Genomic DNA, 57,671 nt, shown 5'->3' with positions numbered 1-57,671 from the left:
TGAAAATTGCCACAATTATTGTCCGCGTTTTAATTGGCCTTTTGCTACTTTTTGCCTCAATCAGTTATTTTTTCCACCTAATGCCAGAACCTGAAACTACAGGAAACTTCAAAGCATTCAATGTAGGCTTAATGGCTTCGACGTATTTAATGCCACTGGCAAAATCTATCGAATTACTGTGTGGAATTGCATTTGTAACTGGGCGTTATGTAACTTTAGCAAACATCTTGATCTTACCCATTACGGTAAATATTTTGTTTATCAATTATTTTTTAGCTCCCGAAGGCTTGCCAATTGCGGTACTTCTTTTTATAGGAAACTTATTTTTGATCTACAGATACTGGGATAATTATAAAAGTATTTTTACTGCGTAAATTATTTTTTAATAAAAACAAAAAAGCCCGTCAAGTTTACCTGACGGGCTTTTTTGTTTAATTTGCTTTATCGTGTTTTACCCAAACCAAATCGGTTACATTATATCCAATTTCTTGAGCTTTGATAAGAAAATCTGCTTTGATACTTTCCGGAATTGTTTTTTCTCTCGAAAGAATCCACATGTATTTTAAACTTTCTCCAGCCACAAGCGCGTATTTATAATCTGGATCGATTGCTACGACGTTGTAACCAGAATAAAAAGGACCAAAAAATGAGACTTTCAGCATACCAATATTGTCTTTTTTGACAAATCTAGCTTTCCCGACACTTTGTTCCCACTTGTCTTTTTTGACATTATAGCCCTTATTATCGACTTTTATAGTTTTATCTTCGTTTAAAGAATACTCGGCGGTTACATTGTTCAAATCTCTTTCCCATTTGTAATCTAATCTGGCAATTTCGTACCATTTTCCGAGATATTTATTGCTGTCAAAGTTTGTTACAGCTTTTGCATTTTTTGGAATTCCGCCTCCACAAGAGTACAATGCGATTCCAATTCCTGCTCCAATTAGAATCGGAGCTATATATTTACCTTTCATAACACTATCTTTTTAATTATCATAAAGATAGCACCTGAAATACACATCTAATTTACAAAATTATTTTTGATTTTTATATTATCCAAAGCTTAAATTATTGCATAAAAAAACCGTCAGTTCCGAAGTCTCGAAATCTGACGGTTTAAAATATCTTTGAACGTAAATTATACGTGTAAAGCTCTATTTTCTGTAGCTGCCAATGCTGCTTCTTTTACCGCTTCCGCGAAAGTTGGGTGCGCGTGGCTCATTCTTGAAATATCCTCAGCAGAAGCTTTGAATTCCATTGCAGTAACCGCTTCAGCAATTAAATCTGCTGTACGAGCACCAATCATATGAACTCCTAAAACCTCATCTGTTTTCTCATCAGCAAGGATTTTCACGAATCCGTCTAAATCAGCACTTGCTCTTGCACGTCCTAACGCTTTGAATGGGAAACTTCCAGATTTGTATTTCACTCCTGCAGCTTTCAATTGCTCTTCAGTTTGTCCAACTGCGGCAACTTCTGGCCAAGTGTAAACTACACCAGGAATTAAGTTATAATCGATATGTGGTTTTTGACCTGCTAAAATTTCAGCAACCATTACTCCTTCTTCTTCCGCTTTGTGCGCTAACATTGCTCCACGAACAACGTCACCAATTGCGTAGATATTTGGAACGCTAGTTTGCAAATGATCGTTTACTTCAACTTGTCCTCTGTCTGAAATTTTAACTCCAGCTTTGTCAGCGTTTAATCCGTCTGTGTAAGGACGACGACCAACAGAAACTAATGAATAATCTCCTTCAAGAGTGATTGTTTCTCCTTTTGCGTTTTCAGCTTGAACTGTTACAGCGTCACCTTTTCTTTCAACTGATTTTACTTTGTGAGAAACGTAGAATTTCATTCCTTGTTTTTTCAACACTTTAGTCAATTCTTTAGAAAGCGCTCCGTCCATTCCTGGAATGATTCTGTCCATGAATTCAACTACAGAAACCTGAGCTCCTAAACGAAGGTAAACTTGTCCAAGCTCGATTCCGATAACTCCACCACCAATGATAACTAAGTGTTTTGGAACTTCTTTTAAAGCTAATGCTTCAGTAGAAGTGATGATTCTTTCTTTATCAATTTTAATGAATGGTAAAGAAGATGGTTTTGATCCTGTAGCAATTACAGTATATTTTGCTTCGATAGTTTCTGAAGTTCCGTCAGCTTTTGCAACAGCAATGTGAGTTGCATCTACGAATGAACCTAAACCATTGAAAACAGTAATTTTATTTTTATCCATTAAGTAGTTGATTCCACCTACGGTTTGATCTACAACTGCTTGTTTGCGCGCGATCATTTTCTCCAAATTGATTTTCACATCACCAGAAACTTCGATTCCGTGATCTGCAAAATGAGCAATTTCTGCATAGTGGTGAGAAGATGATAATAATGCTTTTGAAGGAATACAACCTACGTTAAGGCAAGTTCCGCCTAATGAATTATATTTTTCTACAATAGCAGTTTTGAAACCTAATTGTGCGCAACGAATTGCTGATACATATCCGCCAGGACCTGAACCTATAATGACTACGTCAAATGAACTCATAGTTTTGTCTTTTTTATTTTAAGCGTCACAAATTTAAGGAATAAAGTTCTTTTTAAAGTTTAAATTTCAATGTTTTTTGTGTGAAATGTGGGGTTTTTATTAACCGCAAAGTACGCTAAGATCTACACAAGGTTCGTTAAGTTTTGTTTTTAATCTCGCAAAAACGCGAAGACGCAAAGTATTTTTTCAAAGTATGTCATTTCGTCGAAGGAAAGAAAACTTAGAATCTTAGTATCTCAGTCCCGAAGCTTCGGGATAGCATCTTTAAAAAGAAATCACCGTCGAATTCTTTACTTCGCTGATCATAAACATGCTTTGGGTACTTCCAATATGTTGTAACGAAGTTAATTTGGTTACTAAAAATTCTCTATACGCTTCCATGTCTTTTACTAAAACTTTTAGAATATAATCGTAATCACCGCTTACGTGATGGCATTCTAAAACTTCGTTTAATTTGATGACTTCGCTTTCGAATTTGGTTAAGAATTCTTTGGTGTGTTGAATCAATTTTAAATGACAGAAAACCACAAATCCTTTTTCGATTTTGGATTTATCGACTAAAGCCGCGTAGTTTTTTATAATGCCTTCGCGTTCCAGTTTTTTTATTCTCTCATAAACTGCTGTTACAGAAAGATTCAATTTTAGAGACAATTCTTTATTGGTCTTTTTACTATCGGTTTGGAGTAAAACGAGAAGTTTTTTATCGATTTCGTCTAGAATCATTTTGGTTGATTGTTTTTGGTTGATAGTTTATTGTTTTTGTCGAGATGAAAAAAAATCTATTTAATCCCTTTTGACGAATCAAATTTAGATTAAAAATCACATTAAAACCATATTTATAGTTTTAAAATCTAAATAATCAAAACATTATTGATTAATTATCTAATCCATTCTTTCTTTGACAAGAATTTATTTTGAAAACGAGTACCCTAGCCCTGATGGGAACGGCATCCTTTTATGGTGGGGTTCACCATAAAAGATATAGTGGACAGCAGGAAATAGCTCCTAAAAAAAATGTTTCAAGTTTCAGGTTTCAAACTCTAAACAACCTGAAACTTGAAACCTGAAATAAAAACAAAAAACTAACTATAATGAAAGACTTTAATCCAGCAGACAAAATTCAGGATTTGCAATATTTTGGTGAATTTGGCGGTGTGAATCCGTCGATTTCTGATTCTTCGACTTATACTTTTTTATCGGCGAAAACCATGTTTGATACTTTTGAAGGAAACATGGAAGGCTGTTATCTGTATTCGCGCCATTCTTCGCCAAGTAATTTGTATTTGGATCAGGCTTTGGCAGCGATGGAAGGAACGGAAACAGCCAATGTTTCGGCTTCGGGAATGGGCGCCATTACGCCTACTTTATTGCAATTGTGCGGTGCGGGCGATCACATCGTTTCGAGTCGAACGATTTATGGCGGAACTTATGCTTTTTTGAAGAATTTCACACCTCGTTTTGGTATCGAAACCACTTTTGTAGACATCACAAAATTGGACGTTGTAGAAGCTGCTATTACTTCTAAAACGAAAGTTTTATACTGCGAAACGGTTAGTAATCCTTTATTGGAAGTTGCAGATATTTCTGGATTGGCAAAAATTGCTAAAAAGCACAATTTGAAATTGGTTGTAGACAATACGTTTTCGCCATTATCAGTTTCTCCTGCAAAATTGGGTGCTGATATTGTGATTCACAGTTTGACGAAATACATCAACGGAAGTAGCGATACGGTTGGCGGCGTGACTTGCGCATCTAAAGAATTTATTAATTCTTTGAAAAATGTAAACTCTGGCGCGAGCATGCTTTTGGGGCCTACAATGGACAGTTTGCGTTCTGCAAGTGTGATGAAAAACCTGAGAACGCTTCATATTAGAATTAAACAGCACAGCCATAATGCACATTTTTTGGCCGATCAATTTGAAAAAGACGGCTTGAAAACGGTTTATCCAGGATTGAAAAGTCACCCAAGTCATGAGCTGTTCAAAACAATGATTAATCCGGAATATGGTTTTGGAGGAATGCTGACAATCGATGTTGGAACTTTAGAAAAAGCCAATGAATTAATGGAATTGATGCAAAAAAGAAATCTGGGTTATCTAGCGGTAAGTTTAGGATTTTACAAAACGTTATTTAGCGCGCCAGGAACTTCGACTTCAAGCGAGATTCCGTTAGAGGAACAAAAAGAAATGGGATTGACCGATGGGTTGATTCGTTTTTCTATTGGTTTGGATAACGATATTCAACGCACTTACGAAATGATGAAAGCTTGCATGGAAGAGCTTGGAGTTTTGAAAAAAGATTCTAAGGTTCTGAGCTACTAAGATTCTAAGTCTTTTCACTTCAGATTTAGCAGATCGGATTGATCTTTTCCTTAACAAAATAATCTGCTCAATCTGCGAGAGAAAAAATTACCCCAATAATAGGAAACATTACTCTATAAATAAATTTGCACGATTTTTTTAGTTTGTTTAATCCGCTGGAGATCTTTTCTCTAAGCGGATTTTTTTCTTTAAAATTTTAATAAAAAAGCCGTTCTAAAAATCAGAACGGCTTACAATTTATCTAGACTCAAAATGTCTAAACGACTGCCAGTATTTATCTTTATAAAGCTCATAGCTTATTTCAAAAGCTCCGCTATATTTCTTGATTAACTCATCAGCAACTTTAGCTGGTTTACGGAAGTCTTTACACGTAAAAAAGATTTCTCTTTTATTGTTTGCGGTTTCTCTTCCAACGTTTAAATAACCTTCAGAATCTGGCAAACTTGAGATGATTTCTTCTTCGATTTCGTCTAAAAGCTTGTACGTTTTTTCATCTGGCAATCCGCCGTTATCGCAATCATCAAAAGGAACTCCAACTATAAAAACCCACGGATGAGATGCTTTTTTATCCCATTCGATAATAGTCGTATTAATTAAAGCCAGAACAATTGAACCATCCTGTTTTTTGCCTTCAAAATTGGCATAACCGTCATTTTCTGTATTATGTCTTGTTCCTTCGTATTTCTCAACAAATTCTTTTTCTCTCCAAATTAAATAATCTTTTAATTTTTCGATCGGAATTAATTCTTCAGAAACATCTTCTGGCCCTATCACAACCAAATTATCAATTAAGGTAACAGAATGTAATTCTCCCAAATAATTATCCAGAAAAATATATACTCCATTGGTTACATTCGCTTTTTTCTCTTCAACAAAATGATCGTAAACAATTACCAAATCAATTTCGTCTGGGTAATCTTCATGAACACGAGGATAAAATTTTAAATTTTCTTTACTGAATTCAAAATCCTGATAAGTAATTCCTATGCCATCAATATCCGAAGCTGGTTTTAGAGCTGTGAATTTCCATCCGTTAATTTCAGGAGCGGCATTGACCAATTCTTCAATAACATAAATATTTCTGATTGCGCCGTCGGGCGTTAAGACTAATTCGGCAGTTTGATTATCGAACATTCCGGTAAGGAAATAAATTCCTTCGTGAATTTCGTCCAGCTTTGGAGCAAGTTTATCAAAAAAACCTTGGTGTATATTTTCTCCGTTTTGAACGGTTTTAAAAAAGTCTTTTTCATTTGCTAAAAACCAATTCCAGAAATCATTATAAGATTGTATTGGAGCATCATTTTGTCCCAATATTTTATCAAGAAAACTCATGTAGTAAAAAAATAAATTTAAAATTTTGCGAGAAACAAACTTAAGGAAAAGCTCTTTTAAAACTTAAGAATATTTGTATAAAAATCAAAACATTTTAAAACACTCTCAGTTCGAATGAGTTAAACTTTAAAAATTTATTTCACTCAGATTTAAAGAGATTAAGACAGATTCAAACCGATTTTTTCATATAAAATCCAAAACTAGATCTGCTACAATCATTTAAAATCTAAATGAAAATAAAAAGCCGTTTTAAGAATTTCTCAAAACGGCTTTTGTATATCTATTTTAAATCTTAACTCACAACTTGAGTATTCAATTTACTGTTTTTTCTACTATAAGTAAAGTAAATAAACAGCCCGATTAACAGCCAAACTGTGAAATAAATCCAGTTCCAAACGCTTAATTCGGCCATCATGTACAAACAACAGATTAATCCTAAAAGCGGAATCAAAGAAAGATTTTTTCTGAAAGCCCAAACTGCTAATCCAACCAAAACAAATAAGAAAATCCACATTGGAATTTTGTGTTTGAACAATTGGAAACCTGTTTCGTATTTTAATGAATCTTTAATTGGAAGGCCTTTAACAACCTCAGCATATTTCACCTCATCATCTTGATATTGGCTTAATAAATGCTCTAAATCTGAAGTTTCAGAAGTTTTATTTGTTGCATCGATGCTTTTTAAATAATTAGAAACTTTTTCAGAATCTTCCTTATCTAAAGAAGTTACAATTGATGTAGCGTCAAAAGTTTGAGCATCATTATTAATAAATGCCATTGTAGCTTTATTATTGAAAGCAAAAGCATAATACAATCCAGCAATAATTAAAAGCGGTAAAATGTATTTTGAATTGATATAAGGCGTTTTGAATTTTCCTCTCGGAATTTCAGGTTTATTTTGTAAAACTAAAACTCCTGCGCAAACCAATACAAAGGCAAATAAAGTTCCGATACTACATAAATCTGTTACCATTGTTAAGTTTAAGAATAATGCTGGAATCGCAACTACAAAACCTGTTACAATCGTTGCAAAAGAAGGTGTTTTGAATTTTGGGTGAACCGTTGAGAATTTCTTTGGCAATAAACCATCGCGGCTCATGCTCATCCAAATACGAGGCTGTCCCATTTGGAAAACCAATAAAACGCTTGCCATTGCAACAACCGCACTTACAGCGATAATTCCAGACATCCATTTTAAATCTAATTTATCGAAAACAAATGCAAGAGGATCTCCAACATTTAATTCGTGATATTTTACCATTCCTGTTAAAACCAAAGCAATGGCAATATATAAAATAGTACAAATGATAATCGCCCACATCATACCGCGCGGTAAATCACGCTGTGGATTTTTACATTCTTCTGCCGTTGTCGAGATTGCATCAAAACCAATATAAGCAAAGAAAACCGCTGATACTCCTTTTAAAACTCCTCCAACTCCATTTGGTGCAAACGGATCCCAATTAGCTGTATCTACGTAAAAAACACCAACTGCAATTACTAGCAACACCACGCAAAGTTTTACAACAACCATTAAGTTACTTGCGTTACGAGATTCTTTCATTCCTCTGTAAACCAAAGCCGTAATCAAGATAATAATGAATAAAGCTGGTATATCGGTCACAAAATGAAATGATCCAATTGTTGGTGCAGTTGTCCAAGCTGTATGCGCTTGCTGTAAAGCTGTACTTAGATTTTCGAATGATTTTCCGCCGCGCATTAAAGCCTCGGCATCTTTAAAACCGCTAGAAGCAGTTAGGTAATCCATTTGAATCCATTGTGGTAAATGAATTCCGCCACTCTGGAGAAGTCCCGTAAAATAATCACTCCACGATATGGCGACGGTTATGTTTCCAACGGCATATTCCATGATTAAAGCCCAACCGATAATCCAAGCTATAATTTCTCCAAAAGCTACATACGAATACGTGTAAGCACTTCCTGAAACTGGAACCATAGATGCAAATTCTGCGTAAGCAAAAGCTGCAAAACTACAGGCAAGAGCGGTAAAAAGGAACAAGAATATTACGGCTGGTCCTCCATCTGCACTCGCTTTTCCGATGGTACTAAAAATACCAGCACCAACAATCGCAGCAATTCCGAAAGCAGTTAAATCTTTGGTTGTAAGGTGTTTTCCTAATGCTCCATGACCATCTGCTTCATTTTTTGCAACCTGTTTCAGAATATCCTGCACTGTTTTTTTTCGGAATAAACTTGAAAATGCCATATATGTTTTTGCTATTATAAATTGATTTAATTCAGTCGTTCTGGTTTTATTTTGCAAATAATGCAAAAATTATCCTGATTTCAAATATATAAAACCATTTTGTTTTTTTGTGATTTTTTTTCTTGCCACGAAGACGCTAAGACACTAAGTTTTGTTTTCGCCACAAATTACACTAATTTCTCGAATTTTCTTTTTTGCTATTGATAACTCTAATCATTCCAGATTTTTGTTTCACGCAGATTTTGCAGATCTGAGCAGATTTTATTTTAAAAATTACAACAAATTAAATCTGTGATATCTGCCTAAATCTTTTTAAATCTGCGTGAAACAAAAAATCTTAACACTCGTCACAGTTAAATCAAATACAAATGTAACATTTCTCAAAATGAGCTTACTAATTAAGTAGCATTTAATTTTAAAGAATCATTTTTATGGAAAAAATCACGAGACGTTCTTTTGTAAATAAATTTGGGCTTGGTGTTGGAGCTTCTGTTGTCTTGACTACGCTTCCTTCTTTTATCACCGAAACAGAAAAGTTGCATCAACCTTACACTGGAAAAAAATTAAATATCGCTTTATGCGGATTAGGAAATTATGCTTCATTACTAGCTGAAGGTCTTCAGGTTTCTGAATATTGCCAGCTTACTGGAATTGTCACTGGAACACCTTCTAAAGCTGAAATATGGAAAAAGAAATACAATATTCCTGAAAAGAACATTTACAACTACGAAAATTTCGATTCAATTGTAAAAAACAAAGATATTGATTTGGTCTATGTTGTAACTCCAAACTCGCTTCATAAAGAATTTACTGTTCGCGCTGCAAAAGCAGGAAAACATGTTATTGTCGAAAAACCAATGGCCATTACTGTCGAAGATTGCGAAGAAATGATAAAAGCTTGTAACGATAATAACGTACAATTGGCAATGGGATATCGTTTGCATTACGAACCAAATCATTTAGAAATAAAACGTTTGGGACAAGAAAAAGTTTTAGGACAGGTTCGTTACATTGAAACTGGTTTAGGTTATAGCACTTATGATGTTCGTGACATTAATAAACCAGTCGATTTAAATGCACGTAAAGAATGGAGACTGACTAAAAAATGGGCAGGAGGCGGTTGTTTGATTAATTTAGGGATTTATTGCATTCAAGTTTCGCGTTATGTTTTGGGTGAAGAACCAATTTCAGTTACCGCTCAATTTGGACATGTCAATAACAAAAATATGTTTTCTCAAGTTGAGGAAAATATCACTTGGCAAATGGAATTTCCGAGCGGTGCTGTTGCTAACTGCAGCAGTTCGTGTGGTTTTGGAATTGACAGGTTTTATGCTGCTGCAGATGAAGGTTTCTTCGAAATGAGTCCTGCTGTAAGTTACGGCCCTTTTATAGGCAAAAGATCTGATGGGAAACCATTTAATTTCCCGGTGATAAATCAGCAGCAAACTCAAATGGATGAGATTTGTAAAGTGATTTTAGCCAACCAAAAACTCCCAAATCACATTACAGGCGAAGAAGGAATTAAAGATGTTAAAATCATTAATGCTATTTATAAAGCTGCTGAAACAGGGAAAAAAGTTAGTTTGAAATAGTTCCTTGCCACTAATTGCACTAATTTTCTCGAATTTTCTTTTTCACGCAGATTTAGCAGATAATGCAGATTTTATTATGGTGATAAGATTGCGCAGATTTTAAAATCAAATCTGTAAAATCTGCGTGAAACAAAAAATCTTCTTAATCCTTTTAACGTGTGGCTATATTTTTTCTCCCGCAGATTTAGCAGATAGTGTAGATTGCACTAAAGATTTGCGCAAATTTTTATAATTAAAATCCGCAAAATCCGCAAAATCTGCTTAAATCAGCAGAATCTGCGTGAAACAAAAAATAATCTGCTTAATCTGCCAAATCTGCGAGAGACAAAAAAATCTAAAATCTAAATTTTAAGACAGCTACGCAAAATACTAACAGGATGTTGTGCTTCACGACTAGTTCCATCATAAATTTGATGGCGACAGCTGGTTCCTGCAGCGGCGATTTTTACATTTTCGGCTGTGTTTCTCACTTTTGGAAATAACGTATCCTCACCCATTTGCATACTCACTTGGTAATGTTCTTTTTCATAACCGAAAGAACCCGCCATACCACAACAGCCCGAATTGTAAATCGTAACCGTATTATTTTTAGGAAGATTCAACATAGCGAAAGTTGCTTCAACAGAACTTAGAGATTTCTGATGGCAATGACCGTGAATTTTAATTTCTTTCGTTTCTTCTGAAAAAGATTCAGATGTGATTTTTCCGTCGATGATTTCTTTTTTGAAGAATTCTTCAATTGTAAAAGCGTTTCTAGATAATTTTTCTGCCGCTTCTTTATCATCCGCTAGACGGAGATATTCATCTCTAAAAGTCAAAATCGCCGAAGGTTCGATTCCGATTAAAGGTGCATTTCCTAAAACTAGATCTTTAAAAACATTTATGTTATGATTAGCAATCTTTTTGGCTTCTTCCAAAAAACCTTTTGAAAGATAGGTTCTTCCGCTTTCTTCATGATCGACCACCAAAACTTGATAACCTAATTCCGTCAATAATTCGAAAGCATCGATTCCGATATTTACATCATAATAATTCGTGAATTCGTCTACGAACAAATACAATCTTCCGTTTGGAAAATCAGTTTTTGAAGATTTATTATTAGCATACCATTTTCTAAATGTCTTTTTCGCCAATAACGGAACTTGTCTTTCTGGAGCAATTCCCATTGTTTTTTTAACCAAAGACTGATTCGAAATAAAATTCGTAATCGACGGGAATTTGCTTCCCATTTTGTTCAATTTCGCGTTGTTTGCAAAAATCTTATTTCTTGTCGAAAATCCGTTTGCTTTTTGATATTGGTATAAAAACTCCGCTTTTAAAGTTGCTACGTCCACATTACTCGGACATTCGCTTGCACAGGCTTTACAGCTTACGCACAACTCAAAAACTTCGTATAATTCTTTCTGGTCAAATTTATTTTCTTTTTCAGAATACGTTAAATATTCGCGCAACGCATTCGCTCTCGCACGCGTAGTTTCTTTTTCGTTTCTAGTCGCACGATAACTCGGACACATGGCTCCTCCTGCCGATGGCAATTTTCTGCAATCTCCAGAACCGTTGCATTTTTCGGCTGCACGCAAAATTCCTAAACTATCTGAGAAATCCTGAAACGTTTTAATATCCGGTTCAACTCTTCCTGAAACTACACGATGATTTTCGTCCATTTTCAGGGCATTTACAATCTTCCCGATATTCAAAACCGAATTTGGATCAAATGCCAATTTGATTCTTTTCAGCAATTCGTAATTCTTGTCGCCAATCATAAACGGAATAAACTCACCGCGCACGATTCCGTCACCGTGTTCACCGCTTAACGAACCTCTATATTTTTTCACCAAATGCGCTACTTCAGTCGCAATGGTTCTAAATAATTTTAGATCTGATGTTTTCTTCAAATTCAAAACTGGACGAAGGTGCAATTCTCCCGCACCAGCATGCGCGTAATAAATCGCTTCTTGTCCGTGACGCAACATCATCGCCGAAAATTCCGCGATATAATTCGGTAAATCGCTCAATTCAACCGCTGTATCTTCAATAGAATCGGCTGCTTTATCATCGCCAACAATACTTCCTAAAAGTCCGAGACCTGCTTTTCTCAGTTCGTTGGCTTTGTCAATATCATTTCCGTAGATTTTTACTTTCGCGTAAGCAAAATTATTTTGATCCAAATCAGCAATTAAAGCGTCAGCCTGTTTTTCGGCATCTTCTAAAGTATGTGATGCCACTTCAAACAACATAATCGCTTTTGGTTCTCCAACCAAAAAGAAACGGTTTTTAATGTGTTCACGATTCGTTTTCGTACAATCTAAAATCGTATCGTCGATCATTTCGCAAGTGTACAAATGATGTTTCATCGCCACCACAACCGATTCTAAAGATTCCTGAATCGTATGATAATGTCCGACAACCATGATACTATGCGGCGGAGGCAAATCGTCAACTTTCAAAGTAACTTCAGTTGTAAAAGCCAAAGTTCCTTCGCTTCCGCAAAGCAGTTTTCCAAGATTTATAGTGGGTTCATTTCCGCCAAATAATTCTGATTTCAACAGAATATCAACCGCATAACCTGTATTTCTTCTGTGAATTTCTGGTTTCGGAAACTCTTTTACGATTTCTTCCTGAGCTTCTTTTAGCGAAAGTTCATCGTAAATCGTTTTGTATATTTTATTTTCTAAAGAATCGCCTTTTGTTTTTTCAATAAATTCTTCCGAAGTCAGGTCTTTAAAAACTACTTCAGAACCGTCACTTAAGATTGCTTTTACCTCAGCAATTTTATCGCGCGTAACGCCATATCGAATCGAAGTTGTTCCAGATGAGTTATTTCCCACCATTCCGCCAATCATGGCGCGGTTTGAGGTTGATGTAATTGGGGCAAAAAATACGCCGTGAGGTTTTAAGAATAAATTCAGCTCATCGCGAATTACGCCTGGCTGAACCGTTACCGTTTTCTTTTCGGCATTGTACGAAATAATTTTTGTAAAATGCTTTGACACATCAATCACCAATCCGTCTCCTACTGCTTGTCCAGCCAGCGAAGTTCCCGCAGTTCTTGGCGTAACCGACATATTATGTTCTGCCGCAAACTTAATCAGCTTGGCAATATCTTCAGTCGTTTTAGGAATCGCCACCGCATTCGGCTTAATTCGGTACACCGAAGCATCTGTAGAATAAAGCGTTTTATGAAGCTCATCGAATAAAAGTGTGCCTTCGAGACTAGCGGCTAATTGCTCTAAATGAGATTGGGTCAACATGTAAATGTGCTTTTTATAAAAATATTTCCTGAAAAAACTCAGACCACAAAGATAAAAATATCGCAAGGTAAAATGATTCTATTTTGGGAATTTATCTCACGACTTCGCTATATTTTATAAAATTCGGAAAGAATCTTGTAATGCATTCCACTTACTAAAAAGGTAATTTTAAGATTTTACTTTTTTACGCCTTATTATTATGGAAAATTTCTTTCAAGACGTCATCAACCACCTCGAAGGTTACTACAATAGCATTGTCGATCTTACTCCAAAATTTATTCTGGCCGTTTTGGTCGTTCTCGTTTCGTGGTTTGTCGCAAGCCGCGTGGGTATTTTTGCCGGAAACCGACTCAAAACTAAAATGCACGATCGCCTTTTAGCGGTTTTTATTGCTCGTTTAATTAAGTCGGTTTTGATTATTATCGGAATCTTGTTTATGTTCCGAATTATTGGTCTCGAAGGCGTTGCGCAAAGTATGCTTGCGGGCGCGGGAATTTCCGCTTTTGTAATTGGTTTTGCGCTTAAAGATATTGGCGAAAATTTCCTTGCTGGAATTCTTCTGGCTTTCAAAAGACCATTTTCTATTGGCGATATTATTGAAAGTAACGGCGTAAAAGGCGAAGTTATCAACCTCAATCTTCGCGATACCGAAGTCAAAAGCGATTCTAAAATCATTTATATTCCGAATGCGCTTCTTATAAAAAACACACTCATTAACTACAACAGCGAAGGTTTTCTGCTCCAGACTTTCACGGTCGGACTCGAATATGGCTCTGATTATAAACGCGCCATCGAACTCGTGAAAGAAATTCTAGGAAACAGCGATGACGTAACCGAAAAAGACCACGAAAATGCCGCCGTAATTACCGATGTAATTGCTGGAGGTATTATTCAACTTAATATTCGTTATTGGGTTAAAACCGCATCTACAACCGAAAATTCAGAATGTCGTTCTAAGATAATTGCTGTGGTTTTGAATAAATTGAAAGAAAATGGATTTGTGCTTAAATAAGGAACAAAGGTACAGAGGCACAAAGTGACAAAGGTTTCCATATTGTCATCCTGAACGATCCCGAAGCTTCGGGAGAAGGCTTATGAAACCAAATTGACCACAACGACTCTCCTCAATCTTGTCATTTCGAGGAACTAGAAATGATAAAAAATCTAATTAATTCTCAAACAAAAAACGATTCCTCAACAACTCTATAACACTTAAAAACGCAACCAAAAAGAGTTCCTTCAATTCCTTTAATATTCAGCCATTCTAAAACGCCTTTGTTTATAAGCTGAAACAATTCATATTCAATATAATCAGCGCTATAATTTAATTTCTGATATTCTGGATGAGATCTTATAAACTCAGAAAACTTCCATTCTGTAAACTGAATTTCATTTACTGAAATATCATATTCATAAACAATATCATCTTTCTTTACAGTACAACCGCTTCCATGAAAATGATATTCAATATCTTCAATTGAACCTACTCTTTCAAAAAAAGTAATTGAAAACGAACATGGATTTATGTCTTTTTGGTATTTATTTTTTAATAAAGCTTCGAAGCTTCTGATAAATGTAATGTAGTCGGTTAGGATTTTTTCGATCATAATATGCAATTCAAATCTAAATCGAAAAATGTTATTTTCCAAAAGACCTTCTCCAATCTTGTCATTTCGACGTAAGGAGAAATCTTCGCAAGTAGCTCGACAAAGATTGGCGATTCTCTTTGCGGAATCCCGAGTGTAATTTCTCGTTCCTCGAAATGACAAACTAGCTGGAAATTTACCTACGTTTATCTTTTCTCAAAATAACGCTTTATATTTACCTCTCAGAAGTATTTACTTCAACAAATAATATTTCCACAAGTTAAAAATACAATATTTTTCTTACTTAATATATTTTTTGATATCTTTATAGTCCTAAACACAAAGAATAAACTAATATTAACTTACCCTAATGGAGTTAGTGTGATCTTTATTAAAATCGTTAAACTTCAAGGGGTTTTATTCTCAAATTTAGGATTATGAGTCCAAACACAATTTCAAAACAAATCGAAATCAAGCTTTTGAATTTCTTCAACGACAGAATCGATCCTGTAGAAATGGCTAAAACATTAAGACAAGTAAATTTTACGCTGGCTTTATGTATTTTAAGCGAACATGAAACATTTCAAAGCGAAATCATTAAATTAAGAGACAGCTTTTACTGGTTCAATGAATTAGCAGAAACTTTAAATCCTTATTTGAAGGTAGAGTAAAAGTTTAAAAATGAAAACCCTCGACTTTAAAATCGAGGGTTTATTATCTTATTGAAACTGATAGCGTGGATTTGCACTCCGTGCCCACAAAATATATCTTTATTAACTTAATTCTGCCAATCCAATCTATACGGGCACGGATTGCAAATCCGCACTATCAGGTTTCGTATTTCTCCTTAATTGTTTTGCAAAGCAAAAATAAATACTCATGTATCATTAAGTAAGTTCTTACTTGATAGTATTTAATAATTGTTAATTAATTATTTTCTAACTCTTCACTTGACGGCAAAAACTTGTAGTCATTTTCTTTATAGGCATACAGAAAAGCTAAAAATTTTAAATATTTTTCTCTATTAAGCTGAGTAATAACATTATCTAAACTTTCAATGGCTATAATAAATCTATTTAATCCATTTTTAATATATGCTTCCTTTATATAATTAAAGCTATCGGGAGAGTCTCGTTGTTCTATCAACAGTTCAGCTTCAGCTATTAAATTCTCTCTTTCAGCTGAATCTTCAAATATATTAGCAATAATGTAAAAATCAATTTCGCTTGTAATATCCCCTAACTTATCTTTAAGAAAAATTGATTCGAAATTTTTCATAATAAATTTTAAAATTAATTCTCTGAATTCATTTAAAAGTATACCAAAATTTAAAATACTATAATATCTAAAATAAAATAATTTAGAATAAAATAAAATTTCAATTGGATTATCATTAACTTCAATTTGCTTTTGAATTAAACTAAAAAGAATTTTCAAAATTTCTTTTTGAGTTAATATTTTAAAATCGTCAATCTTTTGTGAGTTTTCAGAATTTTTAATACTATAATAATCATCTACTGACGTTTTTGGAAATGTAAAATAGTACTCACTTAATTCATTTAAAAAAGCTCCAAAATCATCATCAAAATTATCAAAGATAGTATCCAATAATTTTTTAAATTCAGTTTCAAATTTTGTTTCTCCAATATTAATTAGATTTAAGATCTCCACACTGTGTATATGACCTAATAATCCTTTCTTAATTAAATATATAACTTGCTTATATTCGCTTACATTACTGATGTTTTCAGATTTTAGAATAAAAGTTTTTATATCATCTTTAATAAAGACTTCATTCTCCTTACCATTAACATTTTCAATAATTAATTCTTCAACTTTAGAATCTTCGATTGCTTTATATAATTCAGTAAATGAAAATGATTCATTAAAAATATTATTACTTAAATAAATAGGAAAGTATCTTCTGTTACTTATGTTTTTGGAGTCAGCATTTATATCAGCGTCAGGAAATATTTTTTTTAATATAGAATAAATTATAATTTTATCTTGTTTCTCAATATCTGGATGAGTATAAATATTATTTAAATTCTTTGCTTCGAATTTTAATACATCTCCATCTCCTAGCCAAGAACTAATTCTTTTGGATGTAAAATTTCTATACATCCATTTATATTTAAACAATAACAATTTCAATTCAACATAACCTACTAATTCTAAATCAGATATATTTTTAAGAGTTTTTATGTTTATATACAATTCATTAAAAAACTTTTTTACATCTCTTCTAGATTCAAAGAAAAAAGAGGGTTTTAAATCCAACTGTGGCAAATCCATAACTTCTTCAATTTTATCATTTACAATAAGTTCATCAAAGAAGGAAATTAAATAATCATTCGCATAAAATATTTTATTTATTGATGCAATTAAAGATTTTTTATCTTCATCATTGTAAGCATTTGATTTTTCTATTATCTCAATAAGATAAATAACAAAATGATTGGGATTTTGCGCTGTTAAATTGATTTCTAAATTAAATATTTTATCTAAATAATAATTATCAATTTGAGATTGTCTAATTACATAATCTCTATCAAATCCACATATAAAAATTACATTTTTAAAATTAGCAATGTTCCTTAACACTCGTAAAACTTCTAAAATTTCATTTTTATTTAGTCTGTCAATATCATCAACAAAAACAATTATTTTTCTATCTATTTTCTCAATTATATCATTTATATCATTGTAAAAACCTTCTAATGTGTCATTATTCCCAAATAAATTTTCAGTAATTGTTTTAAAAAAATTCAAATACTTATTGTCAACTAACGCAAGCATTTCTTTTAAATAATTATCAATTGAATTTTTAGAATCTCCTGAAAATTTAGACAATTCTTTTTTTAATTGATTAAAAAAATTGTTGATTATTGACTTTTCATCTTGATGTTGCCATGCATTAAACCAAAAGGTAATGGGCTTACATTCTCCCTGAATTTCTTCTAATTTTAATTTATATTCGAGACGTTTTAAAAAGCTTGTTTTCCCTATTCCCCAAATAGAATTCATTCCAATAATAAATGAACGTTTTGGCTTTAAATTAATTACTGCTTTAATAAGTTCATCAATTACCTTTTCATTATCATTATTATTTTTATTATCAAATGGTATGTCTTCGATTAAAAAAGATTCAAAATTCTTTTCATTATTTTCAAGAATTTCCGAAAACCAAAAACTTAATTTATCGTATAATTTCCAGTTTTTAAAAAATAAATTTCTAGTAAGCAATAAGATTGATAGAATTCCAATTAATAAAATAATATCTGAATAAAATAGGTTAAATTTTAAATTGAAATATGAAAAAAACAAAAGATCATGCTCATTAATTCTTAAAAAAAGATAAATTATCGATATAAAAAATATAATAAAATTGTTCTTCCTTGCAAGTTGATAGTTTTTTATTATAAACCATAAATAACGAATCACAATTACTATCAAAAATATTATAAACGCAATTTGGAAATAAATATCTTTTACATTACTATGTTTAATAAAACTATTTTCTGCTAAAAAAACAGAAATCTTATCTTGAAATATTAAAGTTATTGCCACACTAATTATCCAATAAAAAATAATTGATAAATTATTTTTGAGCATAATTAAGGACTTTTTAAATAGTATTAGAGTCATTGAAAAAAGAATTGACGATTGATTGAATTTTGATTAAATTGATTAATTTATTACGGATTTTATTAAATATTCTAAACAAAACATTCAAAACAATTAATAACTTAGATCTATTTAATAATTTCATTTTTGGATAGATTTCAAACTTTTATTAGGTGAAAATATGAATTAATAAAAACAAAAAAACCGATAGCGCGGATTTGAAATCCATGCCCGCACTCATATTTTAGCTTTGTTTTATAGATCTATTAAACATCTACTCCTTCCCCCAAATCCTAGTATTCAAATCCAGTTCATGAACAATGTTATGCATAAACTGAACGATCGAAAGATCATCCGTAAGTAAATCAGGAACCAAAAGCGAAGAATGAATCGGCGGTTCAAAATAATTGTGAGATAATGGAAAAGCGATATACATTTTAGAATGAATAAACGAGATTGAAATTGTTCCTCTTGATTTGTTGTTTAACATCAGAATTCTTTCCATCATCGCTGGCGTTAAAATATAACGCGCTTCAATTTGGTTTCTCGAATAGGTTACAAACTTATCATCAAACTCAGTATTTTCGAGCTGTACAACTTCTGCGTTTCCAAAACTGAAAACGTTTTTAGAAAACCACGCTCCAAAACTAGCACTCAAACTTTTAGGACGGACAACCGTCGAAACTTCAAAATTTTTATTGAAATCTGCTACAAAAACAATTCCTTTAAAAAGTGTGTGCCATGTTGTTTTTGTTCCATTTTTTGTTTCGGTTTCGGTTTTATATTCAGCATGGACTTCTGCAAACCAATAAGACGTTTTATCGGCTGTTCCAGTTATTAAATCCTGCGTTTTATAGCGATCTGGATAAGTTGTAAAAAGTTCAGAATCTATAAACTCTTCCTCTGAAAGTCCGCTTTGCGGTGTAAAAATGAAACTTTCATTAATCGTTTTTAATGCAGATCCTACAACATTGGTTTTATAAATTGCTTTGTATTTTTTTGCTTCGCCGTTAACCTTACTATATTTAACAATGCCTATAACAAAAGCAGCTACACCTCCATAAAATCCTAGAGTTGGAAATTCAATTATTAACCCAAAAATAAAAATAACTGCTGCGACACCAAATATAATGTAGCAGCTTTTGTATGTTTCTGATATATTTTTTCGATCAACTTCTAAGCTATTCAGTATTCCCTGCAAGTTTGCTTTCGAATTTATTTCTGAATCCATTAATTATTGAATAATTCTTTTGCACTAATATTTTTACGCTCTTCTTCTGGAGTTTCCAATACATCAATTTTAGTATAACCCAACATTCCTGTAAACAAATTACCAGGAAACATCATAATTGCGTTATTATAATCAGTCACTACTGCATTGTAGGTCCTTCTCGCAGCCGCAATTTGTTCTTCGCTTTCTGTCCAAGTCGTTTGTAAGTTCAAGAAATTGGCATTGGCTTTCAAATCTGGATAATTTTCAACTGTTACCATTAAACCTTTTACAGTAGAACTTAATTCAGTATCTAAACTCGCTTTTTCTTCATCAGTCAAATTCCCAGAAGTTGCTCTTGAACGAAGCTCTACGATTTTAGTTAAAGTGCTTTGTTCGTAATTGGTGTATTGTTTTACAACTTCAACAAGATTCGGAATCAAATCGAAACGTTTTTTCAACATCACATCAATAGCCGAAAAAGCATTCGTAACCTGATTTCTTTTTCCAATAAGTGAATTGTATATAATAATTCCGACAACAAAAACAAAGACAAAAAGTCCTATAATAACTAACATATTTTTTATTTTTTTTAATTGATTATGGGCAAATATATAGAAAAAACGATAAGTTTAAGTTTTATTTTTTAAGATTTCTACTACGAATTATTATTCGTTAAAAATAACAACCAAAAATAAAAATTGTATAAAATCTATAGCTTTATATCCGAAATAATCCCATTTTAGCGTTATCAATAAACTGACTATTAAAAACCATCATTTTAAATGAATAAAAATATAACCGCACTCTATAATATTGCTCAAAAAGAAACCCGAAAAATATTGGGTTTAATGTCTGGAACTTCACTCGACGGACTTGATATTGCTTTGTGTGCGATTTCTGGTTCTGGTGAAAACACAGAGGTAAAAATCCTAGAATTTGAAACCATTTCTTATTCTGAAGACATTAAAAACGAAATCAGAAAAGTATTTGCACAGAGAACTATCGATTTTCAGCATTTGGCTTTATTAAATGAGTGGATTGGAATATTGCACAGCGGCATGATTAACGATTGTTTGAAAAAATGGAATATTTCGTCAAGCGAAGTGGATCTTATTGCTTCACACGGACAAACGGTTTTACACGCTCCGAAGTTTTTGCATCAGCAGGAAAAATTTCCTAACGCGACTTTGCAAATTGGAGATGGCGATCATATTGCGGTAAAAACGGGAATCATTACACTTTCAGATTTCAGACAAAAACACGTTGCGGCTGGTGGCGAAGGCGCTCCGTTAGCGGTTTACGGCGATTATTTGTTATTTGGAAAAAAAGGCGAAAACCGAATTATGCTCAACATGGGCGGAATCGGAAATTATACCTATCTCCCAGCCTCTCTAAACGCCGAGGAAGTTTTTGTAACCGATACTGGAACTGCAAATACCTTAATCGACATTTTTACCAAACATTATTTCCCTGAAAAAAATTACGATAAAGATGCAGAAATTGCACAACAAGGAACTGTAAATCAAGAACTTTTAAACGAACTTAAAAATGATGATTTCTTTCAAAAAAGCTTCCCAAAATCGATTGGACAAGAGTTGTTTAATTTCGATTTTGTGCAATCGGCTTTGGTAAAATTGAATTTAGAAAACATTTCGGCATCAGATTTGCTGGCGACTTTAACACGTTTAAGTGCAGAAACGATTGCAGAAGCAATTTATTTCACCATAAAAAATACTCCGATTCCTGCAGAAGAATTTCATATTTATATGTCTGGCGGCGGAACGAATAATCCGCTGTTGATAAAATGGTTAAAGGAATTATTGCCTTGTCAATTTCACACCAGCGATGATTTGGGCATTTTAAGCGATGCGAAAGAAGCTGTTTTATTTGCGCTTTTAGCCAATGAAACCGTTTCTGGAGGCGATTATAATTTCGGAAACAGTAAAGGAATTCCATCGGTAACAATGGGAAAGATTTCGTTTCCCGATTAAGAAAAGTTGCCTCGAATTACTCGAATTTTCACGAATTATTTTTTAAAAGAATAATTAAGAACAAAAATTAGTGCAATTAGTGTAATTCGTGGCAAAAACAAACTATTTTTGATTCCTGTTAAAAAACATTGAAATGCATAAAAATCAGCGCTTAATATTCTTTCTTTTATTTTCATTTTTCATTACTTCGATTTCTAATGCACAAGAAAATAATATGCATCCTAAAAACGAATTCAGAGGTGTCTGGATTGCTACGGTTGTAAACATTGACTGGCCGAAAACAAGTACGGATAATGTGGAGAAAGAAAAAGCTGATTATCTTGAAATTTTAGAGGCTTATAAAAAACTGAATTACAATGCCGTAATTGTTCAAGTTAGAAGCGTTGGCGATGCCATTTATCCTTCAGAATTTGCGCCTTGGTCTCGATTTTTGACTGGAAAAGAAGGTGTAGCGCCAAACCCGTATTACGATACATTGGCTTGGATGATTGAACAGGCTCATAACAGAGGTTTTGAATTTCATGCTTGGCTGAATCCTTATCGCGCAACTTTCGATTTAAATAAAAATCTTTTAAGTCCAAATCACGATCTTTTTAAACATCCAGAATGGATGATCGAATATGGCGGAAAATACTATTATGACCCCGCTCTTCCTGAAGTTCAAGCGCATTTAACTAAAGTCGTAAAAGAAGTAGTTGACAAATATGACATCGACGCGATTCATTTTGACGATTATTTTTATCCTTATGCTGTTCCAGGAAAAACATTTAACGACAATGCTTCATACCAAAAATATGGCTCAGGTTTAAGCCGTGCAGATTGGCGACGTGCGAATGTGAGCAACTTTGTACATGCTATTTCAAATACTATTAAAGAAAGCAAACCGTGGGTTCAATTCGGAATCAGTCCGTTTGGGGTTTGGCGAAATAAATCTCAAGATCCGAAAGGTTCTGAAACGCAGTCGACTTCAAATTACGACGATTTATACGCAGATCCTGTTTTATGGATGGATCAAAAATGGATCGATTATATTCTTCCTCAATTGTATTGGAGCATGAATAATCCAAGAGCTTCTTATTCTAAATTGGTAAAATGGTGGTCTGAAAACTCGAACAATACAGCCATTTATATTGGTCACGCTACTTACAAAATTAGAGCTGACGGAGATAAAAACTGGAATTATATGACTGAAATTCCAACGCAAATTGATTATTTAAGAACTTTCAAAAATGTTTCTGGAAGTGCTTATTTCAGTTCAAAATGGTTTATGGGCAAAAACTTTGATGTTGTTCGTCATTTAGAAGAAAATCAATATAAATATCCTGCGCTTCCTGCAGCAGTTCCTAATTTAAAGCATGTCATTATTGATACTCCAAAAGTACTGGAATACAATAAAGACAGCATTAAATACAACTTTACATTCAAAAGTCCGCTAAATACAAAAGTCCGTTATATGGTGGTTTATGGAGGCGAACATATTTCTAAAATCGATATTAATGACGCGACAAAAATCATCGAAAAAGTAACGATTAAAGAAGTTGACGGAAAAATCAATTTCGCAATAGCGGCCGGAAAACTTAATCTTTACAAAGCCTGCGCAGTAACTTTTATTGATTATTATGCCAACGAAAGTTCTCCAACTGCAATAGATTTAAAAAAGCCATTAAAAAACTATATACCAGCTCAACCAAATGAAAACAGATAATAAACCTTGGTTTTGGATTCCGCTTCTTAACTTCGCTTCTGGATTGCCTTATGCTATAATTATCTCCGTTTCTGTAATTATGTATAAAAATCTAGGAATTTCTAATGAAGATATTGGTGTCTACACCAGTTTACTTTATCTGCCTTGGGTTATTAAACCGCTTTGGAGTCCGCTTATTGAATTAATCGGAACCAAAAGAAAATGGTTTTTATTAATGCAATTAATCATTTCAATTGCCTTTTTGCTGGTCGGGTTTACGATTCCGACAAATGGATTTTTTATCATGACACTTTCCATATTTTGGGTTGCGGCTTTTGCTTCGGCTTCAAATGATATTGCTAGCGATGGCTTTTATTTATTGGTTTTACCAGAAGACAAACAATCTTTTTTTATTGGTATTAGAAGTACTTTTTACAGACTTTCAATGTTAGCAGGAAATGGTTTAGTTGTGCTTTTTGCAGGTTATTTAGAACATAAATTTGGAGACAACACCAAAGCTTGGTCTTATACCATGATTTGTGTTGGTTTGTTAATGACTTTCATTACGGTTTATAATTTTATTTTCACACCGAAGAATGAAATCAATACTGCTGCAAATAAAGAAACTGTTCAGCATCAGGGTTTTGGAACAATTTTCGTTAGTTTCTTCAAGAAAAAACAAATCGGCTTGATTCTAACTTTTATTTTGGTTTTCAGATTAGGAGAATCTCAATTACTTAAAATGTTAAGTCCTTTTTTATTAGATTCTAAAGAATTAGGCGGAATGGGATTAGATACCGAAGCCGTTGGAATCATTTACGGAACTTGCGGTGTTGCAGCCTTAACGATCGGAGGTATTTTAGGTGGAATTGCCATCTCAAAACAAGGATTGACGAAATGGATGTTTCCGATGTTTTTAGCAATGCACCTTCCAATTTTAGGATTTATATTATTGGCTTTCTTCCATCCTACATCAATTTATTATATTTATGCCATTGTAATTGTGGAACAATTCGGTTACGGTTTTGGCTTTACTGCCTTTATGATGTATTTAATTCATGTAGCCGAAGGAGAATCAAAAACAGCACATTATGCACTGGCAACTGGTTTTATGGCATTAGGAATGATGCTTCCAGGAATGTTAAGCGGATTTATACAAAAATATTTAGGCTATCAAAACTTCTTTATTTGGGTTTTCTTAGCTACAATTCCAGGTCTTATTTTATCACGTTTTTTAATTTTCCCGAAAGATTTTGGGAAAAAATCAGAAGAAGTTTAACCCCAAATCAAACTTTAACCTATGGAAATCAATGAAAATTTGCAAAACGAACGCAATCTGAAAGGATCTGAGTTCGAAAAAAATGGAAACCTTGAAAAAGCGATTGAGTTGTATGAAGAAAATGTTGCAGAAGGCTTTAAAGGAAATCATCCTTACGATCGATTAGCAACGATCTACAAAAACGAAAACGATCTGGACAATGAAATCCGCGTTTTAGAAAAAGCAATTGTGGTTTACGAAATTATCACCATTGAAGACCGTTTAGAAGGACTGCCAAAACTTTTCCGTTTCAAAAACAGATTGGAAAAAGCAATTGAAACCAAAAAACAATTGGCCAAACAAAAGAAAGCAAAGTTGAAATAAAACTTTTTTAACACATAGAAACATAGTTTTTTTATGTGTGAAAAGAATAAAAAAAGAGAAACTCGTTTCTCAACACATAGCTATGTTTATTTAAACAAAGTGAAACGCCTTTTTCAAGAACTAAAAGCTATGTTTCTATGTGTTAAAAAATCAACGATACTAATTAAAACCTTTTAAATCATGACTTTAAAAAGAACAAATTCAGACGATATCGATTTTATCAATCTGGTTGTTTTATTAGATCAAGATTTAGCGATTAGAGATGGCGAAGATCATGCGTTTTACAATCAGTTTAATAAAACCGATAAAATAAAACACACGATTGTTTATTACGAAAATGGAATTCCTGTTGGTTGTGGCGCTTTTCGCGAAAAAGAACCAGGAACAACAGAAATTAAACGAATGTATGTTCATCCGGAACATCGTAAAAAAGGAATTGCATCGGCGGTTTTAAACGAATTGGAAATCTGGGCAAAAGAAGTCGGTTATACTTATACGATTCTCGAAACTGGAAAAAATCAGCCCGAAGCCATCAACTTATATCAAAAATTAAATTACACTATCATTCCAAATTATCCGCCCTACGAGGAAATGGAAAATAGTGTTTGCATGAAAAAGACTTTATAATAATGAAAATCACAGCCGAAGCATTACGACAAAAAATAGGACAATTTTTCTTTCCAGCAGTATTTATCAATGATACTGAAGAAAATATTCAGGAAACCGAACGCCTTATTAGGGAACACAATATTGGCGGATTGACTTTTTTTCATAGTCGTGCTAGCGCTGCAACGAATTACGAAAGCAAGAAGAAAGTGGTTTTCAACGATGACAGCTACGAAAAAATTAAAGCATTAATTGCTCGTTATCAAAAAGCAGCTTCTACTCCACTTTTAATTAGTATTGACGCAGAATGGGGTTTGGCAATGCGTATCGAAAAAACACCACAATATCCTTATGCAATTACGCTTGGCGCTTTACCAGAAAATAAATCTGATTTAGTTTACGAAGTTGGAAAACAAATTGGTTTAGATTTAAAAGCGGCTGGAATTCAGTATAATTTATCGCCTTTGGCAGACATCAATAACAATCCGAACAATCCTGTAATTGGGTATCGCTCTTTTGGTGAAAACAAAGAAAAAGTAGCTGATTTTTCGATTGAATATTTAAAAGGAATGTCGGAAGTTGGCGTTTTAGGCTGTTTGAAACATTTTCCAGGACATGGAAATACCAATGTAGATTCGCATTTAGGATTACCAGTTTTAAAGGAAACTTTAGAAGAATTATTAGAAAACGAATTATACCCATTCATAAAAGGAATCGAAAACAATGTCGATTCGATTATGATTGGACATTTGGCCGTTCCGAGTTTAAATGACGGAAAAGATACTTCGGCAACTTTATCAAAAGCGGTTATTCAAGATCTTTTGCGCGATAAATTGGGTTACGACGGTTTAGTAATTTCTGATGCTTTAAATATGCACAGTGTTTCGAAATTATATGAAACAAAAGGACAATTAGAATGGGAAGCTTTCAACGCTGGAAACGACGTTTTATGTTTCGCCGAAAATGTTCCAGAAGGAATTGAAGCAATTTATAAAAATGCATCTCCAGACCGCATATTTGAAAGTTACAACAGAATAATGAAAGCCAAAGAAAAAGCAGGAATTCTTTCTGGAAACACAGCTGTTTCGGGCGAATTACATTTCGAAAAAACATCTGAATTAAATTTTGAAATTGCTCAAAATGCAATTACGAAAATCATCGATAACGGAATTTCAGATTTAGCTTTAGAAGCTCACAAAAACAACAAATTAGCCAAACTCAGTTTATATAAAAATACTGAAAATACATTCTTTAAAACTTTAAATACAAAATTACCTTCACCAGAATTTGCTTTCGAAAGTTTAGAAGCTTCCGATATTTCATCAATTAAAAATGAATTAGAAAATTTCGAAACGATCATCATTTCATTATTTGTTCCGAAAGCAAAACCTTTGAATAATTTTGAAGTAAACGATGAAGTTTTTGAACTAATTTCTAATCTTCTTCAAACAAAAAAATGTATTATTTACGTTTTCGGAAATCCATATGTTTTACCGCTAATTCCAAATCTGAAAAAGGCTTTTGGATTAATTCAGGCGTATCAGGATTTTGAAGAATTTCAAAAAACAGCAGGAATTCAATTTTTTGAAAAAAATAGTTTCAATGGCGTTTTACCCGTAAATATTGATATTCAATAAATTACAATTTAGAATAGTCAAAATTTATCAACTTATAAATTTTTATAATCACATCTTATTGTAAGTACCTGTACTTATGCCCTACTTTTGCACCAGAAATAAATTTTTAACGTAAAACGAATATTATGTCTTTAGTAGGAAAAAAATTCCCAAGTATTGCAGTAGATGCTATCTCAGAAATGGGTGACAATTTGAAAATCAACATTTTTGAAGAAGCAGTAAACAACAATAAAAAAGTACTTTTATTTTGGTACCCAAAAGATTTTACTTTTGTATGTCCAACTGAATTACACGCCTTTCAAGCTGCATTACCAGAATTCGAAAAAAGAAATACTATCGTAATTGGTGCTTCTTGCGATACTAACGAAGTTCACTTTGCTTGGTTAAATACTCCAAAAAACAATGGTGGAATCGAAGGTGTTACTTACCCAATCTTAGCTGATACAAACCGTAACTTAGCTAACATTTTAGGTATTTTGGATATCGAATCTACAAGCTATAGCGAAGATACTGATTCAGTTATCATCGAAGGTTCAAACGTAACTTACAGAGCTACTTACCTTATTGACGAGACTGGAAAAATCTTCCACGAAAGTGTAAACGATATGCCATTAGGACGTAACGTAAACGAATACTTAAGAATGGTTGACGCTTACACGCACATCCAAACTAAAGGTGAAGTTTGTCCTGCAAACTGGGAAGCTGGTAAAGAAGCAATGTCTGCTGACAGAATCAGTACTGCTGAATACTTAAGCGCTAATTAAGCTGCTAAGATACTAAGGTTCTAAGTTGCTAAGTTTTTCAACTTAACTTTTGAATCTTAGATACAATTCTACAATAAAAGTCAAGAGATTCTAAGATTACACTTAGATCTTAGAATCTCAACGACTTAAAAAATCTATCAAAAAAATCCACACAAAGTTATTCGGTTCGAGGGCAAACTTAGCATCTTAGAACCTTGGCAACTTAGTGTCTTAAAAATAAAATTATGTTAATCGACTTAAACGAAGATACGTTAGCAGATTTAGTTGCTAAAAACGAAAAAGTAGTAGTACAATATTCAGCTTCATGGTGTGGAAATTGCCGTATTATGAAACCAAAATTCAAAAAATTAGCAACAGAAAATGAAGCTATCACTTTTGTTTTGGTTGATGCAGAAAATTCTCCAGAATCAAGAAAATTAGCAAACGTAAGCAACTTGCCTACTTTCGCTACTTTCGTAAACGGACAACTAGTTGGCGAAACGCAAACTAACAAACAAGAAGTTTTAATCGATCTTGTAAACGCAATTGCGTAATTCATAATTAAAACTCCACAACATGAAATTACCAGTAATCAAACATTTAACACAATTCATCGAAGAAAACGATCAAGATTACATCATTGAAACGATCGAAGTTCTAGAAGCGATGACTGAAATTTCTTCTCTTAAAGACGAAGAATTGGATGTAATCGGCGAATTGATTTCAAATATGTACGGCGCCCTTGAAGTTCAGAAATTAGTAGCTCAAGGAACTGATAAAAAAGAAGCTTTAAATACGTTCATGAAACGTGTTTTAGGTTCTATCGATAAATAATCGAGCCTCTTTTTTCAAGAAAAAAACAAAAAACATGACTGAGAAAGCGTTTCTATATTTTAGGGACGCTTTTTTTAGTTTCCAGTCGCAGTCGCAGTTTCCAATCTGTGCCTTAATCTTCACGCAATGTCAGGCTGAGCGGAGTCGAAGACCACGCAAAGAAAATCGACAAAGATTTTGTATTCAAGTAACGGAGCTACTTACGCGGGCTTCGACTCCGCTCAGCCTGACAAAAAGAGTAAAATTTGATAGAATTCAAATAAAATCTGCGCAAAAAGAACCTTCAACAATATTCTCCAAAAACAAAAGTTATTATTAAAAATAAACTACAAATTCGTGAATTTGTGGCCATCCTAAAACCATCCTTAATCTCTCCTTAAACCGTTAACAAATACTTTTAGATTCAAATATTAATCCTTACTTTTGAACCTCATTAATTTTAAACAAAAATCATGGCATCTATCACATTAGGAGGAAATCCAGTTCATACATCAGGCGAATTGCCAGCAGTTGGATCACAATTAGCTGACTTCAAATTAGTTCAAAACGATTTATCAGTTGCTTCATTAAGCACTTTCGCTGGAAAAAAATTAGTCTTAAATATCTTCCCAAGTGTTGATACAGGAACTTGCGCAACATCTGTTAGAACTTTCAACGCAAGTGCAAGCGAATTAGAAAACACAACTGTTTTATGTATTTCTAGAGATTTACCTTTCGCTCAAAAACGTTTTTGTGGTGCTGAAGGTTTAGAAAATGTAGTAAACTTATCAGATTTTCAAACTGGGGCTTTTGGTAAAGCAAACGGATTAGAAATCGTTGACGGACCTTTAGCAGGTTTACACTCAAGAGCAATCATTGTTGTTGATGCAGACGGAAAAGTTCTTCACACAGAACAAGTTGCAGAAATTGCAAATGAACCAAATTACGAAGCAGCTTTAGCAGCACTATAATATTTTCCTCTAAAATGGAGTTTCAAAAAGACAATACTTTTGTTACAGGTCGTTTAAAAAGCGTTACTTATGCTTTTAAAGGAGCTGTAAAATTAATAAAAACAGAACACAGCGTTATGGTTCAATTCTCATTGGGAATTATCATGACTATTGCTGGATTCTATTTTCACATTTCACAAACCGAATGGCTATGTCAAACCTTAGCCATTGGTTTAGTTTTAGCTGTTGAGGGATTAAATACGGCAGTTGAAAAAATTGCTGATTTTATTCATCCCGATTTCAGCAGACGAATCGGTTTTATTAAAGATATTGCTGCAGGGGCAGTATTTTTTGCTGCAATGACTGCAATAGCAATAGGCTTGATTATTTATATTCCAAAATTTATTTAGGCAAAGGAAAACGCAAGAATGGCAAAAAATAAAAAAGAAACTGTAGATAAAAAAAACGACAAACAAGAAGGAAATAAAAGATCATTTAAGATGTCCAAACAGCAAAAATTTGTTCTAGGATGTCTTTTGGTTCTTTTTTCTATTGCACTATTAGTCGCATTTATTTCTTTTTACGTTAATGGACAATGGCAAAATGATCAAAGTGTTGTAAATCAACTTGGAGATCGTACCGAAGTGGCTGAGAATTGGCTTGGAAAATTCGGAGCTTATCTTGCCGATTTGATTATCTACAGAGGTTTCGGACTTGCTTCTTTCATTTTCGTACGTTTATTTTTCCTTACCGGAATGTTTTTAGCATTGGAACTTTCGACTCAAAAACTAAAAAATACTTGGTTCTGGGATATTTTTGCCATTATTATCGTTTCTGTATTATTTGGTTTCTTTGCTACTTCTGCACCAGAATTAGGAGGAACAATTGGTTATGAATTAAATTTATTCTTGCAAGATTATATCGGAAAAACAGGCACTTTGCTTACACTGCTTTTTGGTTTAATTGTATACTTGATTTTCAAAATCAAATTATCTCCAGAAAAAATTCAGTCGTATTTTGATTCGACTAAAAAAGAATTCAAATCAGAATTGGAGACTTTAAAACCTGCTGTTCAGCAACCTGAAAGTGCTTATAATTTAGAAGAGTTTTCTATTAAAGAAGAAGCAGATGAAGAAAATGATCCTGAATTGGATAATATTCATCTTAAAACTGTCGATTCTCAATTCGAAATCAATAAAGAAGCTTTAAAACCGACTATTTCTCATTCTTCAGAAATTGAGTTAACTCCGACTTTAAAGCCAATTCAACCGCCTACACAAATTACAGCTACGCCAGAGGAAGCATTTGTAATAGAAAAATCGGAAGAAGAGGACATTATCGAAGAAAACTTAGCTTCTCGCCTAGTTGCCGATTTCGGATTATTTGATCCAACTTTAGATTTATCTAATTATAAATTCCCAACCATCGATTTATTAAAAGAATATTCGACTGGCGGAATTACAATTAACCAAGAAGAATTAGAAGAAAATAAAAATAGAATTGTAGACACACTTCGCAACTACAAAATTGAAATTGCACAAATTAAAGCAACCGTTGGACCATCGGTTACTTTATATGAAATTGTGCCAGAAGCGGGAATTAGAATTTCTAAAATTAAGAGTTTAGAAGACGATATCGCTTTATCATTATCAGCATTAGGAATTCGTATTATTGCGCCAATTCCAGGAAAAGGTACTATCGGTATTGAGGTTCCGAACAAAAACCCAACTATGGTTTCTATGAAAAGCGTTATTGGAGCGGCGAAGTTCCAAGAAGCTGAAATGGAATTACCAATTGCTTTAGGAAAAACTATTTCTAACGAAACTTTTGTTGTCGATTTAGCCAAAATGCCTCACTTATTGATGGCGGGTGCAACTGGACAAGGAAAATCTGTTGGATTGAATGCGGTTTTAACTTCGCTTTTATATAAAAAACATCCGGCAGAAGTAAAATTTGTTTTGGTTGACCCGAAAAAAGTGGAGCTTACGCTTTTCAACAAAATTGAAAGACATTATTTAGCCAAACTCCCTGACACAGAGGATGCTATTATTACAGATAATGCGAAAGTTGTCAACACTTTAAACTCACTTTGTGTGGAAATGGATAATCGTTATTCTTTATTAAAAGATGCGATGGTTCGTAATATTAAAGAATACAACGAAAAATTTAAGTCTAGAAAATTAAATCCAGAAGCAGGGCACCGATTTTTACCATATATTGTTTTGGTTGTCGATGAGTTTGCTGATTTAATTATGACTGCAGGAAAAGAAGTTGAAGTTCCGATTGCTCGTCTGGCTCAGTTAGCACGTGCCATTGGTATTCACTTGATTATTGCAACGCAAAGACCTTCTGTAAACGTAATTACAGGTTTAATTAAAGCCAATTTCCCTGCCAGAATTGCCTTTAGAGTAACTTCTAAAATTGACTCAAGAACAATTTTGGATACTCAAGGTGCAGATCAATTGATTGGACGAGGAGATTTATTATACACCAATGGAAACGATGTAATTCGTGTTCAATGTGCTTTCATTGACACGCCTGAAGTCGAAAAAATTACCGATTTTATCGGCGGACAAAAAGCATATGCTACAGCTTATTTGCTTCCAGAGTTCGTTGGAGAAGAAAGTGGCATTAATCTTGATATAGATATTTCCGAAAGAGATACTTTATTTAGAGAAGCGGCAGAGATAATTGTCAATGCCCAACAGGGTTCTGCTTCTTTATTGCAACGAAAATTAAAATTAGGATACAACAGAGCCGGTCGTTTGATCGATCAGCTGGAAGCAGCAGGAATTGTTGGTCCGTTTGAAGGCAGTAAAGCGCGCAGCGTAAACATCTTAGATTTAAATGCTCTTGATCAATTTTTTAATAATGAACAAAATTAATCCAATCATGAAAGCAAAAATTCAAGAAATCAACAACAATTCTATCACAAACATGACTAAAAAGTGTTTTCAAATGGCAGTTATATTGCTTTTGAGCTTCACTTCTATTCAGGCTCAGGATAAAAAAGCGAAAGATTTATTGAACGAAGTTACTTCTAAAATAAAAAGCTACGACAATATTGTTATCGACTTTAAATATTCTTTGAATAATGCCAAAGAAAACATCAACCAGGACAGTAAAGGAAATGTAACTATGAAAGGAAATCAATATGTTTTGAATTTCATGGGCGTTACTAAAATTTTCGACGGTCAAAAAACATACACTATTGTTCCTGAAGACGAAGAAGTTACTATTTCTAAAGTAAACGAGAAAGATGATAATGCTATCACTCCTTCTAAAATGCTTACTTTCTTCAATTCTGGATACAAATACAACATGGACATTGTTCAGAATGTAAAAGGAAGAAAGATTCAATACATCAAATTAGTTCCTACAAGCGGAAAAGACCAAAGAAAAGAAATTTTGTTAGGCATTGACGTTCAGACAAAACACATTTATAATTTGATTGAAACTGGAAAAAACGGAACAAAAACAACTTTAACCGTTAATTCTTTTAAAACCAATCAACCATTATCAAAAAATCAATTTACCTTTGTAGCGAGTAAATACCCGAAATACTACATCAATAAATTAGATTAATCAGAAGGTTGAAAATACTAGACAAATACTTATTAAAAACATTCTTATTTACATTTACTACGGTATTTGTAATCTTATTTTTCATATTCATACTTCAAACAGTATGGCTATTTATTTCAGAACTAGCAGGTAAAGATCTCGACTTAATATTGGTCGTGAAATTCCTGCTTTTTTCTATGCCACGAATTATACCGCTGGTTTTACCGCTGTCGGTACTATTAGCATCAATTATGACTTTCGGAAATCTTGCCGAAAATTACGAGTTCGCGGCGATGAAATCTTCAGGAATTTCACTGCAAAGAGCAATGAGGGTGCTGATTATTTTTATTTTCGTTTTGAGTATTGTTGCGTTTTGGTTTGCAAACAATGTTATTCCGTATGCTGAATATAAATTTGTGAACTTTAGAAAGAACATCGCACAAGCAAAGCCAGCAATGGCTATTGCCGAAGGACAGTTTAACGATGTTGGTACTTATAATATTAAAGTAAACAAAAAATCTGGCGAAAACGGTAATCACCTAACTGGCGTTACTATTCACGAAAAGTCGAATAGTATGGGTGAAAACAAAACCGTTATTAAATCGAAAACTGGAGAATTAATTAGTAATGAGAAATCTAGTATTTTAAAACTAGTTTTAAATGATGGTTATTACTATCAGGATGTTACGCCTAAAAAATATGAAGATCGTGCAAAAATGCCTTTCATAAAAGGAAAATTTAAAACACAGATCATCAATATCGATTTATCTGAACTTAACAAAGTAGACGACAGCAAAGAAAGTATTGCTGGAACAAATGCAATGCTGAATGTTAATGAGTTGCGTTACACTCTAGACTCATTGAGCAAAAATTTAGATAACGAAATTGTTTCTTTTTCTGAAAACATAAATCAGCGAGTTGGAATTAAAAGATTTGCCAATTCACAAAAAAGCATCAAGAAAAAACCGCTTCCTAATGATGTATTATCTATTTATTCTAACAAAGATAAAGTAGATATTTTAAAAATGGCTGGAAGCAATATTACTAGCAACATCTATTCTATAGAAACTACTCAGAAGGACTTAAAAGACAAACAGCGAGAAATCAACAAACATTATAATGCTTTATACGAGAAATTCGTTATCGCTTTTGCTTGTTTCTTAATGTTTTTTATTGGAGCTCCACTTGGTGCTATTATTAGAAAAGGAGGACTTGGCCTTCCTATTGTATTCGCAGTTTTAATCTTTATCACTTTCCATTTCATCAATACATTCGGAAAAAGAGTTTCACAGGAAGGAGGCATGAGTCCCTTTATAGGATCATGGATGTCGTCTTTTATCCTCTCTCCTCTTGCAATATTATTGACTTATCGCGCCACAAATGACAATGGTTTAATTAATTTTGATGCGATTACAACTCCGATTTCACAACTATTTCAGAAAATTTCTGAGCGGTTCTTACCTGCTCAAAAGCAAAAATAATTATGTCAACAACAAAAATACAACTGAATACCATTGAAGAAGCTATAGAAGACATTCGTCAAGGTAAAGTAATCATTGTAGTCGATGATGAAGATCGCGAAAATGAAGGTGATTTTTTGGCTGCTGCCGAAAAAGTAACGCCAGAAATGATCAACTTTATGGCTACTCATGGGCGCGGATTAATCTGTACGCCACTTACAGAAAGCCGTTGCAAGGAGCTTGATCTTCGCGCGATGGTAACTAACAATACAGATCATATGGAAACTGCTTTTACAGTTTCTGTTGATTTAAAAGGACACGGCGTTACCACTGGTATTTCTGCCGCTGACAGATCTAAAACAGTTCAATCATTGGTTGATCCAAATACAAAACCTCACGATTTAGCTCGTCCTGGTCATATTTTCCCTTTAATTGCAAAGCAAGGCGGTGTTCTTAGAAGAACTGGACATACTGAAGCTGCAATTGATTTTGCTCGTTTAGCAGGATTTAAACCTGCAGGTGTAATCTGCGAAATCTTAAATGAAGACGGAACAATGTCGCGTTTGCCAGAATTGATCAAAGTGGCTAAAAAATTCGATTTAAAATTAGTTTCTATCGAAGATTTAGTTGCTTATAGAATGCAGCATGACAGTCTGATAGTTAAAAAAGAAGATTTTGATATTGAAACTCGTTTTGGAACTTTCAGATTAAGAGCTTACGAGCAAACTACAAATAAACAAATTCATATTGCTTTAACTAAAGGAACTTGGAATCTTGGTGAGCCTATCTTAACGAGAATCCACTCTTCTCAAGTAAATAATGACTTATTAGGCACGCTGACCAATAATGCTGAACAGCAATTAGACGATATGTTTAAAGTGATTAATGAGAACGGAAAAGGTGCTGTTATCTTCATTAATCAAGACATGACAGCTGTTAACCTTTTAAATAGAATTTCTGAACTTAAATCATTACAAGCTACCGGAACTTTAAAAGCTCCAAAAGTTATTATTGACAGCAAGGATTATGGTATAGGAGCTCAAATTCTTCATGATTTAGATATTTCTAAAATCCGATTAGTTTCGAATACAGAACAAACAAAACGAGTTGGTATGATTGGATACGGACTTGAAATTACAGAATACGTTAATTATTAATATGGGAACAGTAGAAGAAAGAATTCAAAAATCAGAAACTCGAATTTTTAAAGCGGTTTTCCCTAGCACAACCAATCATTACGACACTTTATTTGGAGGAACAGCACTACATCTTATGGATGAAGTTGCTTTTATCTGCGCTACGCGTTTCAGCCGTAAAAAAGTTGTGACGATTTCTACAGGGCAAATTGACTTTAAAAAAGCAATTCCAGCAGGAACATTAATTGAATTAGTGGCAAAAGTGGACAGCGTTGGAAGAACCAGCTGTAAAATTCATGTTGATATTTTTATGGAACAAATGTATTCTGAGCTTCGCGAATCGGTAGTTTCAGGAACTTTTTCGTTTGTTGCTGTTGATGAAAACAAAAAACCAACGCCAATTCTAGACGATTTAGATTAATTTTTAAAAAAATCTCATTTTCGGAAATACTGATAATTAGACACTTGAAAATTATTTTAAAAAACTTCAAAAAAAAGTCTAAAAAAAGTTTTGAGAACCGAAAAACCGTCTTATATTTGCACCCGCAATCAGCAATGAGAGCGACATACTGGAGAAATGGCAGAGCGGTCGAATGCGGCAGTCTTGAAAACTGTTGACTGTAACAGGTCCGGGGGTTCGAATCCCTCTTTCTCCGCCAGTAGAAGTTTCAAAAGAAACTTTAAAAATCAAAAGCCTTTAAACACTAGTGTTTAAAGGCTTTTTCGATTTTACACACTTTTCAAAAAGCACATGTTTTATCAAAGAATGGTGGCACAATCAGTGTCCCACTTTTTTTGAGATCGTTTTTCTCAAAATTGGACCACTAAAACAAAAGAATTCCCAGGGAATTCCCTGCTGTTAATGATTCTCTTAAAATTATTAATTCAATTTGATTATTAATTTTAAAACTAGATAACATGTTAAAAACAATTTTTCTGCTAAAATCTGGCAGAGTTAACTGCGACAGAAAAAGCTCTATTATTCTAAGACTTTCTTATAAAAACAAAATAATTACAATCGCATCGAGAAAATATATCTCGAAAGAAAAATGGATCCAGACAAACCATCTGAAAAATACACTGAAGGCGGAAAAATAAAAGGCAATAAAAAGCTCTCTTGATCTCATGCAGCTTAATGCCGAAAAGAAGTCTACAGAACTTTTCCGAATTGATCCTGACGTTGATCTGGAATTGCTAAAAGCTGAAATTACAGGAAAAGTCAAAATCGGCCAGCCTCAAGGTTCTTCCATAATTTCAATTATGGAAACATACAATATATTCTTCACCAAAAGAGTCAATTCTGGAGAATGCGCAGCGGCTTCACTGCAAAAGTACAAAAGAGCGAAGGATTTACTTTTGGATTTCATTACCAGTACCCACAAAAAGGAAGATATGCCTGCATCTGAAATATCAAGCTCATTTGTCTTTAAACTGGAACAGTTCCTTAAATATGAGAGCAGTTTTAAAGACCAGACAGGCATCAAAAACAATTCAGTGGTAAAGTATATGAAAATGTATAAAACTGCCTGCAATTACGCCATTAAAATGGACTTGATTATAAAAAACCCATTCAACGTGTATGACAAAAGGGTAAGCGTAAAAGATGCTGTTTTCCTAACTCAGTTGGAACTGAATACGATTGAGAATAAAATATTTTCACCCCCCGTCTGGAAAATGTCAAGGATATATTTCTCTTCAACTGCTATAAGGATATGCCCCTGTCGATACAATGGATCTAACCGAAAGAAACTTATCCGAAGATTAAAATGGGAACTTATGGATTATGACTAGCAGAGCCAAAACAGCCATCAGAGCCAATGTACCGGTACTGCCTACAGTAGAAAAAATTATTTCTAAATATAAAAATCAGCAAAAGGTCTTATTCCTAAAATATCCAACCAAAAAATGAATGATTATCTTAAGGAAATAGCTGATGCCTGCAGCATAGACAAACATCTTACGCGGTATGTTACCAGACACACATTTGCAACCACCATAACCTCAGGAAACAGAGCAAGACTTGAGAATGTTTCTCCAATGATGGGACATACGAATACCAAGCTGACACAGCGCTATGCAAAAGTTTTGGATCTTAAAATAATAGAAGATATGAAAAAACTTAAATCTAAGTTTAAGTAATATTTTTTTAGAAAGAGATCCCTTAATTTTCAATCTCTTTTAAACTTTGATCAAATTTATAACAAAAAATCAAAGCACTATTTGTCGGACATATAAATAAAATGAAACGAACCCTACAAAAATATTTCAAATTGTGTCCGCACTGCGGACGCAATTAGCATGGACAAAAAAAGTTACATTCTTTTTAGTTTTTTTACTTAATAAAGATTATCCAAATCTCTGAACAGTATTTAGAGATTTCATCCAGACAGAGACTTTCTGTTTGCAAGTCAAGAATATTAGTTTCAGCTCGGAAACAACTCTATTATCTTTTCAGACAATAAAGCAATAAAAAACAAGCCAACACAAATCAAAGCGCTCTAAATCAATAAAAAAAATTCTGCTTTTTTATCGGACAACAATGAATTAATTATATTATAGATTCAATTTTAGAATTTAATAGTTTATTTAAGCCTGCTTTTTCAAACAAAATTCTTCCAACCTTAATTTCTGACCACCCTTTTTTTAGTTTATATGTAAAAGTAGGGGTATTACTAATTATCTCACAGTCTAAATAATAAGTTGAAATATTAGTATTAGTAAGATTTTTTAGTTCCTGAATGTGTGTAGAAATAAAAAAAAATGAATTAGAATAAAAACTAACACCATTTATTGTGGTGGTGCATATTTCCAAGGCATCTTCAATATTTGTTCCGCTAAAAAGTTCATCAAAAACAACAAAACATTTTTTTCCTTCGACAGCTTTCAAAAGAATATTTTTCAGACTCATGATTTCTGTCATAAAAAGACTGTAACCACTTAAAATATCATCACGTTTACTAATTCCTATTGAAAAATCAGTACAAAATGGAATTTTCGCTGTTGATGCTGGAATTCCAAAACCAAGATTCCCTAAATATACACATAAGCTAACAGATTTCAAGAAAGTTGATTTTCCTGACATGTTTGGTCCATTCAATATAATAACATTAGTGGAAGATGTAAAGCTATATTTAACCGGATTTTTAATTATCGGATGATAAAAATCAGTAAGAGTTATACTGTTTTTTTCAAAAGTAGGAAAAACAAAGTTCTTATCGACAATAGCTCTACTAATAGATAAATAGCTTTCAAACAAAAAAAGATCTTTCCAAAAAGTTTCGATCCTATTTTCTGTCTTTTGTTTTGAAATTATAGCTATTATTTCTTTAGTATGCTTATTTTTCCACTTCTTATCTTTAATAATTTTTTCATATTTATTTAGCTGGAAAAAAGAAAGAAATGTCAAAATCCTTTTTAAATCGGTTCTATATGTTTCAGGGAAGTCTCTTAAATTAAGTCTTAAAAAGCAAATAGATTCAAGCCTATAGAAAAACAATATTAATTGATGGATTTTATTGTTCAATACCATCTCGTCTGCACTAGGATTAAAAAACAAAAGGTATTTCCTTTCAACCTGCTCGATTTTAAAATTATTAAGAAAAAAATGAACTTCATTTAAATATAGAACAGTATATGAATATTCTCTAAATAGCTCTATATTAGCAATGAAACTTTTAAGAATATCTTGGCGTTCAATAATTTGACTTTCGCTTGTAAGAGATGTTTCTAATAAATGAAGGATTTTATTTCTAGTGAATGAATTTATAGAACAATCAAAAATAGGTAATACCTCATTTTTTATATTTAAATCTTGAATATCACTCATAATTAATATTTTATAACTGTAATACTTGATAATTTATTCCCTATAGAAGCCAACTCGTCAGTCATTCTTGGACTATAATATCTTTTTTTGAATTAAAATAAATGGATCTTACTTCTTCTTTAAGCAAGCTCAACTCTTTGCTTTGTGTATGAAACAGGCTGGTTCTCCCATTGATATATTCTTTGACCAACTTACAATATTTTACATATCTTTTCATTGTTTCTGATTAAATATAAATCATCGACCGTTTTTGGAAAAGATACCGATTGCTTTTTTTTATATATCCCGCTCTAGTTCCGCATCTGTGAGTTTTCTTTCAAGATCAGAAATTCGTTCCTCTTTTGGCGTTTGCTTTACGTTGTCGCTACCCAAAAAACTTCCTTTCTCGAACTTCGTACTCTTTTAGCCACTTATACAACTGTGGAGCGCTTATGCCTAGCTTTCTGGAAATTCTCAATTATTATGTATTTCATAACTCAATTGAACCGCTTTCTCTTTGAAAACTCGATCGTGAAAAAATATTGAATATCAAGCTTATTTATGCATATGAAATAGAGAAATCCGTTTGCTTTCCATACCAAAAAATTGTATTATTTTCATTGAAAAAACTTATAAATCATCAAACAATCATTGTTAAAAATGGGGCTAACTAAAGTGTAATGGTCATTTTGCAAACCGTCCATTAAATAAAATTGTTTAAGGTCTTTTACATAGATAATATTTTTTGAAAATCTTAAAAAAAAGATTTCATTTCGATTACCGTCAGAATGAACTATATAACACCTTTCGTTTTGAAAATCAACGCTTAAAATTTGTTTCATGTATTGATATTTACCCGCCGAAAGTCTTTTGCTTATTTTTGGCTTAAACATTATATTATTTAAATAATAATCGGTCTTCAAAAAAATATACTTCGAATAGAAGATTACGAAACAAAACAAATTATTATTGAGAATAGAAAACCAGTTAGATTTAGTGATTTTATATTTCCCAATATAATATGAATTGTAATTTTTTAATTTTGTATTATTAGCCGTATTGAAAAAGAAATTTTTCTTAAAATTTGTTAAATGATATAAAAAGACTTCAAATTTACCACGATAAGTTAACACACCTTCCTCATACCTTAGATGCCCATGAGATCCTTCAATTGATAAAAACTCATAAAGTATATTTACTTTGCTCTTATTTCTTTCTAAAATATGATGCATTGAATCTATTTCATATTTAGTATCTAAAATATTTATACCTGAACAGACTTCATCATAATGCCCCCCACATTCGTCAAATAAAAGTAAATCACTGGATTGAAATACTTTTATATAATCAGTACTACTTCTATATAAACTGTTGACTTCAATATTGTTCCTATATAATGCAAAAAAACCACTTGGATATTCATGTTTTGCAAAAATCACATCATAATTATTTAAAATTTCATCATTTAAAAAAGATCTGATTCTACCAAAAATAATGTCTATATCGCAATAGCCCCAAAAATCATAATCTTTTATTAAATAATGAAACACTTCGCCAAATGAAGGCCTAATGTCACATAATTTAATAGGTTTTTCAATGCATAACTCAAAAGCAAAATGATTTGCAATTGCTGATTTAAATTCAGCAAAACTGATGTTAATAATTTTTATGTTTTCATCCTTTACCGTTATTCCTTTTATATCGGTATAAAAAATAAAATCCACATCCTTATTAGCAATACATGATTGTATAAAATAATCCAAATACCAAGGCGCTTCGCCAAAATAAAAAGTAAGAATTAATATTTTTTTCATAATTAATAACCTAGAGGTATAGTGTTACTCGGAAGATAACCGCAATTGATTTTTGTTAAACGATTTATAAACTTTTTATTTGCCTTGGTTTTGAATGTATTTCTGAGTCCCATTTTCGCTTCCATATTTGTTCACATAATATAATACTATAGTCCAAAAGTTACTGTCCCACAACTTATTCTTAACCTCAGGATGTAATCGGAGAATCTCTTTAGCTGTAATACAATTTACAGTTCTAATCATTATTTCAACTAAAATTTTCGGAACGCTTTTCATCAAAAATGAGCGTGATTCTCATATCATTCTGAAATATTTTCAAATTATAAGAAACCAAACTAATTCAACATTCATAACATTTCTTCTATATTTTACAGACAAACTAAATGATAAAGCAATAAACTCATATAATTTCGTCTGAAAATGTGTTTGCTCATCAACAAATACAATAATCTTTCCATTTTACGCTAAACCGCGAGAAATTCCTTGATGAATTCTTTTTATTAAAAAATATCCTCAAAAAATTTATTAATATCAAACGGTCAATTATTTCTATTATACATTTGTGGATATTCATCTCCATTAAGAAATAGCTGGTGTAAAATTATAATTATTTTGTTCACACCATATTATAGAATCAAATAATTCAAACTAGGTTGGTGTGTTTACAGTCAAATCATTGTGTTGGTTTATTGCTTTCAAATTAGCATTTTAAAGCACTCCTAAAAACTATTTAACAATCCTGTTTGTAAACCATAATTAAACTTCAAAAAAATACTATCTTAGTTTTTTTGTTGCAACGTTAGTTTTTAGTTTTACTTTCATTCGTATATCATTATGATTAAATTTTACATAAAAATCATATTTTTAAACCTCAATATAAAACTTTATTCTATGAAAGAAAAATCTGAATTCTATTCAAGATTTAAATATAATAAAAATTAACTTAGAATCTATACCCCCTTAAAAAAAGTTGTCCAATACTAGATTAAAGCCTCATTGCTTTAAAACAAAAATCCCCAATATTGAAAATAAACTCCAATCAGAATGAGTGAAAATAAAATTGTGACTATAATACTTTTATCTAAAATAGACATTATTTTAAATAAAAAGTAAATTATCGAAACTAAAGTTAGTCCTACAAATAACCATTGAAGAATAAATAAGTAGCTAAACTGACTTGGCAAACCAAAGGCGAGGATAAAAAAATTGTCTTGGATAGTGCTTTTTAAAGCCAACATCAATTGAATAATAATAAATAGACCTAGTAGGGATGTTGCAACAATTATAACCTTCATAGGTTTGTTCTGAGTGCAATCTTTGCTATTTCTTATCAACACATAACAAAAATTAAAAATTGCAATCAAAAGGATGACAACAGCAATAAAAAAAGGCGTAAAAAAAAGTAAATTAAATTCATTCAAACTATTACCAAAATTAGAAACACCTCCATTAATATTTACGTCTGTAATAAAATGAACTTTGCTATCGGATTCCAACTCTTTTGCATCAGGTTTTTGACTTGGATTTTGTATAAACTCATTCACAATTTTAAATCCAAGTTTTGAAAAACTGGGTTTATGTCCAGAAATTGGAGCGTTTACTAGATAAGCATTGCGGAATTTAGTAACAGTCATTTTTCCATTTGAAGGTGGGGTAATTGGATCAAATCCTCCAGAAAAAACTAATACCGGTGAAGTTATTTTTGACAAATTAGATAAATCGTTTAAATATGTTTCTTGATTTCTGTTCCCTAAATTCCATCTATCACAAACTAGAAAGTCTGATTTATAAAATGACAATCCTCCTTTTAAATTTTTATAATTTTGAGCTTCTTTATTAAAAGTTGCTATTGAATTGTTAGGAATAGCTTCGTTACAACTTAAGCAATAATACTGTCCATAATCTAAAGTTAATCCACCTGAAAAAGCAGCAACAAGTGAACTTAAAGTATTCTTATTCCCTTTATTAAATTCAAAAATCAACATTGGAATAACCTGAATCAATTTCTCGTTATATAGTCCTTGCTGAATAGCTATTTTAAAATCTTCTGCGTTATAGGTGAATTTACCGCTAGAAATTATTTTTCTATCAACATTAACAGTAATAGGATTATTATCTAGCTTATCAATTGTTTCAAAATATACCTCCTTTAAATTTGGATATTGTTTATTACAATTTGGGTCATTAATACATGCGTCAAAAACTTTATTTAAACTGCTTAAGTAATTTTTTGTATTGGAATTGTAGTATTGAGAAATATCTGAAATACAAGAATCTAATATTAATGATTTAATATCCTGGGGAAAATCATTTGCATAAACCTGAGCTGTATATGTACCGTAAGAAACTCCATAAACGTTCCAATTATGATACTTTAATATCCTTTTTAAAGCATTGAAATCTTTAGCAATTGATTTGCTATTATAACAATTTAAATCAATATCTCTATTAATCAAATCTTGTTTACATGCCATTGCAGCAATAGTTTTTTGCTGTTCATCTTGTGTTCTATTCTGGTTTTTTGATAGTATTTCTAAGAATTTTTTTCCTAAGTCTGGACAAAATTTTGGTAACGAAAAGCCAGTACCTCGAACATCTACAAGAATGATATCACTATTTTGCCTTATAGGGTTCTCAAGCCATTCCCATAAGCCCGCTATGCTTCCTCCTCCAGGTCCCCCTTGAATGTAAATTGTAGCATTTGAATTTGGATTTTTGAATTTGCTTTTTAAAACCGTTACTGCAATTTTAATTTTTTTGCCTTCGGGGTTATCCCAGTTTTCAGGTACCACCAAAAAATATGAACTTAATTTTTCTTTTTTTAATTCTTTCCAGTCTGGAAAAAAAGTTGCAGTTTTTTCTAATTTAAAAGCCTCCTTTTGAGCAAATAAACAACAAGGCAACAACGAAAGCAATAAAAACAACTTTATTAGATTCTTCATGTTAATTGATTTGAATTTGTTTTATTAAAACTTCACTAAAATATTCTTTTAGAGAAACGTAACATTTATATTTGATGTCTATTTTTACTTCTTGTAAATAGAATTTTTCATTATTTATTATTGTCTCATTTTCTAAAATCTCAAAAGAGTTTAAAGGAATTGTAAGTCCATGTCCATGAGCTTTTACAACCGCTTCTTTTTGTGTCCAATAGTCAAAAAAAGTAGCTTTTTTATTATTAGATAAAATAATATTACTCCATTCGTTTTCTGTGAACTGGGATTTAAAATCATTTATTTCAATATCTGATATTATTTCAATATCAATTCCTATTTCAGATTTATCATTTATTGCACAAATCACAAAATCACCTGAATGAGATATATTGAAAAATACAGGAATATTTTTTAAAAATGGTTTTCCGAATTTATTATATACTAAGTTATTAATTTCATTACTTGAGATTTCATATTCTTTAAAGCCTTCTACTAGAAGCCGCCTGCCTAATAAAGATAATTGTGCATCTTCCCATCTCCTGTAACTTAAAGTTTTCTTTATGAATATTTCATCAAAATCATTTAGATATTTCTCAATAATATTTTCATGAAATTTTTCTGAAATCTTTGAATAAAACACTACCATATTAAGCTATTTCTAAAATACCATCGTACATAAATTGTTTTACTTTATGCAAAACTAAAAAATCTAATCTTTTAATAAAATCTTGAATATCTTTTGACCCTGAACTCTTTGCAAATTCTTTAACCATATCCTCTGGAGATGATTGACAGTATGTTTTAATTTCCATTGACGCATCTATAATTTTTTTTGGGTGGTCGAAACGATGAAGTACCAAACCATCAATTTGTAAGGGATATTCTATAACAGAGCTTTGATGATGATGGAATAAGAATTCATAAAAACCTCGTTCTTTATAAAAATTTTGAATAAAATTAAAATCCTCTTTTAGTTCCCAATCCCATTCAGTATTCACTAGCTTTACAGAATTTGAAATTTTTAGTTTTTGATTTAAAATCCATTCGTCAGAATTATTGAGGATTTTAATAATTTTTTCATTGTAATCCAATTTATCAAGACATACTTCCAAATTTGTTCTTAATTCTTGGAGACAAAACTCCTTTCTTCTTTTTTCAAAAATGAAAACATCTGCTATTACATTATTTATAGTAGTATCAACTTTTATAAACTGATTCTTTACAAATTCCTCAAATTTTACAATCTCTGACACATTATGTCCAGAAATGTCTAAAAATTCATTTAGTTGCTCATCGAATATTTTTTCAATCAAAAATATGGTTTTATCATAAGTTTTTGATAATAAGCTCTTTTTCACGAGTTTTAAATTGATATTTAAGACATATTTAGTTGGTATTGGATTGGATATCTCACATGGATTAATAATAGAATTGTAATATTTGTTAGTTGTAAGTGTTCTTAATAAAAAATAGCATGCCCCTAATTCACCAAAAAACAAACCGCCTTGTAATTCAATAGGCATTTGCTGGCTGACTATTATATCTTTAATTAATTCAACCTGTTGTTCCCTATTCTTTAAAGTATTATTTTCCAATAAGGATAATCCTATACCCGATAAGCCATCATAAATATTCCTTGGAATTTCTTTGGCTTTATCTATATCCAATTCAAAAAATATTTTTTTTGCATGACAATCAGCTAATAATATTCCTAAGCTTCCTTTTGACCAGCTTAGTTCATTCGAAGGCTTATACAATACTTTCTCATTAGTTTTATATTGTTTTTTTAACTCATCTAAAACCGTACTGTTAATAATGTCTTTTTCATAATTAAGCCAATTTTGTTTTTCTTCATCCCAACATGATTGCTTATATTTATTTATACCTTCAATAACATAGTTAAAAGATTCGTTTGGAAAACATAAACAAATATTCTTTAAAACAAATTGAATACCTGAAGCTCCCATTGCGAAACCACAGGAATTACGGAGGTTTATTTCTTCATCTGCTTTCCAGGATATCCCCTTCTCAGTTAATATAGCATTGCTAATTATTACATTGGTAAATTTGTTTATCAGTCCGAATATTTTTTCAGATTGTGTTAATTGGAATAACTCATTTAAAACCAATAAAGTTCCTGACCTTCCATTGTATAAATAATCTGAAGTGTAATTTGATTCTAAATATTCCATTTCTGCTGGAATAATTAGATTTTCACACTCCTCTAATATAGCTTCATCTTTATTTATATGATAAAGTTGTATCAAAAAATAAACAAAACCTGATCTGCCGCTATATAATGAATAATTGTTTGTAGTATTTTCTTTACAATAGATAATTAAACTTTTAGATAACATTTCTATTTTTTTTAAGTAAATATCCTTTTTAGAGGATTTATAAAATTCTAATAGAAAAAGTAGAAATCCAGAAACACCGGTTTCAATATTTTCTACATTATTTGAAACTAAATACTGCTCTATTGTTTTATTATTTTTTTCTGATATTTCAACAAGTTCTTCCAAACTTGAATTAAGTATTAAATTTGAGAATGTTTCTGCTCTTAATAATATATCTTTCTCTTCTAATGATTTCATAGTCAAAAAATTAAATTTGGTTTGTACGAATAAGATTTAAAATTTTATAATAATATTCCGGATAATCCGTCTGTAATCTATGTGCTAACAAATCTCCTATATATCTCATTCTTTTATATACTCCAACTGTATGTATATATGTTCCTTTTTTTGGTAGGGCAGTAAAGTCAGCTAGCCCATCAAAAGCATGATTAACATCAGATAAATAGTAACTGATACCAGTCCCTTTCTTTTCAGCAATAGAATGAAATAAAAACTGTTCGAATATGGTATTAAACATTCCAATATTAACTTTTTCAAGTTTAGAAGTATTACTATCGACGAATTTGAAAGCTTCAGTCGTGTATTCTTTAATAAAATCTAAATCTGAACCTCCCAATAATCCAGCATTTACAGAAACTATCTCATTATTTTTAATCTTAGACTCTTTCAAAAAATTAGGAATATATTCAAAATTATCTTCTATAAGTTTAAAGACTTCATCATAATAGCCAAATCCTTGTTCAATATTTTGTGCTATCAATGAAGATTTTTCAAAACTATCCTCAAATTTTTTATAAATAAAAATATCACCATCAGCATGGATGAAAGGCTCATTTTGCATGCTGTAAGCATAAATTTTTCCTAAAGCCCATAAATCTGGATGATAATCATTGAGGACATCTAAGCATACATCAACTTTGGTATATGGTAATCCTAATTTATTTATTAGCAAATCATAACCTAATGTATCTGTCACTAACTCGACTTTATCATAATATTTTTTAAATTGGAGGCAACTAAGTGTCCAACTCATATAATTGTATTTTTTATCAATCCAACCTCCTTTATTTCTATCTGAAATATTTAAATTTGCTTTTTTTAGATTGGGCTTTACCCATAAACTTTGAATAATTTTCATCTTTCTTTAATTATTTTTAAAATTTCGTATATTAAAATTTCAGTATTGGTAGCTTAAAAATTAAAATTAAAATCAAATTTTGTATTGATTTCGTGTTCTAATCTAACGTCTATTTTTTCGATCTTAACTAAAGGATTGGTAACTATTCTATTTAACATTTTACAGAATTTTGAGGCAATCATTTGTATGGTATCTTCTTCAAATAAATTTAAATTATAATCAATTATTCCTTTTAATTGATTATTACTTTCGAACAAGTTAAATATTATAGGCATTCTGCTGAATTTACTGTCAATCGGATAAGATGTTAATTTCAATTCATTCAATTGAATATTATTATCAATATTAAATTCTGGGTTTTGATAGGCTAGCATCACGTCGAAAGTATCTGATGGTATTTTGTCAAACGGAATGTCCAAGTAATCATTTATCACTAATATGTTACTTTTTACTGTCTCAAATAAATCAGCAAAAGTTTGTTCTGATTGTATTTGAGTTCTCAACACCAGTGTTTTTACAAACATTCCTATTTGATCGTTTAATTCAGTTGCATTTCTTCCAGAATTCACCGTTCCAATACATATATCAGAATGATTGGATAGTTTGTAAATTAAAACATTAATTGAAGTAACTAAAAGAGTATAGAAGGTTACTTTTTTTTCAGTAGCTAATTGTTTCAGTTGAAGTGTAACTTCTTCTGTGAGTTCAAATAACACTTTACTTCCGTTTTGCATATTATTTTTAACACTAAAATCCCTGTCAAATAAATCTTTGGATATATAATTTTGAAGATAATTTTTCCAAAACAATTCGTTTTTAAATTGATTCTCTTTTATTCTTTTATTAAACCATTCTGAATAATCTTTGAACTGAAATTTTAAAGTATTACTTTTTAATATATCATCAGTATTATTATAGTATAGCATTAATTCTTTGATAAGTATTTCCAGCGATAAACCATCCATTATAATGTGATGTGTAGAAAAAAGGAGTAGATGCTTGTTTGTTTCAAACTGTATCAATTGAACTCTTATCAATACATCTTTTTCTAAATCAAATTCAGTGTTGATTAATTGATTGATGACTTCTTCAATATTATTATCTTGTAATTGGTGTACAGCAATTTCAAATTTAACATTTTCTGCAGCATTTATTTTCTGATAAGGAATTCCCTCAATTTCAATAAAATTGGTTCTTAAAATTTCATACTTTTCAATGATTTGATTTATTGATTTATTTATTTTTTCTGAATTTATAAATCCCTCAATACTATAACCTGCTGACATATTATAAGCAATAGAACCGCTTGTTTGTTGAGAGGCTAGCCAAATCGTATATTGAGCAGGAGTCAAATGATACAAATCTTTGATTTCAGCTAATGGCATTAAATTTGATTGTTTTGGCTTCAGTTCTTGTAAATAAGCTGCTAAAGATTCAATAGAAGGATAATCAAAAATAGTTTTTAAAGTAATTTCTAAAGAAAGATTTCGAGATATTAATCCAATCAACTTTACTGCATTTAAGGAATGCCCACCAATTGTAATAAAATTATCAGTTATACTTATTGTCTCTTTTACATTTAACACTTCCCCCCAATATTGTGATAGTTTTTTTTCTAAATCAGAAACGGGTTCTTTAAAATTTCCTTCATTTGTTTTATATTGAATATCTCTTTGCGACAACCATTTTCGATCCACTTTTTGATTAGGTGTAAGCGGGAATTCTTCTAACAGAATGATTGCATTCGGAATCATATAGTATGGAAGAGCCTTTTTTAATTGACTCGCAATTTCAGCAGTATCGATATCTTCTTGTTTTTTTAAAATATAAGCTACTAAAAAAGCTTCTTGTTCTGCTCCTTTTTTAGCAATGACAACCGCATCTTTAATCGTAGCTATTTTATTTAATTGTGACTCGATATCACCCAATTCTATTCTGTAGCCTCTAATTTTTACTTGATTGTCATTTCGACCAAGGAATTCTATTTCACCATCCATATTCCACTTGCCGACATCTCCTGTTTCATAGCATAAACTTTTTGAATCAAAAGGGTTTTGGATGAATTTTTCTTTGGTTAATAATTCATTTTTATAATATCCTTTTGACAAACCATCCCCTGCTATATAAATATTTCCTGATGTTCCTATCGATTTTGGATTTAAAAATGAATCCAATATATAGAATTGTGTATTGTTTAAGGGCTTACCAATGTTTAAAGCGTCTATAGGTTTTTCTATTTTTTTTGCACTTGACCAAATAGTGGTTTCTGTTGGCCCATACATGTTCCAGGCTTCTGAACTATAATTGATTAATTTTTCTGCCAATGATTCGCTCAACAAATCACCACCACACAATACTGTTAGCTGCTTGTCTCCTTGCCAATGGGCATTGAATAGCATTTGGTAAAAACTAGGTGTGGCTTGAATGATGCTTGGCTTTACTTCTTCTAACTTTTTGATAATTAAATTGGGGTTGGTTAACAAATTCTGGTTGGCAACATATAAAGTCGCTCCTGAAATTAAAGTGACAAAAAACTCTAATATAGAAATATCAAAAGAGTAAGTTGTAACAGAAAAAAAAGTGTCATTTGAATTTATTCCTGGCTTATTTTGGATGCTAATCAAGAAATTAAGTAACGATTGATGCCCTATTTCAACTCCTTTGGGATTTCCTGTTGATCCTGATGTATAAATAATATAAGCGGTATCTTGTGGAGTGGCCATTTGAAATTCTCTTACATGAAATTCATCGATTTCAGCAAGAATATCTTCCAATGAGATTGTAGTTACTTGCTTAATGCTGTCGATTTCATAATTATTTTCATTGATAATTATTTTGGTTTGGCTATTGGCAACAATATAACTTAAACGGTCTTTTGGAAAAGTAGGATCTAACGGAATATAAGATTTACCCGTTTTTAAAATTCCTAACAAAACTGCAATCATATTAGCCGAACGGCTCAATAAAACGGCAATTGGCAATTTATCTTCTTGACTACATTTTGCAATAATATAGGTGGCTATTTGGCTTGATAGTTTATCTAGTTCACTATAAGAATATGATTTTATATCGTCCTGTAATGCGATTTTTTCAGGTAATATAGCAACTTGCTCTTTAAACAAATCCAATACAGTTTTATCTTTTGGATAATCAAAACTTGTATCGTTAAAATCAAATAGTAATTGTTGCTTTTCTTCTTTTGTTAAATAGGTTAACTCTTTTAGTTTTTTGGTGGAATTAGTTAAAACTTCATCGACTAACTTTTCAAAATGGTTGACGACTTGTGTTATACGTTCATCATCAAAATAATTCAAATTATAATCAAAATCAATTTTAACATCTTCTGATTCGTCAAATTCTCTTATATATAAAGCCAAAGCTACCCTTTCTGATTGATGACTTAACGGAATTACTTTCGTCTGGGTATTTATAAAATGGGTTGAGTAATCTTGTTTTTCATAAGAAAGTGTGATATTGAACAATCTTTCTCTGTGGTTATACAATTGAAGCTCTTGAATTAACTTTCCTAACGGTAATATTTGGTGACGATAATCCTGTCTCAGTTGATTTTTGATGTCAATTATTAAATTTTGAAAAGTATCTTCAAAATCTAATGACATTCTCAAAGGAGAAATACCCATAAAAAGGCCAACAGTTTTTTTGTAACTAGATTTATTTCTGTTTAAAACAGGCAAGCCAATGGCAAAATCGTTGTTTTCATGCTTTCTACCAAAATAGCTATATAGTATTCCTAAAATCAAATGAAAAGTGGAACATTTGTAACTTGCGGCTAAATCATTTAATTGATTATAGACATCTCTTTTAATAATTAATTCTTTGCGACTGCTTTTATTTATTTGAACTGCATCATTTAATTTTTCAAATAAATTCTCTGGTAAGGATTTAAATTTTCGAGACCAATAGCCTAAATCTTGGTTGAGTGACTCTGAGTTTTGATACCTTTGATCATCAGCTACAAAGTCTTTATAACTAAATGGATATTTTGAAGTAACTGTTCCAAATTCGGAAATTTCGTTATAATTTTGAACTAATCGTTGAAACATTAATGAAGTTCCCCAACCATCGGTTATGATATGGTGGTAAACAGAGAACAAATAATGCAACTTTTCTTGGACTTTTATTAACGTGAATACATGCAAAAGATTTCCTTTTAGTAAATCAAAAGGTTTTGCAAATTCTTTTTGCATATAAAGACTCGCTTCTTCTATCGAATTTGGATAGTCCAAAAAATCAATAAATCCCAATTCAGATTGATGCTCGTCTAATAATTCGATGCTTACATCTTCTTCGGTTTTTATAATAATACTTCTATAAGCATCATGTTGATTAATTAATTCAACGTAAGCCTTTTTTAATATTTCTATATTTACTACTCCCTTAATTTCAATTTTAGCCCCAATATTGTATATAGGGTCATTGGGGAACAATAATTGATCGAAATAAATATCCTGTTGCGGCAAGGTCAGTTTCATGAATATCTTTTTATCTTATTGCCATAATGATGAATCCATCGCTACATTATCAGTTACCTTTTTATCCATAATTATTTGACCATAATCAAATTTTATGATTCTATCAGCATGTTTAAAATAGGCATCATCATGAGTAACGGCAATAATCGTTTTGCCTTCTTTTTTCAATTTAGGTAATACATTTTCATAAAAATACTTTCTAAAATGAGGATCTTGATCGGCGGCCCACTCATCCAATACCAAAATAGGTTTATTTTCCAATAGCGCAAAAATCATAGACAATCTTTTACTTTGTCCTTTAGAAAAAGATCTTCTGGCTGACTCTTCTTTGTCATCTAAAATCACTTTATCTAATTCCATAGTCATTAATAATTCTTGATATCTTAGATTATTTTCTAGAACATAATTATCATAATTTCGTGAAAATATATGATTATCAGTAAATATAGCTGCAATAAAATTTTGAAGTTCAACATTAGAGCTAATTGCATTTTCATTCAAAAATATCTCGCCGTTTGAAGGCTTATAAAGTCCTGTCAAAATATTGATAAATGTACTTTTACCGCTTCCGTTTTCTCCAACAATAAAAACGATTTCTCCTTTTTTAATAGATAGATTTATTGGGCCAACTTCAAAACTTTTTTCAAATTGATCGTTTTCATATTCAAAATTAATAGACTTAAATCTTAAATTATCAAACTCTATCAGGTCAGTATTAACAATACATTCTGTTTCATTATTATTAAAATCCTCTAAAAACTTCTTTATTCTATTATTTGAAACAATAAATCGTGTATAGACATTTTGCATATTGATAAGATTGTTAATTGGCCCCGAAATAAATAATATGATAACCACATAAGAAATCAAATCTTCTCTTTTTAAAAAACCAATCTCTGGTAATAAAAAAAGAATCAAACCAATAACCAAATACAGGCCATATTGACTAATAAGATTTATTGATAAAAAAACATAATTTACTTTGAAATCTAATTCTTTAGCATTTTCCCTATTAGGAGATAAATGATCATTCATTAAATTTAATCTTCTTTTCAAATTAACTTTTAACTCTTTAAACCCTTTAATTACATCATGAACATACTTATAATAATGCTCATTATATTTTCTTAATTCAGCTACTTTTTGTGACATCGTGTTAATAACCACCATATAAATCCCAGCAATTAATAAAATAGCTACTACAACAATTAATGCCGAATGAACTGACAGAGTAAACAAGTACACTATGCAAAGAAGTAACATTAATAATGAATTAAGAGTGTGTGTTACAACGTCTGGTAAAGATGAAAAAATCCGTATATCTTCAATTGCTGTATAAAATCTTTGCGATCCTAATTTTTCAAAGGTAATTAGTGGCGTTTTTAAAATTTTATCAAATATTTTTTTCTCATTTTCATATACAATATCAAATGAATAGTGGTTCATTTTTTTTTGAAAAATGATATTCAATAGATAAGTGTAGACAACAATTGATATAAATACGATTCCCATAAAGGGTTTTAAAAAATTCTCATTTCCTGAAATAATATTATTGATAATATACAATATTCCAAAACTTAAAATTGTGTTTGAAAATGAATAAAGAAGAAGATAAATAACATTAATTTTTTTTATTGTAAACATTTAGTTGTTTTTAAATTTGTCAATGCAATCAACCACTGTATCAGCTATTTCATTAGGGCAATCATATATAAAAAAATGATTGCCAGGGACTATTTTATTTTTAAAATTCCCTTCGGTAAATTTTTTCCAATTATCTATATTAGAACTGGTTTTTTCATTTTCTCCCATAATTGCGTATATATCAGTATTAATTAGAATATCACTTTCAATATTACTCAAGGTCAGGTTATCTAAACATTGAAAATCTGATCGAATAATAGGTGCAAAATATTTATAAAGCTCTTCATTATCAAAAATTTCCTGAGGCATCCCACCTAATTCTTTCAATTTATCTTTAAACTCAATATCATTTAATTTATGATAGCAAATGATTTCTTCTTCCTTTTTTACTCCAGGGCCAGCATTTCCAGATACAATTAAATGAGATGGATTGTCATTAATAACTTCAAATTTAGATGCCAAAAATAATCCCAAAATTGCCCCCATACTATGCCCATAAATAATAAAAGGATTCCCGTTTCTTAAGTTTTTAATTTGATTAAAGTAATCTTCGACACATTCCTCTAAGGTTTTCAAAAGATTTTCATTATGTCTCTTTCCTCTTCCTGGCAATTCTAATGCTATAAATTCAATATTAGAACTTAAATATTTTTTCAAAAAATCAAAGGAAAACATACTTCCTCCAGCAAAATGCAGCAAAAATAATTGATGTTTCATTATATAAGTTAATTACGTCTATTTCTAATATCTTCATTTCCAAAATTTCTTTCTCTGCTTGAGATTTTATCATTACAAAAAAGATAAGATAAAAAAACTTTAAAAGATCTATCAACTCCGCTAACAATTTTATCTGATTTATCAACTAAGAGAAAATTTGCAAAAGGAATCGGCTCATTTTTACTTATTATCCTATCACTGACTTTTATTTGAGAAGTACCAAAAAAAGTTATTGTTTGAATTATGTTTTTCATTTTTAAAATTTAAGTAAGTTTTTTCTAGTACAAATTAAGGTAATTATAATTGATTAACAATATTTAAAATCCTATTAATATTCATCTCTAATGAAAGAATTTTTTCATTTTTCTTATAAATTTTATTTAGACATACCATTCTTAATGTTATTCCATTTGGATGTAAAACACATACTAAACATATATCGTATGCACTGATATTATTTTCTTTTATGGTCTTAGTTATAGCCTTAGAATTTATCGATTTAAAATTTTCAAATTCGTGAAAATTAAAATACCCTATAATATTTTTATTCAGCTCATTTCCTGAAGATTTTGATAAATCTTCACAAATAGTTTCATAAGGTATTCTTTGATATTTTTTTGCGTTAAGATAATTAGTGTAACATTTAATTATACCTTCAATAGTAAAGCCTGAATAATCAGTATAAGTTAGTGGAATCATATTATTTATAACTCCAATAATTTTAGAAGAATGTAATTTTCCTAAGTTGACATCCCTACCATTAACTAAAGCACCATATAATTTTTTATCTTCATTATTATAATCACTGAGAATCATTTCATAGAAGCTATTCAAAAATGCACTTATTGGAAAGCTATATTTTATAGATAAATTTTTAATTTTTTCAAAATTATCGCCTGAAATAAAGGTTTCTTGTATAATTGAAGATTCTGATACATTACTCTTAACGCATATATCGCTGTCATTCATAGGTATTTTACTTAGTGTTCTAACCCAATGCTTTCTTTCTTCAATTCCATTTTTAGATTCTAAGAATTTTTTCTGCTGATTGATAAAAGTGAATGGATGGTAGTAATCATTTACCCTTTTATTTTCATAAAAAAATTTAATTATTTCGCTATGAAGAACATTTCTTGAATAGAGATCTATAAACGAATATGGAATTCCAATAAAAATGTGCGCTTTACTATTGTTACTATTAACTACAAAAACTCTAATAAGTTCTTCATTGAGTAAATTCCAAGGGGCATTAATAAATGAATCTCCTATTAGTTTGATCTCATCAAGTTCTTTTTGAGATGTATCTTCAACAAGTAGTTTATATTTCATCTCATCAGCCGAAATATATCGCTGAAATATTTGATCTTTATATTTTTCGTATTTTAATGTAAGCATTGGAAATTGATTAAGAAATAGTCTAAATTCTCTTTCAAATGTTTTTTCATTATAATCTGAAATTTTGAAATCCAATACATTCGTCAAATATGGCAATTTAAAGAAACGTAATTGATTTGGAGATAATTCTATAGCATCTCCATACTTCCATTCTTTAAGATTACTATCTTCACCGAAGATAGTTTCATCTTCAAAATCCGATCCGTTTAAAAATTCATCTTGTCTTGTTTCTAATTGTGTTTCAATATTAAACTTGTTTTTGATAAATTTGGCCAAATCTTCTATAACGGAATGTTCTAAAACATCTTCTACTGTAATTGTGTAGCCTAATTGTTTTAATCGTAGAATCAATTGAATAGTTACTATAGAATGACCACCCAAGTCATAAAAATTGTCTTTTACACCTATTTGATTATATTTTAATATATCACATAAAATTGAAGTCAAAATTTCTTCTTCTACAGTTCTTGGAGCAACAAATTCCACCTTCATTAAATCTTCTTCTTTTAAATTTGGTAAATTTTTTATATTTATCTTTCCATTAGATGTCAAAGGAATAATATCTAATTGTATATAATAACTAGGAAGCATATAAATTGGTAAAACTTTTGCAAGATTATTTCTCAAGGTTTTTTTATCAATTTCACATTTTGAAACACAATAAGCGACAATATATTTTTCACCCCCTTTTTCTTTTGCAACAACTACGCATTGACTAATGAGATGTTGATCTAAAATTAATTTTTCTATTTCACCAAGTTCTATTCGATATCCATGTATTTTAACTTGCTCATCTATCCTACCTTTAAATTCAATATTCCCTTCCGGCAACCATCTGCCTAAGTCACCAGTTTTGTATACTCTTCCTTCTTCTGCAAATGGATTGGTAATAAATTTTTCTGAAGTTAACTCTGGTTGATTCAAATAACCGCGAGCTAAACCTGAACCTCCTATGCAGATCTCCCCAACAATACCATTTGGTTGTAAATTATTGAATTCATCTACAATATAAATCGACGTATTTGATATGGGAGTTCCAATTGGTATTGTGAAAGAATTCAATTTCTTCCCTTTTTCTACTTTAAATATTGTTCCACATATACTTGTTTCTGTTGGACCATAAGCGTTGTAATAAGTTCCAAATTTTAGATATTCCGCAACTTTATCATAATCTGCCGATTCTCCTGCAGTTATCAAGACCTTTAATCCTTGAAGACTGTCAACATCTAATAACTTTAAATATGCTGGTGGCAAGGTTGCTATGTCTATATTATTCTCTTTAATATAGCTTTCGAAAAGTTTTATATCCTTACGAGTTTCTTCATTTATTATATATAAGCTACTTCCTGATAAAAGGGTAATAAAAATTTCAGAAATAGAAGCGTCAAAAGACAACGAGGCGAATTGCAGGCTGTTCTTGCATTCATGAAGTTTAAATAAATCTATTTGGGATAA

General features: G+C 31.4%; 45 protein-coding genes and 1 tRNA gene (1 of these 46 running past the window's edge). 24 read left to right on the top strand and 22 right to left on the bottom strand.

The window, feature by feature from the left end:
* A protein-coding gene (locus ACE01P_RS17055) for a DoxX family membrane protein (RefSeq protein ID WP_379700086.1) crosses the window boundary here: on the top strand, positions 1-374 show its 3' portion. The gene continues 1 nt to the left of window position 1, outside the view; only the last 374 of its 375 coding nucleotides appear in the window; the start codon is cut by the window's left edge — 2 of its three bases fall inside, at positions 1-2; the stop codon is at positions 372-374.
* Positions 375-431: 57 nt separating this feature from the next.
* Here ACE01P_RS17055 and ACE01P_RS17050 read toward each other — a convergent pair whose 3' ends face one another.
* The 3 genes from ACE01P_RS17050 to ACE01P_RS17040 form a co-directional block, all read right to left on the bottom strand.
* On the bottom strand, positions 432-974 hold the full coding sequence (locus ACE01P_RS17050) for a lipocalin family protein (protein WP_379700085.1): 543 nt from the start codon (positions 972-974) through the stop codon (positions 432-434).
* Between the two features lie 164 nt (positions 975-1,138).
* The gene (gene lpdA, locus ACE01P_RS17045; RefSeq protein ID WP_379700084.1) at positions 1,139-2,542 is read right to left on the bottom strand and encodes a dihydrolipoyl dehydrogenase; all 1,404 of its coding nucleotides are present in this window, start codon (positions 2,540-2,542) and stop codon (positions 1,139-1,141) included.
* Between the two features lie 264 nt (positions 2,543-2,806).
* Entirely contained in the window at positions 2,807-3,265 is a 459-nt protein-coding gene (locus ACE01P_RS17040) for an Lrp/AsnC family transcriptional regulator (RefSeq protein WP_343539305.1), read from the bottom strand.
* Positions 3,266-3,633: 368 nt separating this feature from the next.
* Here ACE01P_RS17040 and ACE01P_RS17035 point away from each other — a divergent pair, with 368 nt between their 5' ends.
* Complete coding sequence (locus ACE01P_RS17035) at positions 3,634-4,863, top strand: aminotransferase class I/II-fold pyridoxal phosphate-dependent enzyme (protein WP_379700083.1); 1,230 nt, start codon at positions 3,634-3,636, stop codon at positions 4,861-4,863.
* Between the two features lie 237 nt (positions 4,864-5,100).
* Here ACE01P_RS17035 and ACE01P_RS17030 read toward each other — a convergent pair whose 3' ends face one another.
* Both ACE01P_RS17030 and ACE01P_RS17025 read right to left on the bottom strand, forming a co-directional pair.
* On the bottom strand, positions 5,101-6,195 hold the full coding sequence (locus tag ACE01P_RS17030; RefSeq protein ID WP_379700082.1) for a DUF695 domain-containing protein: 1,095 nt from the start codon (positions 6,193-6,195) through the stop codon (positions 5,101-5,103).
* A 292-nt stretch (positions 6,196-6,487) separates the two neighbouring features.
* Entirely contained in the window at positions 6,488-8,422 is a 1,935-nt protein-coding gene (locus ACE01P_RS17025; protein WP_379700081.1) for an amino acid permease, read from the bottom strand.
* A 431-nt stretch (positions 8,423-8,853) separates the two neighbouring features.
* Between ACE01P_RS17025 and ACE01P_RS17020 the strand changes: the two genes are divergently transcribed.
* Entirely contained in the window at positions 8,854-10,014 is a 1,161-nt protein-coding gene (locus tag ACE01P_RS17020) for a Gfo/Idh/MocA family protein (protein WP_379700080.1), read from the top strand.
* Positions 10,015-10,355: 341 nt separating this feature from the next.
* Here ACE01P_RS17020 and ACE01P_RS17015 read toward each other — a convergent pair whose 3' ends face one another.
* Entirely contained in the window at positions 10,356-13,265 is a 2,910-nt protein-coding gene (locus tag ACE01P_RS17015; RefSeq protein ID WP_379700079.1) for an FAD-binding and (Fe-S)-binding domain-containing protein, read from the bottom strand.
* A gap of 199 nt (positions 13,266-13,464) precedes the next feature.
* Between ACE01P_RS17015 and ACE01P_RS17010 the strand changes: the two genes are divergently transcribed.
* The gene (locus ACE01P_RS17010; protein ID WP_379700078.1) at positions 13,465-14,277 is read left to right on the top strand and encodes a mechanosensitive ion channel family protein; all 813 of its coding nucleotides are present in this window, start codon (positions 13,465-13,467) and stop codon (positions 14,275-14,277) included.
* A gap of 163 nt (positions 14,278-14,440) precedes the next feature.
* Here the strand turns inward: ACE01P_RS17010 and ACE01P_RS17005 are convergent, their stop codons facing one another.
* Positions 14,441-14,872, bottom strand: a complete 432-nt coding sequence (locus tag ACE01P_RS17005) for a DUF6896 domain-containing protein (RefSeq protein ID WP_379700077.1) — start codon at positions 14,870-14,872, stop codon at positions 14,441-14,443.
* A 416-nt stretch (positions 14,873-15,288) separates the two neighbouring features.
* On the opposite strand from ACE01P_RS17005, the gene ACE01P_RS17000 reads away from it, so the two are divergent.
* Positions 15,289-15,522, top strand: a complete 234-nt coding sequence (locus tag ACE01P_RS17000) for a hypothetical protein (RefSeq protein ID WP_379700076.1) — start codon at positions 15,289-15,291, stop codon at positions 15,520-15,522.
* A gap of 256 nt (positions 15,523-15,778) precedes the next feature.
* Here the strand turns inward: ACE01P_RS17000 and ACE01P_RS16995 are convergent, their stop codons facing one another.
* The 3 genes from ACE01P_RS16995 to ACE01P_RS16985 form a co-directional block, all read right to left on the bottom strand.
* Entirely contained in the window at positions 15,779-18,466 is a 2,688-nt protein-coding gene (locus ACE01P_RS16995; protein WP_379700075.1) for a P-loop NTPase fold protein, read from the bottom strand.
* A gap of 286 nt (positions 18,467-18,752) precedes the next feature.
* Positions 18,753-19,709 carry a DUF3137 domain-containing protein gene (locus tag ACE01P_RS16990; RefSeq protein ID WP_379700074.1) on the bottom strand — a complete coding sequence of 319 codons (957 nt, stop codon included), beginning with the start codon at positions 19,707-19,709 and terminating at the stop codon, positions 18,753-18,755.
* The gene (locus ACE01P_RS16985) at positions 19,709-20,266 is read right to left on the bottom strand and encodes a LemA family protein (protein WP_379700073.1); all 558 of its coding nucleotides are present in this window, start codon (positions 20,264-20,266) and stop codon (positions 19,709-19,711) included. The genes ACE01P_RS16990 and ACE01P_RS16985 overlap by 1 nt, the downstream gene beginning before the upstream one ends.
* A 207-nt stretch (positions 20,267-20,473) precedes the next feature.
* Here ACE01P_RS16985 and ACE01P_RS16980 point away from each other — a divergent pair, with 207 nt between their 5' ends.
* The 19 genes from ACE01P_RS16980 (at position 20,474) to ACE01P_RS16890 (ending at position 38,056) form a co-directional block, all read left to right on the top strand.
* Positions 20,474-21,682: an anhydro-N-acetylmuramic acid kinase gene (locus ACE01P_RS16980; RefSeq protein WP_379700072.1), complete on the top strand. Its 1,209-nt coding sequence runs from the start codon at positions 20,474-20,476 to the stop codon at positions 21,680-21,682.
* Between the two features lie 133 nt (positions 21,683-21,815).
* Positions 21,816-23,387: a glycoside hydrolase family 10 protein gene (locus tag ACE01P_RS16975; protein ID WP_379700071.1), complete on the top strand. Its 1,572-nt coding sequence runs from the start codon at positions 21,816-21,818 to the stop codon at positions 23,385-23,387.
* Entirely contained in the window at positions 23,374-24,645 is a 1,272-nt protein-coding gene (locus tag ACE01P_RS16970) for an MFS transporter (protein ID WP_379700070.1), read from the top strand. The genes ACE01P_RS16975 and ACE01P_RS16970 overlap by 14 nt, the downstream gene beginning before the upstream one ends.
* Positions 24,646-24,666: 21 nt before the next feature.
* Positions 24,667-25,008, top strand: coding sequence for a hypothetical protein (locus ACE01P_RS16965; RefSeq protein WP_091131146.1), 342 nt, complete (start codon positions 24,667-24,669; stop codon positions 25,006-25,008).
* Between the two features lie 180 nt (positions 25,009-25,188).
* Entirely contained in the window at positions 25,189-25,635 is a 447-nt protein-coding gene (locus ACE01P_RS16960; RefSeq protein ID WP_379700069.1) for a GNAT family N-acetyltransferase, read from the top strand.
* A gap of 2 nt (positions 25,636-25,637) precedes the next feature.
* The gene (locus tag ACE01P_RS16955) at positions 25,638-27,251 is read left to right on the top strand and encodes a glycoside hydrolase family 3 protein (protein WP_379700068.1); all 1,614 of its coding nucleotides are present in this window, start codon (positions 25,638-25,640) and stop codon (positions 27,249-27,251) included.
* 125 nt (positions 27,252-27,376) lie between these two features.
* Positions 27,377-28,015, top strand: coding sequence for a peroxiredoxin (locus ACE01P_RS16950; RefSeq protein ID WP_012024184.1), 639 nt, complete (start codon positions 27,377-27,379; stop codon positions 28,013-28,015).
* A gap of 224 nt (positions 28,016-28,239) precedes the next feature.
* Complete coding sequence (locus ACE01P_RS16945; protein ID WP_007805605.1) at positions 28,240-28,548, top strand: co-chaperone YbbN; 309 nt, start codon at positions 28,240-28,242, stop codon at positions 28,546-28,548.
* A gap of 22 nt (positions 28,549-28,570) precedes the next feature.
* Positions 28,571-28,828, top strand: coding sequence for a DUF6952 family protein (locus ACE01P_RS16940; protein WP_035684509.1), 258 nt, complete (start codon positions 28,571-28,573; stop codon positions 28,826-28,828).
* A 452-nt stretch (positions 28,829-29,280) separates the two neighbouring features.
* Complete coding sequence (tpx, locus tag ACE01P_RS16935; RefSeq protein ID WP_379700067.1) at positions 29,281-29,778, top strand: thiol peroxidase; 498 nt, start codon at positions 29,281-29,283, stop codon at positions 29,776-29,778.
* A gap of 14 nt (positions 29,779-29,792) precedes the next feature.
* Positions 29,793-30,167 (top strand): diacylglycerol kinase, encoded by a 375-nt coding sequence (locus ACE01P_RS16930; RefSeq protein ID WP_379700066.1) that lies wholly within the window; start codon positions 29,793-29,795, stop codon positions 30,165-30,167.
* Positions 30,168-30,185: 18 nt separating this feature from the next.
* Positions 30,186-32,642 (top strand): DNA translocase FtsK, encoded by a 2,457-nt coding sequence (locus tag ACE01P_RS16925; protein ID WP_379700065.1) that lies wholly within the window; start codon positions 30,186-30,188, stop codon positions 32,640-32,642.
* Between the two features lie 7 nt (positions 32,643-32,649).
* Complete coding sequence (locus ACE01P_RS16920) at positions 32,650-33,342, top strand: outer membrane lipoprotein carrier protein LolA (RefSeq protein WP_095931772.1); 693 nt, start codon at positions 32,650-32,652, stop codon at positions 33,340-33,342.
* A gap of 8 nt (positions 33,343-33,350) precedes the next feature.
* Positions 33,351-34,802, top strand: coding sequence for an LptF/LptG family permease (locus tag ACE01P_RS16915; RefSeq protein ID WP_379700064.1), 1,452 nt, complete (start codon positions 33,351-33,353; stop codon positions 34,800-34,802).
* Positions 34,803-34,804: 2 nt separating this feature from the next.
* Complete coding sequence (gene ribB / locus ACE01P_RS16910; protein WP_379700063.1) at positions 34,805-35,938, top strand: 3,4-dihydroxy-2-butanone-4-phosphate synthase; 1,134 nt, start codon at positions 34,805-34,807, stop codon at positions 35,936-35,938.
* Position 35,939: 1 nt separating this feature from the next.
* Positions 35,940-36,338: an acyl-CoA thioesterase gene (locus ACE01P_RS16905; RefSeq protein ID WP_379700062.1), complete on the top strand. Its 399-nt coding sequence runs from the start codon at positions 35,940-35,942 to the stop codon at positions 36,336-36,338.
* Positions 36,339-36,488: 150 nt separating this feature from the next.
* A tRNA-Ser gene (locus ACE01P_RS16900) sits at positions 36,489-36,576 on the top strand.
* 466 nt (positions 36,577-37,042) lie between these two features.
* Complete coding sequence (locus tag ACE01P_RS16895; protein ID WP_379700061.1) at positions 37,043-37,708, top strand: phage integrase SAM-like domain-containing protein; 666 nt, start codon at positions 37,043-37,045, stop codon at positions 37,706-37,708.
* A 90-nt stretch (positions 37,709-37,798) separates the two neighbouring features.
* Positions 37,799-38,056, top strand: a complete 258-nt coding sequence (locus ACE01P_RS16890; RefSeq protein WP_379700129.1) for a tyrosine-type recombinase/integrase — start codon at positions 37,799-37,801, stop codon at positions 38,054-38,056.
* A gap of 409 nt (positions 38,057-38,465) precedes the next feature.
* Here ACE01P_RS16890 and ACE01P_RS16885 read toward each other — a convergent pair whose 3' ends face one another.
* The 12 genes from ACE01P_RS16885 to ACE01P_RS16830 form a co-directional block, all read right to left on the bottom strand.
* Positions 38,466-39,743: a hypothetical protein gene (locus ACE01P_RS16885; RefSeq protein ID WP_379700060.1), complete on the bottom strand. Its 1,278-nt coding sequence runs from the start codon at positions 39,741-39,743 to the stop codon at positions 38,466-38,468.
* 596 nt (positions 39,744-40,339) lie between these two features.
* Entirely contained in the window at positions 40,340-41,536 is a 1,197-nt protein-coding gene (locus tag ACE01P_RS16880) for a DUF6625 family protein (RefSeq protein ID WP_379700059.1), read from the bottom strand.
* Between the two features lie 75 nt (positions 41,537-41,611).
* Complete coding sequence (locus tag ACE01P_RS16875; RefSeq protein ID WP_379700128.1) at positions 41,612-41,779, bottom strand: transposase; 168 nt, start codon at positions 41,777-41,779, stop codon at positions 41,612-41,614.
* 758 nt (positions 41,780-42,537) lie between these two features.
* Positions 42,538-44,478: an alpha/beta fold hydrolase gene (locus ACE01P_RS16870; RefSeq protein WP_379700058.1), complete on the bottom strand. Its 1,941-nt coding sequence runs from the start codon at positions 44,476-44,478 to the stop codon at positions 42,538-42,540.
* A gap of 1 nt (position 44,479) precedes the next feature.
* Entirely contained in the window at positions 44,480-45,118 is a 639-nt protein-coding gene (locus tag ACE01P_RS16865; RefSeq protein ID WP_379700057.1) for a 4'-phosphopantetheinyl transferase family protein, read from the bottom strand.
* A 1-nt stretch (position 45,119) separates the two neighbouring features.
* Positions 45,120-47,066, bottom strand: a complete 1,947-nt coding sequence (locus ACE01P_RS16860) for a lanthionine synthetase LanC family protein (protein WP_379700056.1) — start codon at positions 47,064-47,066, stop codon at positions 45,120-45,122.
* Between the two features lie 10 nt (positions 47,067-47,076).
* Positions 47,077-47,967, bottom strand: coding sequence for a DUF6734 family protein (locus ACE01P_RS16855; RefSeq protein WP_379700055.1), 891 nt, complete (start codon positions 47,965-47,967; stop codon positions 47,077-47,079).
* Positions 47,968-48,020: 53 nt separating this feature from the next.
* A complete protein-coding gene (locus ACE01P_RS16850) occupies positions 48,021-52,460 on the bottom strand; it encodes an amino acid adenylation domain-containing protein (RefSeq protein WP_379700054.1) in 4,440 nt (1,479 codons plus the stop codon).
* Between the two features lie 15 nt (positions 52,461-52,475).
* Positions 52,476-54,104, bottom strand: coding sequence for a cyclic peptide export ABC transporter (locus ACE01P_RS16845; RefSeq protein WP_379700053.1), 1,629 nt, complete (start codon positions 54,102-54,104; stop codon positions 52,476-52,478).
* Positions 54,105-54,821: a thioesterase II family protein gene (locus ACE01P_RS16840; protein WP_379700052.1), complete on the bottom strand. Its 717-nt coding sequence runs from the start codon at positions 54,819-54,821 to the stop codon at positions 54,105-54,107.
* 8 nt (positions 54,822-54,829) lie between these two features.
* Positions 54,830-55,075: a hypothetical protein gene (locus tag ACE01P_RS16835; protein WP_379700051.1), complete on the bottom strand. Its 246-nt coding sequence runs from the start codon at positions 55,073-55,075 to the stop codon at positions 54,830-54,832.
* 43 nt (positions 55,076-55,118) lie between these two features.
* On the bottom strand, positions 55,119-57,671 hold a 2,553-nt coding region (locus tag ACE01P_RS16830), incomplete at its 5' end, for an AMP-binding protein (protein WP_379700050.1).

It is taken from the genome of Flavobacterium sp. HJSW_4 (assembly GCF_042436695.1).
Taxonomy (GTDB): Bacteria; Bacteroidota; Bacteroidia; order Flavobacteriales; family Flavobacteriaceae; genus Flavobacterium.
The sequence above is the reverse complement of the archived record's forward strand: the minus strand, read 5'-3'. Positions and strand labels throughout refer to the sequence as shown.

What these genes read in the sequence shown, in the direction of transcription:
- ACE01P_RS16855 (WP_379700055.1), bottom strand. Translation starts at nt 47,967, where the DNA reads ATGAAAATTATTCAAAGTTTATGGGTAAAGCCCAATCTAAAAAAAGCA.
- ACE01P_RS16970 (WP_379700070.1), top strand. Translation starts at nt 23,374, where the DNA reads ATGAAAACAGATAATAAACCTTGGTTTTGGATTCCGCTTCTTAACTTC.
- ACE01P_RS17005 (WP_379700077.1), bottom strand. Translation starts at nt 14,872, where the DNA reads ATGATCGAAAAAATCCTAACCGACTACATTACATTTATCAGAAGCTTC.
- ACE01P_RS16880 (WP_379700059.1), bottom strand. Translation starts at nt 41,536, where the DNA reads ATGAAAAAAATATTAATTCTTACTTTTTATTTTGGCGAAGCGCCTTGG.
- ACE01P_RS16965 (WP_091131146.1), top strand. Translation starts at nt 24,667, where the DNA reads ATGGAAATCAATGAAAATTTGCAAAACGAACGCAATCTGAAAGGATCT.
- ACE01P_RS16955 (WP_379700068.1), top strand. Translation starts at nt 25,638, where the DNA reads ATGAAAATCACAGCCGAAGCATTACGACAAAAAATAGGACAATTTTTC.
- ACE01P_RS16870 (WP_379700058.1), bottom strand. Translation starts at nt 44,478, where the DNA reads ATGAAGAATCTAATAAAGTTGTTTTTATTGCTTTCGTTGTTGCCTTGT.
- ACE01P_RS16995 (WP_379700075.1), bottom strand. Translation starts at nt 18,466, where the DNA reads ATGCTCAAAAATAATTTATCAATTATTTTTTATTGGATAATTAGTGTG.
- ACE01P_RS16985 (WP_379700073.1), bottom strand. Translation starts at nt 20,266, where the DNA reads ATGTTAGTTATTATAGGACTTTTTGTCTTTGTTTTTGTTGTCGGAATT.
- ACE01P_RS16895 (WP_379700061.1), top strand. Translation starts at nt 37,043, where the DNA reads ATGCAGCTTAATGCCGAAAAGAAGTCTACAGAACTTTTCCGAATTGAT.
- ACE01P_RS16945 (WP_007805605.1), top strand. Translation starts at nt 28,240, where the DNA reads ATGTTAATCGACTTAAACGAAGATACGTTAGCAGATTTAGTTGCTAAA.
- ACE01P_RS17010 (WP_379700078.1), top strand. Translation starts at nt 13,465, where the DNA reads ATGGAAAATTTCTTTCAAGACGTCATCAACCACCTCGAAGGTTACTAC.
- ACE01P_RS16860 (WP_379700056.1), bottom strand. Translation starts at nt 47,066, where the DNA reads ATGAAATCATTAGAAGAGAAAGATATATTATTAAGAGCAGAAACATTC.
- ACE01P_RS17050 (WP_379700085.1), bottom strand. Translation starts at nt 974, where the DNA reads ATGAAAGGTAAATATATAGCTCCGATTCTAATTGGAGCAGGAATTGGA.
- ACE01P_RS16960 (WP_379700069.1), top strand. Translation starts at nt 25,189, where the DNA reads ATGACTTTAAAAAGAACAAATTCAGACGATATCGATTTTATCAATCTG.
- ACE01P_RS16940 (WP_035684509.1), top strand. Translation starts at nt 28,571, where the DNA reads ATGAAATTACCAGTAATCAAACATTTAACACAATTCATCGAAGAAAAC.
- ACE01P_RS16950 (WP_012024184.1), top strand. Translation starts at nt 27,377, where the DNA reads ATGTCTTTAGTAGGAAAAAAATTCCCAAGTATTGCAGTAGATGCTATC.
- lpdA (WP_379700084.1), bottom strand. Translation starts at nt 2,542, where the DNA reads ATGAGTTCATTTGACGTAGTCATTATAGGTTCAGGTCCTGGCGGATAT.
- ACE01P_RS17000 (WP_379700076.1), top strand. Translation starts at nt 15,289, where the DNA reads ATGAGTCCAAACACAATTTCAAAACAAATCGAAATCAAGCTTTTGAAT.
- ACE01P_RS17025 (WP_379700081.1), bottom strand. Translation starts at nt 8,422, where the DNA reads ATGGCATTTTCAAGTTTATTCCGAAAAAAAACAGTGCAGGATATTCTG.
- ACE01P_RS17020 (WP_379700080.1), top strand. Translation starts at nt 8,854, where the DNA reads ATGGAAAAAATCACGAGACGTTCTTTTGTAAATAAATTTGGGCTTGGT.
- ACE01P_RS16875 (WP_379700128.1), bottom strand. Translation starts at nt 41,779, where the DNA reads ATGATTAGAACTGTAAATTGTATTACAGCTAAAGAGATTCTCCGATTA.
- ACE01P_RS17015 (WP_379700079.1), bottom strand. Translation starts at nt 13,265, where the DNA reads ATGTTGACCCAATCTCATTTAGAGCAATTAGCCGCTAGTCTCGAAGGC.
- ACE01P_RS16920 (WP_095931772.1), top strand. Translation starts at nt 32,650, where the DNA reads ATGAAAGCAAAAATTCAAGAAATCAACAACAATTCTATCACAAACATG.
- ribB (WP_379700063.1), top strand. Translation starts at nt 34,805, where the DNA reads ATGTCAACAACAAAAATACAACTGAATACCATTGAAGAAGCTATAGAA.
- ACE01P_RS17040 (WP_343539305.1), bottom strand. Translation starts at nt 3,265, where the DNA reads ATGATTCTAGACGAAATCGATAAAAAACTTCTCGTTTTACTCCAAACC.
- ACE01P_RS16975 (WP_379700071.1), top strand. Translation starts at nt 21,816, where the DNA reads ATGCATAAAAATCAGCGCTTAATATTCTTTCTTTTATTTTCATTTTTC.
- ACE01P_RS17035 (WP_379700083.1), top strand. Translation starts at nt 3,634, where the DNA reads ATGAAAGACTTTAATCCAGCAGACAAAATTCAGGATTTGCAATATTTT.
- ACE01P_RS16885 (WP_379700060.1), bottom strand. Translation starts at nt 39,743, where the DNA reads ATGAGTGATATTCAAGATTTAAATATAAAAAATGAGGTATTACCTATT.
- ACE01P_RS16905 (WP_379700062.1), top strand. Translation starts at nt 35,940, where the DNA reads ATGGGAACAGTAGAAGAAAGAATTCAAAAATCAGAAACTCGAATTTTT.
- ACE01P_RS16925 (WP_379700065.1), top strand. Translation starts at nt 30,186, where the DNA reads ATGGCAAAAAATAAAAAAGAAACTGTAGATAAAAAAAACGACAAACAA.
- ACE01P_RS16865 (WP_379700057.1), bottom strand. Translation starts at nt 45,118, where the DNA reads ATGGTAGTGTTTTATTCAAAGATTTCAGAAAAATTTCATGAAAATATT.
- ACE01P_RS16980 (WP_379700072.1), top strand. Translation starts at nt 20,474, where the DNA reads ATGAATAAAAATATAACCGCACTCTATAATATTGCTCAAAAAGAAACC.
- ACE01P_RS16835 (WP_379700051.1), bottom strand. Translation starts at nt 55,075, where the DNA reads ATGAAAAACATAATTCAAACAATAACTTTTTTTGGTACTTCTCAAATA.
- ACE01P_RS16840 (WP_379700052.1), bottom strand. Translation starts at nt 54,821, where the DNA reads ATGAAACATCAATTATTTTTGCTGCATTTTGCTGGAGGAAGTATGTTT.
- ACE01P_RS17030 (WP_379700082.1), bottom strand. Translation starts at nt 6,195, where the DNA reads ATGAGTTTTCTTGATAAAATATTGGGACAAAATGATGCTCCAATACAA.
- ACE01P_RS16845 (WP_379700053.1), bottom strand. Translation starts at nt 54,104, where the DNA reads ATGTTTACAATAAAAAAAATTAATGTTATTTATCTTCTTCTTTATTCA.
- ACE01P_RS16990 (WP_379700074.1), bottom strand. Translation starts at nt 19,709, where the DNA reads ATGGATTCAGAAATAAATTCGAAAGCAAACTTGCAGGGAATACTGAAT.
- tpx (WP_379700067.1), top strand. Translation starts at nt 29,281, where the DNA reads ATGGCATCTATCACATTAGGAGGAAATCCAGTTCATACATCAGGCGAA.
- ACE01P_RS16850 (WP_379700054.1), bottom strand. Translation starts at nt 52,460, where the DNA reads ATGAAACTGACCTTGCCGCAACAGGATATTTATTTCGATCAATTATTG.
- ACE01P_RS16930 (WP_379700066.1), top strand. Translation starts at nt 29,793, where the DNA reads ATGGAGTTTCAAAAAGACAATACTTTTGTTACAGGTCGTTTAAAAAGC.